This window comes from Aeromonas sp. R4-3, from assembly GCF_040908275.1.
In the GTDB taxonomy this organism is placed as follows: Bacteria; Pseudomonadota; Gammaproteobacteria; order Enterobacterales; family Aeromonadaceae; genus Aeromonas; species Aeromonas rivipollensis.
In genome coordinates this window covers 1-56,223 of sequence record NZ_JBFODK010000011.1, presented here as the reverse complement: position 1 = coordinate 56,223, position 56,223 = coordinate 1, and the positions used below count along the sequence as shown (strand labels likewise).

General features: G+C 61.9%; 50 protein-coding genes, 4 tRNA genes and 1 riboswitch (1 of these 55 only partly in view). Of the genes, 18 read left to right on the top strand and 36 right to left on the bottom strand.

Annotation, left to right across the window (positions count from 1 at the left end):
* A protein-coding gene (locus tag AB5Y91_RS02590; RefSeq protein ID WP_368169000.1) for an SURF1 family protein crosses the window boundary here: on the bottom strand, positions 1 to 234 show its beginning. It extends 429 nt beyond the left edge of the window; the window shows 234 of its 663 coding nt (coding positions 1-234); the start codon lies at positions 232 to 234; its stop codon lies beyond the left edge, outside the window.
* A gap of 81 nt (positions 235 to 315) precedes the next feature.
* Here AB5Y91_RS02590 and AB5Y91_RS02585 point away from each other — a divergent pair, with 81 nt between their 5' ends.
* The gene (locus AB5Y91_RS02585) at positions 316 to 522 is read left to right on the top strand and encodes a DUF2909 family protein (RefSeq protein WP_005330432.1); all 207 of its coding nucleotides are present in this window, start codon (positions 316 to 318) and stop codon (positions 520 to 522) included.
* A gap of 8 nt (positions 523 to 530) precedes the next feature.
* Here the strand turns inward: AB5Y91_RS02585 and AB5Y91_RS02580 are convergent, their stop codons facing one another.
* The 6 genes from AB5Y91_RS02580 to AB5Y91_RS02555 form a co-directional block, all read right to left on the bottom strand.
* Positions 531 to 1,412, bottom strand: coding sequence for a cytochrome c oxidase subunit 3 (locus tag AB5Y91_RS02580; RefSeq protein WP_368168999.1), 882 nt, complete (start codon positions 1,410 to 1,412; stop codon positions 531 to 533).
* A 2-nt stretch (positions 1,413 to 1,414) separates the two neighbouring features.
* Positions 1,415 to 1,969 (bottom strand): cytochrome c oxidase assembly protein, encoded by a 555-nt coding sequence (locus AB5Y91_RS02575; protein WP_025328389.1) that lies wholly within the window; start codon positions 1,967 to 1,969, stop codon positions 1,415 to 1,417.
* Between the two features lie 9 nt (positions 1,970 to 1,978).
* On the bottom strand, positions 1,979 to 3,565 hold the full coding sequence (ctaD, locus tag AB5Y91_RS02570; protein WP_163137577.1) for a cytochrome c oxidase subunit I: 1,587 nt from the start codon (positions 3,563 to 3,565) through the stop codon (positions 1,979 to 1,981).
* 9 nt (positions 3,566 to 3,574) lie between these two features.
* A complete protein-coding gene (coxB, locus tag AB5Y91_RS02565; RefSeq protein WP_368169012.1) occupies positions 3,575 to 4,702 on the bottom strand; it encodes a cytochrome c oxidase subunit II in 1,128 nt (375 codons plus the stop codon).
* 400 nt (positions 4,703 to 5,102) lie between these two features.
* Positions 5,103 to 7,175 (bottom strand): tRNA(Met) cytidine acetyltransferase TmcA, encoded by a 2,073-nt coding sequence (locus AB5Y91_RS02560; RefSeq protein ID WP_368168998.1) that lies wholly within the window; start codon positions 7,173 to 7,175, stop codon positions 5,103 to 5,105.
* The gene (locus AB5Y91_RS02555; RefSeq protein WP_338890240.1) at positions 7,172 to 7,486 is read right to left on the bottom strand and encodes an HlyU family transcriptional regulator; all 315 of its coding nucleotides are present in this window, start codon (positions 7,484 to 7,486) and stop codon (positions 7,172 to 7,174) included. The genes AB5Y91_RS02560 and AB5Y91_RS02555 overlap by 4 nt, the downstream gene beginning before the upstream one ends.
* 139 nt (positions 7,487 to 7,625) lie before the next feature.
* Between AB5Y91_RS02555 and AB5Y91_RS02550 the strand changes: the two genes are divergently transcribed.
* The 3 genes from AB5Y91_RS02550 to AB5Y91_RS02540 all read left to right on the top strand — a co-directional run bounded on the left by AB5Y91_RS02550 (position 7,626) and on the right by AB5Y91_RS02540 (position 9,222).
* Positions 7,626 to 7,832, top strand: coding sequence for a bacterioferritin-associated ferredoxin (locus AB5Y91_RS02550; RefSeq protein ID WP_010675777.1), 207 nt, complete (start codon positions 7,626 to 7,628; stop codon positions 7,830 to 7,832).
* A gap of 140 nt (positions 7,833 to 7,972) precedes the next feature.
* A complete protein-coding gene (gene bfr / locus AB5Y91_RS02545) occupies positions 7,973 to 8,452 on the top strand; it encodes a bacterioferritin (protein WP_025328394.1) in 480 nt (159 codons plus the stop codon).
* A gap of 311 nt (positions 8,453 to 8,763) precedes the next feature.
* Complete coding sequence (locus AB5Y91_RS02540) at positions 8,764 to 9,222, top strand: methylglyoxal synthase (protein ID WP_162520173.1); 459 nt, start codon at positions 8,764 to 8,766, stop codon at positions 9,220 to 9,222.
* A gap of 63 nt (positions 9,223 to 9,285) precedes the next feature.
* Here AB5Y91_RS02540 and AB5Y91_RS02535 read toward each other — a convergent pair whose 3' ends face one another.
* Positions 9,286 to 9,873 (bottom strand): superinfection exclusion B family protein, encoded by a 588-nt coding sequence (locus AB5Y91_RS02535; protein ID WP_025328396.1) that lies wholly within the window; start codon positions 9,871 to 9,873, stop codon positions 9,286 to 9,288.
* Between the two features lie 204 nt (positions 9,874 to 10,077).
* Positions 10,078 to 10,269: riboswitch (yybP-ykoY riboswitch) on the top strand.
* A 4-nt stretch (positions 10,270 to 10,273) separates the two neighbouring features.
* Between AB5Y91_RS02535 and AB5Y91_RS02530 the strand changes: the two genes are divergently transcribed.
* Positions 10,274 to 11,260, top strand: a complete 987-nt coding sequence (locus AB5Y91_RS02530) for a sodium:calcium antiporter (protein ID WP_368168997.1) — start codon at positions 10,274 to 10,276, stop codon at positions 11,258 to 11,260.
* A 95-nt stretch (positions 11,261 to 11,355) separates the two neighbouring features.
* On the opposite strand, the gene ansB is transcribed toward AB5Y91_RS02530, so the two are convergent.
* The 9 genes from ansB to AB5Y91_RS02485 form a co-directional block, all read right to left on the bottom strand.
* Positions 11,356 to 12,414, bottom strand: coding sequence for an L-asparaginase 2 (gene ansB / locus AB5Y91_RS02525; RefSeq protein ID WP_106885697.1), 1,059 nt, complete (start codon positions 12,412 to 12,414; stop codon positions 11,356 to 11,358).
* Positions 12,415 to 12,543: 129 nt separating this feature from the next.
* A complete protein-coding gene (locus AB5Y91_RS02520; RefSeq protein ID WP_368168996.1) occupies positions 12,544 to 12,738 on the bottom strand; it encodes a heavy-metal-associated domain-containing protein in 195 nt (64 codons plus the stop codon).
* Between the two features lie 62 nt (positions 12,739 to 12,800).
* On the bottom strand, positions 12,801 to 13,763 hold the full coding sequence (locus tag AB5Y91_RS02515) for a LacI family DNA-binding transcriptional regulator (protein ID WP_106885695.1): 963 nt from the start codon (positions 13,761 to 13,763) through the stop codon (positions 12,801 to 12,803).
* A gap of 127 nt (positions 13,764 to 13,890) precedes the next feature.
* On the bottom strand, positions 13,891 to 15,030 hold the full coding sequence (locus AB5Y91_RS02510; RefSeq protein WP_163154574.1) for a carbohydrate porin: 1,140 nt from the start codon (positions 15,028 to 15,030) through the stop codon (positions 13,891 to 13,893).
* Positions 15,031 to 15,255: 225 nt separating this feature from the next.
* The gene (locus AB5Y91_RS02505) at positions 15,256 to 16,185 is read right to left on the bottom strand and encodes an ROK family protein (RefSeq protein ID WP_368168995.1); all 930 of its coding nucleotides are present in this window, start codon (positions 16,183 to 16,185) and stop codon (positions 15,256 to 15,258) included.
* A gap of 11 nt (positions 16,186 to 16,196) precedes the next feature.
* Positions 16,197 to 16,508, bottom strand: coding sequence for a PTS N,N'-diacetylchitobiose transporter subunit IIA (gene chbA, locus AB5Y91_RS02500; protein ID WP_106885692.1), 312 nt, complete (start codon positions 16,506 to 16,508; stop codon positions 16,197 to 16,199).
* A 69-nt stretch (positions 16,509 to 16,577) separates the two neighbouring features.
* The gene (locus AB5Y91_RS02495) at positions 16,578 to 17,963 is read right to left on the bottom strand and encodes a glycoside hydrolase family 1 protein (RefSeq protein WP_368168994.1); all 1,386 of its coding nucleotides are present in this window, start codon (positions 17,961 to 17,963) and stop codon (positions 16,578 to 16,580) included.
* Between the two features lie 54 nt (positions 17,964 to 18,017).
* Positions 18,018 to 19,343 carry a PTS sugar transporter subunit IIC gene (locus tag AB5Y91_RS02490; RefSeq protein ID WP_163137568.1) on the bottom strand — a complete coding sequence of 442 codons (1,326 nt, stop codon included), beginning with the start codon at positions 19,341 to 19,343 and terminating at the stop codon, positions 18,018 to 18,020.
* A gap of 40 nt (positions 19,344 to 19,383) precedes the next feature.
* A complete protein-coding gene (locus tag AB5Y91_RS02485; RefSeq protein WP_041204936.1) occupies positions 19,384 to 19,689 on the bottom strand; it encodes a PTS sugar transporter subunit IIB in 306 nt (101 codons plus the stop codon).
* Positions 19,690 to 19,892: 203 nt separating this feature from the next.
* On the opposite strand from AB5Y91_RS02485, the gene AB5Y91_RS02480 reads away from it, so the two are divergent.
* Positions 19,893 to 21,245 (top strand): PTS sugar transporter subunit IIC, encoded by a 1,353-nt coding sequence (locus AB5Y91_RS02480; protein WP_234691082.1) that lies wholly within the window; start codon positions 19,893 to 19,895, stop codon positions 21,243 to 21,245.
* Between the two features lie 132 nt (positions 21,246 to 21,377).
* Here the strand turns inward: AB5Y91_RS02480 and AB5Y91_RS02475 are convergent, their stop codons facing one another.
* Entirely contained in the window at positions 21,378 to 22,328 is a 951-nt protein-coding gene (locus AB5Y91_RS02475; RefSeq protein ID WP_106885688.1) for an AEC family transporter, read from the bottom strand.
* Positions 22,329 to 22,463: 135 nt separating this feature from the next.
* Here AB5Y91_RS02475 and treR point away from each other — a divergent pair, with 135 nt between their 5' ends.
* The 4 genes from treR (at position 22,464) to AB5Y91_RS02455 (ending at position 27,387) form a co-directional block, all read left to right on the top strand.
* Complete coding sequence (treR, locus tag AB5Y91_RS02470) at positions 22,464 to 23,411, top strand: trehalose operon repressor TreR (RefSeq protein ID WP_368168993.1); 948 nt, start codon at positions 22,464 to 22,466, stop codon at positions 23,409 to 23,411.
* Positions 23,412 to 23,598: 187 nt separating this feature from the next.
* Complete coding sequence (treB, locus tag AB5Y91_RS02465; RefSeq protein WP_005323487.1) at positions 23,599 to 25,029, top strand: PTS trehalose transporter subunit IIBC; 1,431 nt, start codon at positions 23,599 to 23,601, stop codon at positions 25,027 to 25,029.
* Positions 25,030 to 25,111: 82 nt separating this feature from the next.
* Positions 25,112 to 26,776, top strand: a complete 1,665-nt coding sequence (treC, locus tag AB5Y91_RS02460) for an alpha,alpha-phosphotrehalase (protein WP_368168992.1) — start codon at positions 25,112 to 25,114, stop codon at positions 26,774 to 26,776.
* Positions 26,776 to 27,387 carry a sugar O-acetyltransferase gene (locus AB5Y91_RS02455; RefSeq protein ID WP_368168991.1) on the top strand — a complete coding sequence of 204 codons (612 nt, stop codon included), beginning with the start codon at positions 26,776 to 26,778 and terminating at the stop codon, positions 27,385 to 27,387. Before treC ends, AB5Y91_RS02455 begins: the two co-directional genes overlap by 1 nt.
* Before the next feature lie 126 nt (positions 27,388 to 27,513).
* Here the strand turns inward: AB5Y91_RS02455 and AB5Y91_RS02450 are convergent, their stop codons facing one another.
* Positions 27,514 to 27,972 (bottom strand): Lrp/AsnC family transcriptional regulator, encoded by a 459-nt coding sequence (locus AB5Y91_RS02450; protein ID WP_106885684.1) that lies wholly within the window; start codon positions 27,970 to 27,972, stop codon positions 27,514 to 27,516.
* 106 nt (positions 27,973 to 28,078) lie between these two features.
* On the opposite strand from AB5Y91_RS02450, the gene AB5Y91_RS02445 reads away from it, so the two are divergent.
* Entirely contained in the window at positions 28,079 to 28,945 is an 867-nt protein-coding gene (locus AB5Y91_RS02445) for a DMT family transporter (RefSeq protein ID WP_163137561.1), read from the top strand.
* A 285-nt stretch (positions 28,946 to 29,230) separates the two neighbouring features.
* On the top strand, positions 29,231 to 29,563 hold the full coding sequence (locus AB5Y91_RS02440) for a hypothetical protein (RefSeq protein WP_106885682.1): 333 nt from the start codon (positions 29,231 to 29,233) through the stop codon (positions 29,561 to 29,563).
* A 125-nt stretch (positions 29,564 to 29,688) separates the two neighbouring features.
* Here AB5Y91_RS02440 and AB5Y91_RS02435 read toward each other — a convergent pair whose 3' ends face one another.
* The 8 genes from AB5Y91_RS02435 to plsY form a co-directional block, all read right to left on the bottom strand.
* The gene (locus AB5Y91_RS02435) at positions 29,689 to 30,288 is read right to left on the bottom strand and encodes a Yip1 family protein (RefSeq protein WP_106885681.1); all 600 of its coding nucleotides are present in this window, start codon (positions 30,286 to 30,288) and stop codon (positions 29,689 to 29,691) included.
* A gap of 238 nt (positions 30,289 to 30,526) precedes the next feature.
* Positions 30,527 to 31,870, bottom strand: a complete 1,344-nt coding sequence (locus tag AB5Y91_RS02430; RefSeq protein ID WP_106885680.1) for a potassium channel family protein — start codon at positions 31,868 to 31,870, stop codon at positions 30,527 to 30,529.
* Between the two features lie 327 nt (positions 31,871 to 32,197).
* The gene (locus tag AB5Y91_RS02425; protein WP_368168990.1) at positions 32,198 to 33,217 is read right to left on the bottom strand and encodes an OmpA family protein; all 1,020 of its coding nucleotides are present in this window, start codon (positions 33,215 to 33,217) and stop codon (positions 32,198 to 32,200) included.
* Between the two features lie 272 nt (positions 33,218 to 33,489).
* Positions 33,490 to 33,565, bottom strand: a tRNA-Asn gene (locus tag AB5Y91_RS02420).
* An 8-nt stretch (positions 33,566 to 33,573) separates the two neighbouring features.
* Positions 33,574 to 33,649, bottom strand: a tRNA-Phe gene (locus tag AB5Y91_RS02415).
* A 3-nt stretch (positions 33,650 to 33,652) separates the two neighbouring features.
* Positions 33,653 to 33,728, bottom strand: a tRNA-Thr gene (locus tag AB5Y91_RS02410).
* A 50-nt stretch (positions 33,729 to 33,778) separates the two neighbouring features.
* Positions 33,779 to 33,854 (bottom strand) — tRNA-Phe (locus AB5Y91_RS02405).
* A gap of 47 nt (positions 33,855 to 33,901) precedes the next feature.
* Positions 33,902 to 34,564, bottom strand: a complete 663-nt coding sequence (gene plsY, locus AB5Y91_RS02400) for a glycerol-3-phosphate 1-O-acyltransferase PlsY (RefSeq protein WP_159392282.1) — start codon at positions 34,562 to 34,564, stop codon at positions 33,902 to 33,904.
* Between the two features lie 171 nt (positions 34,565 to 34,735).
* Here plsY and folB point away from each other — a divergent pair, with 171 nt between their 5' ends.
* From folB to AB5Y91_RS02385, 3 genes are all read left to right on the top strand, one after another.
* Positions 34,736 to 35,107, top strand: a complete 372-nt coding sequence (gene folB, locus AB5Y91_RS02395; protein ID WP_106885677.1) for a dihydroneopterin aldolase — start codon at positions 34,736 to 34,738, stop codon at positions 35,105 to 35,107.
* A 52-nt stretch (positions 35,108 to 35,159) separates the two neighbouring features.
* A complete protein-coding gene (gene folK, locus AB5Y91_RS02390) occupies positions 35,160 to 35,678 on the top strand; it encodes a 2-amino-4-hydroxy-6-hydroxymethyldihydropteridine diphosphokinase (RefSeq protein WP_368168989.1) in 519 nt (172 codons plus the stop codon).
* Positions 35,679 to 35,912: 234 nt separating this feature from the next.
* Positions 35,913 to 37,748 (top strand): methyl-accepting chemotaxis protein, encoded by a 1,836-nt coding sequence (locus AB5Y91_RS02385; RefSeq protein ID WP_368168988.1) that lies wholly within the window; start codon positions 35,913 to 35,915, stop codon positions 37,746 to 37,748.
* Between the two features lie 72 nt (positions 37,749 to 37,820).
* Here the strand turns inward: AB5Y91_RS02385 and mdtD are convergent, their stop codons facing one another.
* The 4 genes from mdtD to AB5Y91_RS02365 form a co-directional block, all read right to left on the bottom strand.
* A complete protein-coding gene (gene mdtD, locus AB5Y91_RS02380; RefSeq protein WP_025328423.1) occupies positions 37,821 to 39,239 on the bottom strand; it encodes a multidrug transporter subunit MdtD in 1,419 nt (472 codons plus the stop codon).
* Positions 39,240 to 39,300: 61 nt separating this feature from the next.
* Positions 39,301 to 40,428: a GTP-binding protein gene (locus AB5Y91_RS02375; protein ID WP_368168987.1), complete on the bottom strand. Its 1,128-nt coding sequence runs from the start codon at positions 40,426 to 40,428 to the stop codon at positions 39,301 to 39,303.
* A gap of 123 nt (positions 40,429 to 40,551) precedes the next feature.
* Entirely contained in the window at positions 40,552 to 41,958 is a 1,407-nt protein-coding gene (locus AB5Y91_RS02370) for a D-arabinono-1,4-lactone oxidase (RefSeq protein WP_368168986.1), read from the bottom strand.
* A gap of 116 nt (positions 41,959 to 42,074) precedes the next feature.
* Positions 42,075 to 42,692, bottom strand: a complete 618-nt coding sequence (locus AB5Y91_RS02365) for a LysE family transporter (protein WP_368168985.1) — start codon at positions 42,690 to 42,692, stop codon at positions 42,075 to 42,077.
* Positions 42,693 to 42,768: 76 nt separating this feature from the next.
* Between AB5Y91_RS02365 and AB5Y91_RS02360 the strand changes: the two genes are divergently transcribed.
* The gene (locus AB5Y91_RS02360; protein WP_368168984.1) at positions 42,769 to 43,677 is read left to right on the top strand and encodes a LysR family transcriptional regulator; all 909 of its coding nucleotides are present in this window, start codon (positions 42,769 to 42,771) and stop codon (positions 43,675 to 43,677) included.
* Between the two features lie 69 nt (positions 43,678 to 43,746).
* Here the strand turns inward: AB5Y91_RS02360 and AB5Y91_RS02355 are convergent, their stop codons facing one another.
* A complete protein-coding gene (locus tag AB5Y91_RS02355; RefSeq protein ID WP_368168983.1) occupies positions 43,747 to 44,670 on the bottom strand; it encodes a LysR family transcriptional regulator in 924 nt (307 codons plus the stop codon).
* A gap of 176 nt (positions 44,671 to 44,846) precedes the next feature.
* Between AB5Y91_RS02355 and AB5Y91_RS02350 the strand changes: the two genes are divergently transcribed.
* The gene (locus tag AB5Y91_RS02350) at positions 44,847 to 45,596 is read left to right on the top strand and encodes a 3-oxoacyl-ACP reductase family protein (protein ID WP_168235899.1); all 750 of its coding nucleotides are present in this window, start codon (positions 44,847 to 44,849) and stop codon (positions 45,594 to 45,596) included.
* A 107-nt stretch (positions 45,597 to 45,703) separates the two neighbouring features.
* On the opposite strand, the gene AB5Y91_RS02345 is transcribed toward AB5Y91_RS02350, so the two are convergent.
* The 4 genes from AB5Y91_RS02345 to AB5Y91_RS02330 all read right to left on the bottom strand — a co-directional run bounded on the left by AB5Y91_RS02345 (position 45,704) and on the right by AB5Y91_RS02330 (position 54,329).
* Positions 45,704 to 47,287, bottom strand: a complete 1,584-nt coding sequence (locus tag AB5Y91_RS02345) for an EAL domain-containing protein (protein ID WP_368168982.1) — start codon at positions 47,285 to 47,287, stop codon at positions 45,704 to 45,706.
* A gap of 92 nt (positions 47,288 to 47,379) precedes the next feature.
* Positions 47,380 to 48,957: an EAL domain-containing protein gene (locus AB5Y91_RS02340; RefSeq protein WP_368169011.1), complete on the bottom strand. Its 1,578-nt coding sequence runs from the start codon at positions 48,955 to 48,957 to the stop codon at positions 47,380 to 47,382.
* A gap of 238 nt (positions 48,958 to 49,195) precedes the next feature.
* Positions 49,196 to 51,793 (bottom strand): bifunctional aconitate hydratase 2/2-methylisocitrate dehydratase, encoded by a 2,598-nt coding sequence (acnB, locus tag AB5Y91_RS02335; protein ID WP_368168981.1) that lies wholly within the window; start codon positions 51,791 to 51,793, stop codon positions 49,196 to 49,198.
* A gap of 229 nt (positions 51,794 to 52,022) precedes the next feature.
* Positions 52,023 to 54,329, bottom strand: a complete 2,307-nt coding sequence (locus tag AB5Y91_RS02330; RefSeq protein WP_171276934.1) for a patatin-like phospholipase family protein — start codon at positions 54,327 to 54,329, stop codon at positions 52,023 to 52,025.
* 275 nt (positions 54,330 to 54,604) lie between these two features.
* Here AB5Y91_RS02330 and AB5Y91_RS02325 point away from each other — a divergent pair.
* A partial coding sequence (locus AB5Y91_RS02325; protein ID WP_368168980.1) for a methyl-accepting chemotaxis protein occupies positions 54,605 to 56,223 on the top strand: 1,619 nt, incomplete at its 3' end.

Sequence of the window (56,223 nt, the reverse complement as noted above, 5' to 3'; positions counted from 1 at the left end):
CGCCACCGCCTGGTTGTCCAGCAGCCAGACATGAGGGGACACCCATTCGACCTCCCCTCCCAGTGACATGCCGTCCAGTGACTCAAGATTGTGCCAGTCGATCCGGGAAAGCGTCATTGGTGCCACCTGCTGTGCCACCGCCATCCGCCCCAGCCAGGCCTCTTTCTCCATCCCGCGCTGCCACTGCCAGAGCGACAGCTTGCACAAACCGGCCGTCACAACCAGAGTGAACATCAGTACGATCCAGCGCCTGTGATGCCATGGTCGCTGCTTATCCCATGTTGCCATGTCACGCATATAACGGAGGGCTCCAACATGTTGATCAAGATAGTGCTGGTACTGATGCTGCTGCTCATCATAGGACAACTCTTTCATGCCCTCTGGTTGATGATGACCACGGGTCACCCCCAGAAGATGTCGGCCCCGCTGGGGCGCCGGGTGTTCTTTTCCCTGCTGGTGGTCGTCATCCTGCTGCTCTCCCTGATGATGGGCTGGCTGGAGCCCAACCCGCGCCCTTACTGATCCCGACCTCAGAGGAGGTAGACGAACACGAAGAGGCAGAGCCAGACCACGTCGACGAAGTGCCAGTACCAGGCCGCGGCCTGGAAGGCGAAGTGGCGCTCGGCGGTGAAGTGATCCTTCAGCACGATGCGCAGCCAGATGATCAGCAGGAATACAGTCCCCAGGGTGACATGCAAGCCATGGAATCCGGTCAGGATGAAGAAGGTATTGCCGTAGATGCCGGAGTCCAGTCGCAGCCCCAGATCCCGGTACGCATGCAGGTATTCATAGCCTTGCAGCCAGAGGAATGCCAACCCGAGCAGTACTGTCACAAGCAGCATTCCCTTGAGACGACTGCGTTTGCCATTTTCCAGGCCGGTATGTGCAAACAGCAAGGTGACGGAGGATGCGAGCAGGATCAGGGTATTGATGAGGGGTATGCCGTGCCAGGGCATGGCCTGGGTCGTGGTCCCTCCCGGAGTCTTGACCATGGGCCAGTGCGCGGAGAAATCCGGCCACAGCAACTGGGCCGTCATCGCCTTGTTGCCCGCGCCATCCAGCCAGGGCATGGCAAGCTGGCGGGCATAGAACAGCACCCCGAAGAAGGCCAGGAAGAACATCACTTCGGAGAAGATGAACCAGACCATACCTTGCCGGAAGGAGCGATCCATCTGGGCGCTGTAGAGCCCGGTCATGGACTCCTGGATGATGTGGCGAAACCAGCCAAACAGCATGAAGACCAGCAAGGCAACGCCAGCCATCATCAAATACCGGCCGACCCCGTCCTGCTTGCTCGCCACTTCATTGACCAGATGCCCCGCTCCGAAAGCCAGGAAAAACAAGGCCACCGCCCCTATGATGGGCCAGCGGCTCTGGTCCGGGACATAATACGTCTGGTTCACTTTGGCCATGATTATTTCCTCTGCGCCAGCGTCGGGGCTGGGGTGGACTGAGTGATGTCATAGAGTGAATAGGAGAGCGTGATGGTGTTTATGTTGTCGGGCAAATCGGGGTCGACATAAAACTTGAGCGGCATCAGCTTGCTCTCCCCCGCCTGCAACTCCTGACGGTTGAAGCAAAAGCACTCCACTTTCTTCAAATAGGCGGCGGCGGGACCGGGCGAGACTGACGGCACCGCCTGACCAATCATGGTGCGATCGGTGGGATTGAACACCCGATAATTGACCAGCTTCATTTCACCCGGCCGCACCGACAACCGCGCCGTTTCGCCGCTGAACTGCCACGGCATCTGGGTGTCCGCATGGGCAAGAAACTCGATCTGGATGGTCCGTTTGCTGTCGATCACCGCCCGCTCAGCCGTGGCCGGCTGCACTGCAGTCTTGCCGTTGAGGCCGGTGATCCTGCAGAAGACGTCATACAGCGGCACCAGTGCAAAGGCGAACCCGAACATGACAAGCACCACCAGGGCCAGCTTTCTGAGCAGGGGACCGTGATTGACCTGAGCCATATGATCTCCTTACCGCACATCTGGCGGGGTCTTGAAGCTGTGGTAGGGAGGGGGGGATGAAAGCGTCCACTCCAGCCCCTCCGCCCCTTCCCACACCTGATTGCTCGCCTGCCTGCCTCCTCTGATGCACTTGATCACCCCCCAGACGAACAGCAACTGCGACAGCCCGAAGGCGAAACCGCCGAGACTGATCAGCATGTTGAAGTCGGCAAACTGCAGCGCGTAATCCGGAATGCGGCGGGGCATGCCCGCCAGACCGACGAAATGCATGGGAAAGAAGAGCACATTGACCGAAATGAGCGAGCACCAGAAATGCCACTGCCCGAGTCGCTCGTCATACATGTGCCCCGTCCATTTGGGCAGCCAGTAATAAGCGGCGGCCAGGATAGAGAAGACGGCGCCGGTGACCAGCACATAATGGAAATGGGCCACGACAAAATAGGTATCGTGATATTGGAAATCGGCCGGGATCATGGCCAGCATCAACCCCGAGAAGCCACCTATGGTGAACAGGGTAATGAAGGCGATGGCAAACAGCATGGGGGTCTCGAACGTCAATGATCCCCGCCACATGGTGGCAACCCAGTTGAATACCTTCACCCCGGTCGGCACCGCTATCAGCATGGTGGCGTACATGAAGAACAGCTCGGCGACCACGGGCAGCCCAGTCGTAAACATGTGGTGAGCCCAGACCATGAATGACAGCAAGGCGATGCTGCTGGTGGCATAAACCATGGAGCGATAGCCAAACAGCTGCTTGCGAGAGAAGGTGGGAATGATGCTGGAGACGATGCCAAAGGCCGGCAGTATCATGATGTACACCTCCGGATGGCCAAAGAACCAGAAGATGTGCTGGAACAGCACAGGATCCCCGCCCCCGGCCGCATCGAAGAAGCTGGTCCCGAAATACTTGTCCGTCAGTACCATGGTCACCGCCGCCGCCAGGACCGGCATGACAGCGATGAGCAGGAAGGCAGTGATAAGCCAGGTCCAGACAAACAACGGCATCTTCATCCAGCCCATGCCCGGCGCCCGCAGGTTGAAGATGGTGACTATGACGTTGATGGCCCCCATGATGGAGGAGATACCCATGATGTGGATGGCAAAGACGAACAGCGCCGTGCTGTTGCCGCTGTATTTGGTGGACAGGGGGGCATAGAAGGTCCAGCCCGAGCTGGGGCCACCGCCTTCCATGAACAGGCTCGACAGCAGGATCAGAAACGCAAACGGCAGGATCCAGAAGCTCCAGTTGTTCATCCGGGGCAGCGCCATGTCCGGGGCCCCGATCATGATGGGGATCAGCCAGTTGGCGAGGCCGGTGAAGGCGGGCATCACGGCGCCAAAGACCATGATGAGACCATGCACTGTGGTCATCTGGTTGAAGAACAGGGGCTCGACCAGTTGCAGCCCGGGTTGGAACAGTTCGGCCCGAATGACCATAGCCATGGCGCCACCGGTGAAGAACATGGTCAGGGCGAACAGCAGATAGAGGGTGCCGATATCTTTGTGATTCGTGGTGTATAGCCAGCGCCTCAGGCCCGATGCAGGTTGGTGGGCGTGCTCGCTGTGCAGGGTATCCGTGATTCCATCACTCATGCTGGCGCCTCACTTGTCCTTGTTTGGATCGACTGGGTTCAGAAGGGACTGCACCTCTGCAGCCTGAATGACATCACCGGTCTTGTTGTCCCAGGCATTGCGCTCGTATGTTACGACGGCGGCGAGTTCCTGCGCCGTCAGCTGCTTGCCGAAGGGCTGCATCGCAGTCCCGCTCTTGCCATGCAGGACTATGTCCAGGTGCTGGGCCCTATGTTCTGGCAGCGTCGCCACCTTGCTGCCCTTGAGGGCCGGGAAGATGCCGGGCAACCCCGTACCCGCGGGTTGATGGCAGGCGGCGCAATGACCCAGGAACACCTTCTCTCCCAGCTCCATGGCCTGTGGCAGCGTCATGGTCTGGCTGGCCAGGTCCTGCTGCTGGGCCTTGGCTGCCGCCTGATCTGCCGCTGTCTTGGCGATCCAGCCATCGAACTCCCCGGCCGGTTTGGCCACCACCACTATGGGCATAAAGCCGTGGTCTTTACCGCACAGCTCGGCACACTGCCCTCGGTAGGTGCCAGCCTTGTCGATCCGGGTCCAGGATTCGTTGATGTAACCGGGATTGGCATCTTTCTTCACGGCAAAGGCCGGAACCCACCAGGAGTGAATGACGTCATCCGAGGTCATCAGAAATCGGATCTTCTTGCCAACGGGCAACACCAGAGGCTGATCCACTTCCAGCAGATAGGTGCCGCTCTTGGGCTCGTCGCCCGAGACCTGCTTCTTGCTGGTCGCCAGCAAGGAGTAAAACTCCACCGGATGCTCGAGATATTTGTAATGCCATTTCCATTGCGAGCCCGTGATGAGCACGGTCAGCTCGGCTTTGGAGGTATCCTCCATCTTCAGCAATGTCGAGGTCGCCGGGGCCGCCATGGCGACCAGGATCAGCACCGGGATGGCCGTCCACAACAGCTCGATGCGGGTACTCTCGTGGAATTGGGCGGCCTTGGCGCCGCGAGACTTTCTGTGGTGGACTATGGACCAGAGCATGGCCCCGAAGACGATAAGGCCAATGGCGCAGCAAATATAGAAAATCGTCATATGCAGGTCATAGACCTGCTGGCTGATCGCGGTCGCCCCGCGTGTCATGTTGAATGTGATGTCGTTGGCGGAAACACTGCTGCTGGCGAGCCACACCATCCATGCGCCATGGTTGATTGCATTTTTTCCCACATTGCACTCCCTGTGCACGTTAGAAAAGATGGCAAGCATTGACAGATTAAACGCTAACCATCTGAAAATAATGCATTTATTAAACGTTCAGTCACACTCAAGTATTAGTCCATATTCTGAAAAAACCAAACTGATGCCGGATGACGGGGGCTCGTCAGAGCAGTTGGCATCCTATCCGGGCTAAACGAGAGGTGTGCTGGCGGTGGCCATTGCCCCATAGCATAGCCCTGAACCGCTCAATAGCGGGATCCATCCGGTAGCGAGCGGCCATGGCCGCTCGACAAAAGAGAAGGGGCCACACAGGCCCCTTGTTCATCTGTGGTAACCAGCGGCATCTTCTCGTACCGCCGTGGCCATCTCTTCGCTGTCAGGCCATGGGCACAGGTTTGTCCAACAACCGAGCCAGCAGGCTTCGCAGCTGCTTGATCAGCGCAGGCTTGCCCGCAACACCCAACGTCTTTGCCAACTCGGCCCAGGGCACATACTGCCAGATGGGGGCGATCAGCAGCCGACGCTCGTCGGGGAGCAGTTCATCCAGCGCAGTCAACCGACTGGCCAGCCAGCGTTGCAGGCTGGCTTGGCACAGCTCGAACGGCTTGTGATGATGGGCAAAGCAGTCGATCTCCTGATACTCGAACTCATCCAGATCGGGCGCCTCTGCGGCCGCGTTTCCTCTCAGGCATAACCAGACCAGTTCGGGATCCAGCCCCTTGAGTTCTCCCGCCAGCAGGGTGGGCAACTGGCTGACGAAGCGCCGTCGCCATTGAGTCAGCTCCGAATCGAACTCCGCTTTCAGTGGTTTGAGCAACAAGGCCGCATGGCTGCCGCTGGCTGCATCCCGCTGCAGGCCGATGCGCAATACCGTCAAGCCGCCCTTGAGCCAGAATGGCAGCACATCGGGACTCGCAGAAAAAGCTGACCCCAGATAGTCGTATCCCTGGGTGCGGTAGTGCATTTCCAGCTGCGCCAGCAACAAAGAACCCAGTCCCAGGCGATGCAAAGCGGGATGAATGGCGATGCGCATCACCCTGGCATAGCTGCGCTCCCCTGCCGTAATGAGCCCGGCGTGTGCCAGCAGCGACTGGGGCAGCAGATGACCACGGGGGCGTCTTCGCCCGGCCCAGATGTCATGAGCCAGCGCTGGCGCTATGTTTCCTTCCCGGGCCACCAGGGCAACACCGAGCAGCTCCCTCTCCTGCTCCAGCAGGTGGATGTCGAGATCGGGGCTCTCCAGCAAATACCGCAGATCGCTGGGGCTTGTCTGATAATGGGCCAGGACGAGCAGGCCGAATACCCGATTGAGCAGAGCCTCATCCCCGGCCAGCACTTCCTGCTCCAGTCGTCGCCAACTCGGTCTCTTCGGGGGTTGAGGTGCCACTATATCGGCATTGAGGCCGAGCAATCGGAAGATCAGCGGTTCCAGCGGATCATGCCGGCTCCAGCGGATGGGTTCCGCCAGATGCAGCTCCTGCCAATCCGGGGTCTGCCTATCGAGCACCCGCTTGAAACGCAGATGAAAGCCACGTCCCGTCCCCTCATAGCCGTGCTCGGTGGTGGCAAATACGATGCGGCTGTGACGGGCCAGGATGGCCTCCAGCAGCGGGGTCGGAATGGCGGCTGCCTCATCCACCAGCAGCAGATCCGCTTGCACATCCCCTTGAACCACTCGGTCTGGCGACACATAGGTCAGGCCCACCAGTCGCTCTGGCGTGTCTGCCAGCGCGGACGAGGCATGGGCAAAGAGTGTGGCGACGGTCGCCTGGGAAGGCGCCGTCACCACTATCTGCAGGCCGGGATCCTGGCGCAGCAGATCGGCACTGGCCAGACCCAGCAGCGCACTCTTGCCGCGGCCACGATCCGCGCTCAGCACCAGCGGACGGCGGCGATGACCATGCAACACCTTGTGAATGGCGGGTAGCGCACGGACTTGATCGGTACTGAATGGCCGGCTTGCGCCAAGAGGACACCAGGGCTCGCCGCCGACGGGAGGGATCAAGGAGAGGGCAGGATCCTCTGTCAGCAGCCGCACCAAGCGGGCGATAAAACCATGACCCGCCAGCTTGGCATCCTCAGGTTGGGCGACCAGCCGCAACCTGTCCGGATCCGGGTAGGCTGGCCACGTCTCTCTGGGGGGAGTCAGCAGCAGCAGCAGGCCACCGGCGCGCAACGTGCCCGCCAAAGCGCCGAAGGCATCGGGATGAAAGCCGCTGAAGGCGTTGAACACCAGGGTATCGCACTCCTGACCCAGCCGTTGTAGTGCCTTGGCAGCAGGCAGTGGCTTATGGCATGCAGGGCCGTCCCCCAGCCAGAAGACAGCCTCCCCCAGCAAGGGTTCGGCACAGGTGATGCAATCGGCTTCGAGCCCTTCCAGCCAGATCAGGCGACGCTCACCGGTGCGAGCGAGAGCCTGGCGCAAGAGATCCACCTCGGCTGGGCTCATGAGGCTGAACTGTCGTCCGGCTTCACCCGCGGCTCAAACATGCGCTCCCCCATCTGATCGATGAAGGTATGGGCTTTTTGCACCATGAAGCGCTCGGCGTCGGCTGGGTTGGCGAACAGATCGGAGCGGATGAAGCGGTGAGTCTGCAGCACACCATCCACATCCTTGGTGATGCGCCCTGCAAGCCGGAACTGTCCCCCTTCCGCCATGGGTTCGGGATAAATGAGATAGCCGGCGTATTCGGTGGGCGTGACATCGGTTATCTGGGCAGCTTGCCCCTTGAACAGGGCACTGAATAGTTTCTTGAGCATGTTCGTCTCCTCTCTGATGGTTGCATTCTCCTCAAGGGGGGAATCACTGGCAAGCAGGGGATCTTATTACCATTCGTTCTTTGCATTACGAACTATTCTCATTTAGATTTCATCTCATTCCAGCATGAGGTCCACTATTATGTACGTGTGTTTGTGCCGCGGCATCACAGATAACCAGATCCGCAAGGCGGTACAGGCAGGCAAGACCGAGTTCAGGCAGCTGAAACAGTCGCTGGAAGTCGGTGCCCAATGTGGCAAGTGCGTGCGCATGGCGATGGAAATCATCGCCACCGAGATCGACAAGATGGAGTCGGAGCAGGCGCCCCTTTATTACGAGGTAGCATGAGATACCTCTTCCCGATCCTCGCCTCAGCGAGCGGATGCTCCCCCTACCAGGGGAGCCGATTCGTCTTCTTCTTATGGTCATTTTTCTCGACTACGCTCTAGTGATCGGTGCCCTAGGCTCGAACACGAGGAGTAATGTCGATGAAAGGAGATCCCAAAATCATTGCCCACCTCAACAAGGTGCTGGCCAATGAGCTGGTTGCCATCAACCAATATTTCCTGCATGCCCGCATCTACGATGACTGGGGCCTCAAGGGGCTCGGGCACAAGGAATATCATGAGTCCATCGATGAGATGAAACATGCCGACGAGCTGGTCAAGCGTGTGCTGTTTCTGGAAGGACTGCCCAACTTGCAGGATCTGGGCAAGCTGCGTATCGGTGAGACAGTCGAAGAGATGCTGCGCTGCGATCTGTCACTGGAAATGGATGCCATTCCCGACCTGAAAACGGCCATCACCTATGCCGAGTCCGTCCATGATTACGTCAGCCGTGACCTGTTCCAGGATATCCTGGAAGACGAGGAGGAACACGTCGACTGGCTGGAAACCCAGCTCGATCTCATCGCTCGCATCGGCCTGGAAAACTATCAGCAATCCCAGCTTCATAGCGAATCATCCTGAGTGCGGATGTCATTAAGACCTGTCCCCAACCCGCCAAGGCGGGTTTTTTCTGGGCCACCACCTTGAAGCCCGGGCATGAATTTGAAATATATGGACGTTAGTGTCTGCCGGGCAGTTGGCCAACCGGGGGGTTTCCGTCAGCCACCCCCCTTCACGGCACAGGGCGCACCGCCGGATCCGGTGAACGAGGCACAGCCCAAGCCGGATTGAACCATTGCAGTGATCACAGTTACGATGCAGGGCAAAGCAGCGCACGCCGCTTTCGATTAGGATACGGCCCTATTCCCATCACTTTGCTACGGATGATTTCCATGGAACTGATTGCACGTGAGATGGCCCCCCACAAGCGGGTGGCCCTGGTGGCTCACGACAACATGAAGACCCCACTGCTGAACTGGGTGCTGCGCCGCAAGGAGGAGCTCAAGCTCCACCACCTCTATGCGACCGGCACCACGGGCACCCTGCTCGGCAAGAAGGCGCAGCTGCCCATCACCTGCCTCTTCTCCGGCCCCATGGGCGGCGATCAGCAGCTCGGCGCCCTGATTGCCGAGGGCAGGATCGACGTGATGATCTTCTTCTGGGATCCCCTCAATGCCGCGGCGCACGATCCGGACGTAAAGGCGCTGCTGCGCCTCGCGGCGGTCTGGAACATCCCGGTCGCCACCAACGAAGCGACGGCGGACTTCATCATGGACAGCCCGCACATGCAGCAGGCATTCAGCGTACAGGTGCCCGACTACGCCGGTTATCTCAAGGCAAGAACCGAGTAACCCCAACCAGATAGCAAAGAGCCGGACAGTGTCCGGCTCTTTTGTCTGAAGGATGGTGGCGGCTCAGCGCTGGAAACTCTTCTGGGCGAACTTGGGTCTGGCGTTCATGATCTGCTCCACCTGCTCGTCGCTCATCTTGCCGCGCGACAGCCCCAGCACCTTGTAGGTCAGCAGCGGCCGTGCCGGCAGCGCAATCATCAGGGCGCGGATCTGGTTTTCGTCCTCTTTCTCTCGTACCGGCTTGCCATAGGCATAGGTCAGCACCCCGGCATCCATCAGGTTTTTGACGGCAGGCTCGGTGATCGGCAGGTTTATGACGCTTTTCCGTTGCAGCACGAACTCGCGCAGCACCGCCTTCTCGTTGAAGTCGAGGAAGCCTATCATCTGGGCCAGCTGATCCTGTTGACGGCGAGATTGCCACTCGTCACAGGCCCATTCCCAGGCGATCAGGAAACCCTGGCTGCAGAAGTAGGAGATGGCAATCAGCATGCCGACCCCCAGCCAGGCGGCGTGAGCCGTGGCCCACTGACTGACGGCGCCTTTCATCAGCCCGGCCGGGAACAGCAATATGATGCTGCAGCAGAGCAGCAGCCAGACCATCAGCCAGTTGAGGCGATTCAGCTGGTAAAAATGTTGGATCCACCGTTTCATCGTTCACCCTTCCCAAGTCAATGTGGACAGTAGTCAACTCATAGCAATCCCTGTGCCAAGGCGAGGATCCTGTGGGCGGGATCTGGATCCAGGAGTGCAGAACTGATGGGGTTGGTCGGTGCCCAGGTTACATCCCCTTACAAGTTGCCGGGGGGACGAGCCGCCATTTTCCTTGTGGGGCAACCCATCTCTTGGTAAAAATCCCGCACTGTCATTGGGGAGTAGCAACCCGCCCGTGATCCGGGCAGGGCTCATGTCAACATTCTTGGATCATCAGATCCATGGCATGGGCGGCGATAGCATCTATCGCCCTGCAAGACCTTTGGCCTCGATACGCAAGCCAGCCGGGCGAGCCGTATCGGGTCCATCGGTTGTTCTGCTCGCCTGGCGGTTGCCTATTATGCTGATCACCCTGCTGTTATTTCTGCTCTCTGCCGTCACCATCTACCTGGCCTGCGAATATTTCGTCAACGGCATCGAATGGACCGGCCATCACCTCAAGTTCTCCCAGAGTGCCACCGGCTCCCTGTTGGCGGCCCTAGGCACTGCCTTGCCCGAATGCATAGTTACCCTGACCGCGCTGCTGATGGGGGATGCCCCCGCCCAGCAACAGATTGGGATAGGCGCCGCCCTCGGTGGCCCCCTGGTGCTCTCCACCATAGGCTATTCCGCCGTCGGCCTGACCCTGCTGCTGTGCATGAGCCCTGAACACAGGGCCATCGATGGCGAGGTGCAGCGAGAGACTGGTCGGGATCAGGCCTGGTTTGTCGGTATCTTCCTGGTGGCGGTGGCCCTCGGCATGGTGGCCTTCACCGGCAAAACCTGGCTGGCCCCGCTGTTCGTGCTGGTGTATCTGGTCTATGTGCGGCGCGAGCTGAAACAGACCGACAGCCACGAGACCCCGTTGCCAGAGCCACTCAAGCTGGATCCCAAAGCCGGGATCCCGGCCCTTCGCAAGGTGCTGCTGCAGACCCTGGGGGCCCTGGTGGTGGTGGCGCTGGCGGCCCAGCTGTTCGTCCATCAGCTGGAGAGCATGGGCGAGCTGTTTGGCCTCTCCCCCGTGCTGGCGGCCCTGTTACTGAGCCCGGTGGCGACCGAGATGCCGGGGCTGATGAATGTGCTGATCTGGGTGCGTCAGGGCAAATACCGGCTGGCGCTGGCCAATATCTCCGGCGCCATGATGATCCAGGGCACGATCCCCAAGGCATTCTGCCTGCTGTTCACCCCCTGGTTGCTCGACAGCACCATGATGGTCTCTTCGCTGGTGGCCCTGCTGGCGGTGGTACTGCTGTGGTGGGGCTTCAGCCGTGGACGGATGACGGCGGGCAGACTGGCCTGCATAGGTGTGGTGTACCTGGGTTTCTGCGGCTGGCTGATGGTGAGCTGAGGACACCTGGCATCTGAACATGGCGTCATAAGAAAGGGCAGGATCGGATCCTGCCCTTTGTTCATGGGGTTAGGTTCGCGGGTTGAACCCCGGGATCAGAACTGCTGGAACCAACGCTGGATCTGGGCCGGATCCTTGCTCTGGGTCAGGGAGAGCATCAAGAGGATGCGCGCCTTCTGCGGGTTCAGGGTGCCGGCGGCCACGAAGCCGTACTTGGCATCATCGATCTCGGCATCCAGGGTGGTGGCACCGGTCGGCACGCGGGCGGAGCGCACCACCCGGATGCCGTCCTCGCTCGCCTTGGCCAGGGTATCGAACAAGGTGTGGTAGAGGTTGCCGTTGCCCACCCCGGCGCTGACGATGCCATCAAACTTGGCATCCACCATGGCCTTGGCCGGCAGATCGGTGGCGTTGGCATAGTTGTAGACGATGCCCACCTGCGGCAGCTTGTCGAGCTTGCTCACGTCGAACGGAGTCTTGCTGGTGTGCAGACGGGCCGGGCTGCGCTGATAGTCGATCTTGCCGTTGTGGATGTAACCGAGCGGGCCGAAGTTGGGGGCGGCGAAGGTCTGCACCCCTGTGGTGTTGGTCTTGGTGACGTCCCGGGCGTCCAGTACTGTGTCGTTCATGGCAACCATGACGCCGCGTCCCTTGGAGCTGGGATCGGAGGCGGTGACCACGGCGTTGTAGAGGTTCAGCGGGCCGTCGGCACTCATGGCGGTGGAGGGACGCATGGCGCCAACCAGCACCACTGGCTTGTCGCTCTTGACGGTGAGGTTGAGGAAGTAGGCGGTCTCTTCCATGGTGTCGGTGCCGTGGGTAATGACGATGCCATCCACGTCATCCTTGGCCAGTAGCTCGTTGACCCGCTTGGCCAGCTTGAGCCACACCTCGTCGTTCATGTCCTGGGAGCCGATCTTGACCACCTGCTCCCCCTGCACCTCGGCCACGTTCTTCATCTCGGGCACGGCGGCGATCAGGGTCTCGATGGCCACCTTGCCTGCCTCATAGTTGGATTGGGTGGCGGACTGCCCCGCACCGGCTATGGTGCCACCGGTCGCCAGAATATGAACCTGCGGCAGGGCCATGGCCAGGGGGGATAGGGTCATGCCGAGAACGACGGCGAGCAGGGTCTTGCGGATAGGGTGAGTCATGCTGCAATCCTTTTGGGTTAGTTGACTGCAGCATTTTCATCCAATTTAGATCGTTTTTAAGTGATCACTCTCAACAATAAAAACAAGTAAACAGAATATTGGTCTGATTTTTACCCATATAGGGATAAATCACTCCGCACTAAACCCTTTGGCTTCGATCAGCGCGATCAACTCGCCCTTGCTCAGCTCGCTCTCGATAACGGCCTTGCGGCTGCCAAAATCGACCCGGGCCTGGCTGACGGTGTTCTGAGCCAGCAGCGCCTTCTGCAGGCTGGCGGCGCAGCCACCGCAGGACATGCCGGAAATGGTGAGTTCTATGGTCATGGGATATCTCCTCTGTGGATGTGTTCCCAGCCTAAAGCTGACGCCCGCGGCAAGGTCAAGCCCTAGCGGGCCACCACGGATTCACGCACCACCAGGCGCCCCTGGAATTTCTGCTGCTCATCGGCCGGTCGCAGACTCTGCGCCAGCTGTGCTTGCAACACCCGCACGCTCTCCTGGGCCAGCCGCTCACTCGGGTATTCGATGCAGGTCAACGGCGGGGTCAGCTGGCTCGCCAGGGAGGAGCCTTCCAGGCTGATGACGGAGACATCCTGAGGGATATGGAGGTTGAACTCGCGCAACAGCCTCATGGCATCGGCAGCCTGGGCATCTTGCTGCACCACCAGCGCGGTGAAGGGCAGGTAGCGATTGAGCAAGCCGAGCAGCGCCTGCTGGTTGTCGGTACCGTCGATCACCAGCTGGCTGTTATAGGGCAGGGATTGCTGCTGAAGTGCCTGCTGATAACCCTGGATGGCGCTCTTTCCAGCTGGGGACAGTTTGTCATCCAGCATCAGCACCAGCTGGCGATGACCCTTGCCGAGCAGGAAGCGACAGGCGCTCTCGGTGGCGAAGGTCAGGTCATAGCTGAGATTGAGGTTGCCGGTGTCGCTCACCCCATCGAGCTGAATGAGGCGCGGGTCCGGATTCAGAGGTTGTTTGGTACCGAGGACCAGGACCCCATCACAACGCCCGCCCAGCAGTTCATCGACCGCCAGCTGCTGTTGCTGCGCCTCGTCGGCAAAGCGCACCAGCATGCTCTTGCCCGTCTTGGCCAACGCCCCTTCCAGCAGCGGCAGCATGCTGGCCAGACGATTACCAAGCTGGGGGGAGAGGATGATGCCCACACAATCCGTCGCCTGGGTCGCCAGGGAGCGGGCCGTGGCATTGGGTCGGAAATTCAGCTGTTCGGCGGCTTGCAGCACGGCCAACCGACTCTCTTCACGCACGCCGCGCGAGCCGCTCAGGACGCGGGAAACGGTGGCTTTAGACACATTCGCGAGGCGCGACACATCGGTAATATTGGCCATGGCTTCATCAACGGTAACCGGTTAACAGGCCTCCATCCTAGCACAGGCCGGCGACCTCCGGTAAGGGCCGGCAGCCTGACCAATGGAAAAGGGGGGCCCTTGCCCCCCTCTGCCAATATGGCTTCCATCAGAAGAAATATTTGAAACGCACCCGGCCACCGTAGCGATCCATGTTGTCCACCTCGCCGCTGTCGACATTCAGCTGGGACCAGTAGGCTCCCAGATAGATATCGAAGTTGCTCAGATCCAGCACGCTCGGGATCTTGTAGGAGGCGTAGACGGTGTTGATAGTGTGCTTGCCGATCATCTTGCTGAAGTCGGCGCTGGTGTTGTTCAGATTGGCGCTGCTGATGTCGTTGATGGCGTAGACATACCCTAAACCGGCATTGTGCCAGAGCAGGTTGGCGCCCAGGGTGGTATCGGTTTCAGCCTCAGCATCCATGCGGGCCAGGTTGGCATTGATGACCAGGGCATCCTGGGTCCAGCTGGTGGTGAGGCCATAACCCATGCGATCGGACACCGAGACGTCGTCGCTGGTGACGATGGCGTCGCTGATCACGTTGCCCTCGGCCCCCAGGGCGACCTTGAGGTTCTCCCCCTTCCAGGCGATGACGGGACGAACAATGATGGAGTCTTTGGCCTTGGTCAGCGCATAGCCATGGTATTGCTGGCCTGCAAACAGATTGGTGCGATCTCCGATCAGGGTGGAGAGCTCCAGATACCAGTTGCCCGCCTCCTTGTTGAGCAGCAGCTGACCCCCCTTGCCTGCCCGGCCACGACCCTCCTTGAGCATGTAAACATAGCCATTGCCATCGGAGTAGAGGTCGTTGGCGCTGTCCCCGGAATGCTCGACAAAGATGTCCTGACCCAGCGGGAACATGTCGTAGGCCTCGAAACGACCGACCTTCATCCCCCAGTTGCTGCGCTGGCCGAACCCAAGATACGCATCGTCGGCACCGGCACCACCATTGGTGCCTATGGTGGGCTGGATCTGGATCTGGCCATAGCGACCATCTTCCAGCTCCCGTACCCCGAGGAAGTTCAGCAGCAGGCGACCATCCTCGTCCCAGCGATCGGTGCGGGTCTCGCTGGTTTGACCCAGCACGTTGCCACGGGTGGTATTGGACGCGTTCAGGTTGATCTCCGCATCCCCCCCCAGGCTCAGGCGCCCGAAGTCAGTGTTGGTCTCCACCACGGCGCTGGCCATGAAAGGGGTGCTCAGGGCCAGGATGGCAAGGAGCTGGGCGGACAGGTTTGTCAGTTTCATTATTATCATTCCTTGAGTTTTATGTTTTTGATATAAAAGCACTTATTTATCTGCCTCCCCGAAGGGAGGACAAATTCGGGCATGCCTTTCCCCCATCGCGACGCAATGTGGGGCAAAGGGCATGGATCAAATCGGGTGGGGACTAGGGCCCGAGGCCGTGTCTCAGCCCCCGGCAGGCATAGCCCGCCGGGGTAGGCGAGTCGGCGCTCTCTCCTCGGCCACGGCTCAGATGGCCCATGTGGTGGCTCCTTCGACGCAGCTCGGCAGCCAGGCGGCGCCGCGTACCCCGCTGCTGTCCCCGTAGCGGGCAGGCACTATGGGGGTGAGGCACTGCGCCGAGAACAGGTAAGGAATCACTGCCGTGGGCAGATCACGATAGAGGGAGGCGATGTTGGAGAGGCCACCCCCCAGTACGATGACATCCGGGTCCAGCACATTGATCAGGCTGGCGACGCTGCGGGCCAGGGCCTGGATGAAGTGGTCATAGTGGACCTCGGCCTCCACATCTCCCTCGGCGGCGGCCGTGATGATCCCAAGCGGCGACAACCCGCGGCCATGGCGCTCCACGAAACGACCGGCAAACCCAGTCCCGGAGACGAACCGTTCGATGCAGTTGCTGCGCCCGCAGTAACAGGGCTGGGTTGGACCATCAAGCGCCGGATCATAGCCGGGCAAGGGGTTGTGTCCCCACTCCCCGGTGATGGCGTTGGGACCGACGATGAGCTGGCGATTGACCACCAAGCCGCCACCACAGCCAGTGCCGAGGATGATGCCAAACACCACCCTGCCCGTCTCTCCCGCCCCGTCGACGGCCTCCGAGAGGGCGAAACAGTCGGCGTCATTGGCGAGCCAGACCGGTTGGCCCAGGGCCTGGGTCAGGTCTTGCTTGAGGTCTTGTCCGTTGAGAAACAGACAGTTGGCATTCTTGATGCGACCCGTCTGCGGGTCGATTGCCCCGGGCAGCCCGACGCCGATGGTGAAGGCGCTGTCCATCGCCTGCCGTATCTCCCTCACCAGATCTGTGATGGCCGCCAGGAAATCGCCGTACCCCGTGGTCGGGGTCGCGATCCGTCTGCGCAGCAGGCTGACGCCCTGGCCATCGAGCAGTTGAGCCTCGATCTTGGTTCCCCCGATGTCGAGTCCGAGTCGCAACATGATCGTCTTCCTCAGGCAGCCAGCTTGCGATGCAGCTCGATGAGCTCGGTGACCAGCTCCCGGGCCAACATGGCGGTCATCAGGTGATCCTGCGCGTGGACCAGGATCAACGTGACCGGGATCTTGCCCTCCCCTTCATCCGCCTCGATCAGCCTGGTCTGCACCCCGTGGGCCGCATTGGCTGCCTCGGCAGCCTGGCGCAGCAGGTCATCGGCCTCCGCAAACTGGCCGGCCCTGGCCTGGCGCAGCGCCTCGAAACAGAGGCTGCGGCTCATGCCGGCATTGATGATAAGACCCATGACGGTCTCTTCCAGATCGAACATACACACTCCTTGGTGATAGGCGCCGGCCCTGGGGCTGGCGCTCTTTATAGGGGTCAAGTGACGGAATAATCAGTCGAAGCCATTCTCACGGGCGGTGGTGGCAAACCACTGGCCGCTCTTCTTGATGCGCCGGGTCTGGCTCTCCAGCTCCAGCTCGATGAAGCCGTAACGGTTCTTGTAGGCATTGCTCCACGACCAGTTGTCGATGAAGGTCCAGAGGTGATAGCCCCGGCATTGACAGCCCTCCGACAGCCCCTTGTGCAGCCAGATGAGGTGATCCCGGATGAAGCCGATGCGGTAGTCATCCTGGATCTGGCCGTCCTCTCCCTTGAACCTGGCCTCCCCCTCAACCCCCATGCCGTTCTCGGAGATATAGCTCGGGATGTTGCTGTAGTGGTCGCGCAGGTTGACCAGGATGTCGTAGATCCCCTGCTCGTAGATCTCCCAGCCCCGGTGCGGGTTCATCTTGCGCCCCGGCATCTCGTAGTAGTCGAAGAACCACTCCGGCATGAAGGGGCTGGCAGGATTGACCGCGTGACTGCGCGCCTTGACCCGGCGCGGCTGGTAGTAGTTGACCCCCAGCAGGTCGATCTTGCCGGCCGCCAGCAGGGCGGCATCGCCCGGCTCGCAGGCCGGCAGCTGATCGTATTCCCGCAGCAGCTCGACCAGTTCGGCGGGGTATTCCCCCTTGACCGCCGGATCCAGGAAGCTGCGGTTGAACATCAGATCCGCAATCTTGGCCGCCTTCAGATCCGCCGGGTGTTGCGAGCGCGGATAGGAAGGGGTCAGATTCAGGATGATGCCGATCTGACCATCCTGACCGAGCTCCCGGTAGCGCTGCACCGCCATGGCGTGGGCCAGCATGGTGTGATAGGCCACGGTGGCGGCGCGGCGAAAGTCCACCACGTTCGGATAGTGGAAGTCGTAGAGGTAACCCCCCTCCACCGGCACGATCGGCTCGTTGAAGGTGAACCAGTGTCTGACCTTGTGGCCGAACAACCTGAAACAGGTCTCGGCAAACTCGGCGTAAGCCTCAATCACTTCCCGGCTTTCCCAGCCCCCCAGCGCCTGCATGCTCATGGGCATGTCGAAGTGGAACAGGCAGATGAAGGGCTCTATCCCCTCGGCCTTGAGCTCGTCGAGCATGGCGTCGTAGAAGGCGACGGCCTGTGGGTTGGGCTCTCCCCGGCCAGCCGGGATCAGCCTGGACCAGGCGATGGAGGTGCGGAAGCTGTTGTGACCAAGCTGCTTCAGCAGACGGATGTCATCGCGAAAATGCTCATAAAAACCGGAGGTCTGCGCCGGCCCTATCTGCTGATGGAAACGGTTGGGGGACTGCTCGAACCAGTGATCCCAGATGGTTGGTGCCTTGCCGCCCTGGAGGCTGGCGCCTTCGGCCTGGGCGGCGGAGGAAGCGCTGCCCCACCAGAACTGTTCAGGAAAACGGTATTGCATCTCGTGTTACTCCAAGCTTGAAAAAAGAGGCCGCCAGGCGGCCCCGGCAGGCAATCAACGGGTGGCGGCGGCCAGCTCCGGCGTTTTCGGACTCTCTTCCTGCTCTTCCTGTTTGAGCAGGGTGCGCTCATAGGCTTTCAGGAAGGGGTAATACATGGCAGCGGCGGAGCACATGCAGAGCAGGCTCAGCACCATGGGGCTGATGGCCCAGTTGGCAGCCCAGGAGGCGCCGATGGGGCCAGGGGTGGTCCAGGGAGTGAGAGAGACAACCCGCTCCACCAGACCTATATCCAGGGCAAACCAGGCCAGAGTGGCGTTGATCATGGGCACCAGGATGAAAGGCAGGAAGAACACCGGGTTCATCACTATGGGCGCACCGAACAGGATGGGTTCGTTGATGTTGAACAGGCCAGGCACCACGCCCATCTTGCCGATGGATCTCAGGTGGGCGGCCTTGCTGCGCAGCAGCAAGAAGGCCAGCGGCAGGGTGGAGCCGACGCCACCGATCAACAGGTAGTGATCCCAGAAGCCCTGCAGGAAGATGTGGGGCAGCGCCTCACCGGCCGCCATGGCGGCCTGGTTGTTGGCCAGATTGGCCATCCAGAACGGGTTCATGATGCCGGTGACAATCAGGGCACCGTGGATCCCCGCGAACCAGAGCACCTGGCACACCAGCACCGCCAGCAGCATGGCAGGCAGGGAATCGGAGGCCGCCACCAGCGGCTTGACCAGAGACATGATGGCCTCCGGCAAAATCATGCCGGTGGTGCTCTCCAGGATCAGGTTGAGCGGGTGCAGGGTCAGGATGATCACCAGCACCGGGACCAGCACCTCGAAGGAGCGGGCGACCCCCGTCGGGACCTGGGGCGGCAACTTGATGGTGATGTTGTTGCGCTTGAGGAAGGCATAGACCTCGGCCGCATAGATGGCGGTGATCAGGGCCGTGAAGATCCCCTGACCGGAGAAATACTGCATGGAGATGGCACCATCCTTGACGGGGGCGGCCACCAGCATGAAGGACATCAGGCAGAGCAGGCCTGTGGTGACGGGGTCAAGACCGTTCTGCCGCGCCAGGCTGGCGCCTATTCCCACCGAGATGAACAGGGTCATCAGCCCCATGCTCAACTGGAACGGGAGCAGCAACTGGGACTGATAGGTCGACGAGAAGTCGAGCCAGGCACGGGCAAATCCCCATTGGGTCTGGGGTGAGAAGGGGGGAAAGATGAACACCAGCATGAAGCTGCCGACGATCATGAAGGGCAAGGCGGCGATGAAGCCGTCACGGATCGCCTGCACGTATTTCTGCTGGCCGATCCGGCCGGCCAGCGGGCTGACCCGGTTCTCTATGGTACTGACAAAGCGCTCGTAAAGGGTGTTCATGAAGGTTTCCTTGTGACATTCACTGGTTGGGGTCTGCGCATCAGCCGATCAGGGTGAGGGCGTGGTCGAGGACCTTGTCACCCCGTTGCATGCCGTAATCCATCATGTTGATGGTGTCGACAGGCACGCCATGAGCCGCCGCTCGCTGCTGCAGTTCGGCCTGCATGTATTTGACCTGGGGCCCCAGCAGCACCACCTGGTAGTGGGGCATCTGCAGATCGAACTCTGCCGCACCGAAGGCCTGTATCTCGGCGTCCAGTCCCCGCTTGTCCGCCTCCTCTTTCATCTTCTTGACCAGCAGGCTGGTGGACATGCCGGAAGAGCAGCACAACATGATTTTTTTCATTTCCCGATTCTCCAGACGTTCATAACGGATGGCGCATTCTGGATCGAATGGATTTACTTTGGAAACCGGTTTCCAAAGTAAATCCATTGATGTGTGAGAAGGATCGGCTTTTTCCGGTTCAAGGGGTCGGGAAGTGTGAGCGAGGTAATGAAATGGCAAAATGGTCGCGGATATTACGGAAACAAAACCACAAAGCCGTCAAAATGGCGTCCAAGCCCCGTGATGACAAGGGGTATCAGGATGACAAGGAACCGAATAACGTGATGAATCTGCAATGGATGGCAATGCTGGTCGGCATGATAGAGCAGCGCATGGTACCGTTTGCCAACTGGCTGACCCGCAGTCGCCATGTGCTCTCGTTGCGCGATGGTTTTCAGCTGGCCATGCCCTTCGTCATCGTCGGCAGCCTGCTGGTCCCCATCCTCTATCCTCCCATAGCCCCCGACACGCCGCACGCCTTCGGACAGTGGCTGCACTGGCTGGCGCGGGCGCTGCATCCTTTCCTGTTTCCCGTCTACTCCCACACCCTAGGGTTGGTGGCGCTGATCATCGCCTTCGGTGCGGCGTCCAGCCTCGCCAAGGCATACGAAATGCCGGAGCGCCTGTGCGGCCTGGGGGGCTGCATGGCCTTCCTGATGCTGATCGACTTTCGCTCGCTGCAACCCGGGGTGTTTGGCTATCTGGGGGGAGCCGGGATCTTCACGGCCCTGCTGATGGCGTTCTATTCGGTGGAGGTGACCCGGCTCTTCTATCGTCGGGGCTGGTACATCCAGATGCCGGACGAGGTGCCGGTGATGACGAGGCGGGGCTTTCAGCTGATAGTGCCGCTGCTGTTCATCATGCTGTCGCTGAGCCTGTTGCGGCTCTGGTTGAAGCAGCAGTTCGGGATCAGTCTGCCGGACTTCATGGCCGCCCTGTTCCGGCCTCTGATTGTGGGGGCCGACACCCTGCCCGCCCTGCTGATCACCCTGCTGATCGCCCATCTGCTCTGGTTCATGGGGATCCACGGCGCCCTGATAGTGACCGGATTGCTGTCACCCTTCTGGATGGCCGGGGTGAGCGCCAACCAGGCCGCGCTGATGGCGGGAGAGCCCCTGCCCCATATTTTCCTGCAAGGGTTCTGGGACTACTACCTGCTGATCGGGGGGATTGGGACTACCTTGCCACTGGTGTTTATGGCCATGCGCAGTCGCTCTCACTCGATTCAGTCGGTGGGCAAGCTGGGTTTCATACCCTCGATGTTCAACATCAATGAGCCGCTGCTGTTCGGTTTCCCCATCATCATGAATCCGCTGTTCTTCCTGCCCTTCATCGGCGTCCCCCTGATCAACGCCGTGCTCGCCTGGCAGCTGACCCAGTGGGGGTTTCTCGACAAGTTCATCGCCCTGCTGCCCTGGTCCATGCCCTCTCCTCTCGGTGCCGCCTGGGCGGCCAACGGCAGTTGGAGCAATGGCCTGATGAGCCTGGTCTGCATCCTCAACAGCTATGTGCTCTACCGCCCCTTCTTCCTGGCCCATGAAAAAATGGTGCTGGAGCAGGAGCGTGAACGCAGCTGAGAGCCTGGGCTCGAACGATATGCTGTCCAACCCCCAGGTCAGTGGTGACGAGCGAACCCAGGGGGATAGCGGCCATGATGTTCGCCGCCAGGGAGCGCCCCATGGCCGGGGCCGTCACATGGCGACAGTGCCTTACCCCATCAACCCCAGATAGTTCATCAGGGCCGCCCCCAGGCTGGTGGTCACCAGCGAACCCAGCGTGGTGGTAGCTATGATGTTCGCCGCCAGGGCGCTGTCGCCCCCCATGGCGCGGGTCATCACATAGCTGGCGGCCGCGGTGGGGGTGGAGCTGATGAGGAAGAGGATGCCGAGGGCCTGGGGACTGAAACCGAGCGCCCAGGCCCCCAGCACCAGCAGCACGGGAATACAGAACAGGCGGTTGGCGGTGGCCCAGCCGGTCAGCATGGCGCCGCCGCGCAGGGCCTTGAGGTTGAGGCTGGCACCGGTACAGAGCAGCGCCAGCGGCAGCGTCATGCTGGCAAAGTAGTTGCCCGTGGTAATGACCAGCTGGGGCAGCTCTATGCCGAGCAGGCCGAACGGCAGGGCCGCCAGTATGGCGATGATGAGGGGGTTTCTGACGATCCCCTTGAGGATGGGCTTGATCCCTTTTCCGCCCCCCAGGCTGCGGGTCAGGGTGATCACCGCGAGGATGTTGTAGAGCACTGTGATGGAGCCCACCAGCAGGGCGGCGGCGCCTATGCCCTCGGGGCCGTAGGCGTTCTGCACATAGGCCAGCCCCATGATCCCCATGTTGCCGCGAAAGCTGCCCTGCACGAAGATGCCGCGCAGACGCCGCTCGGGGATGAAGCGGGCAGCCAGCAGCTCGAGCACCAGGAAACCGGCCAAAGTGCCTAACAGGCCATAGAGGATGAGCCAGGGGCTCGGCATGGTGGAAAAGTCGGTGCGCACCATGCTGAGGAACAGCAAGGCCGGCAAGGTGACCTGAAACACCAGCCGGGAGGCGGACTCGACGAAACTGTCGGGCAAGAGACCGAGCCGCTTGAGCCAGATCCCGAGCACCAGTACCAGGCAGATGGGGCCAGTGATGGAGAGGGAGAAGTGCAGACTTGCCAACAGATCCATGATGCGCGTCCTGTGCAATGGCGGGGGAGTCGCCTGGGCAAATTGGCATTCTAACGCCATGGGCTTGTATTCACAGGACTTAATCACAACAATGTCTGCATCCCGGTTGTCGCCCTCCCCTGTCACGGATCCCCCATGGAAAAGAAACTGACCATCCTCGATATCGCCCGCCTCAGCGGGGTCGGCAAGTCGACCGTCTCCCGGGTGCTCAATCAGGATCCCAAGGTCAACGCCCAGACCAGAGCCAGGGTCGAGGCGGTGATCGCCCAGCACGACTTCGTGCCAAGCAAGTCGGCCCGGGCCATGCGCAGCCAGAGCCAGCAGGTGATCGGCATAGTGGTGTCACGCCTCGACTCCAGCTCGGAGAACCAGGCGGTGCGCGGCATGCTGGAGACCCTCTATGCCCGCGGCTACGACGCCGTGCTGATGGAGAGCAAGTTCTCCCCCGCCAAGGTGAGCGAGCACCTGGCCGTGCTGGAGCGGCGCGGGGTGGACGGCATCATTCTGTTTGCCTTCAACGATCTGGACTACGCCGCCATGGCGCCACTCAAGGAGAAGCTGGTGCTGATGGTGCGCGAGCACCCCGGGTTCTCCTCCGTTTGTTACGATGACGAGGGGGCGGTGCGAGCCGTGCTCGAGCACCTCAGGGGGCGGGGCATAGACCAGGTGGCCTATCTGGGGGTCGAGCGCAGCGATCTCACCACTGGGCTGCGCCGTCACCAGGCTTATCTCGACTACTGCGAGGCGCTGGGTCGCACGCCCCGCAGCGCCCTTGGGGATCTCAGCCTGCACAGCGGCTACCGGCTGGCGGCCGAGCTGGTCACCCCCAGCACCCAGGCGCTGGTCTGTGCCAGCGACACCCTGGCCATAGGCGCCGCCAAATACCTGCAGGAGCAGGGGCGCACCGACATCCTGGTGAGTGGCCTCGGCAGCAACCCCATGCTCACCTTCCTGTTTGCCAACGCCCTCAACCTGGATTTCGGCTACAAGGATGCCGGCATTCTGGCCGCCAGACAGCTGCTCGACCAGATTGAAGAGGGCCAGGCCCCCAGAGCTACCATAGCCCCCTGTCAGCCCCTGTAGTCTATCTTTTCCTCTCATTATCGGCGTTTTGCACTTTTTGTGACCATCGCCACGAATTGGGAACGTTCCCATTGCTGATGTCGGGCACTGGCTTCATGCTGATTGGGAACGATACCAATAAGCGGACGGTCATTGGCCAGCCGGCAAAGAAACGACCATTATTCATCGAGTCACAGAGGGAAGGCTCATGTCAAAAGTCAACACACAGCATCTGGCACAGCTGATCGAACGGATCGGCGGCAAGGACAACATCACCACAGTCAGCCACTGCCTGACCCGGCTCAGGTTCGTGCTGGCCGATCCGGCCAAGGCCGATCCCAAGGCCATCGAGACCATACCGGCGGTGAAGGGCAGCTTCACCCAGGGCGGTCAGTTCCAGGTGGTGATCGGCAACGAGGTGGATCAGTGGTACAAGGCGCTCACCGAGGAGATCGGGGTGAGCGGCGCCAGCAAGGATGCCGCCAAGCAGGCGGCCCGCCACAACATGAATCCGCTGGAGCGCGGCATCTCCCACCTGGCGGAGATCTTCGTACCCCTGCTGCCCGCCATCATCACCGGCGGCCTGATCCTGGGCTTTCGCAACGTCATCGGCGACATCAAGATGTTCGACGACGGGACCCATACCCTGGTGGAGATCAGCCAGTTCTGGGCCCAGGTGCACGCCTTCCTCTGGTTGCTGGGTGAGGCCATCTTCCACTTCCTGCCGGTGGGCGTCTGCTGGTCTGCGGTGAAGAAGATGGGGGGATCCGAGATCCTCGGCATAGTGCTGGGTATCACGCTCGTTTCGCCGCAACTGATGAACGCCTACGGCATAGGGCAGCAAACCCCGGAAGTGTGGGACTTCGGCCTCTTCGTCATCCAGAAGGTCGGCTATCAGGCCCAGGTCATTCCGGCCCTGCTGGCGGGTGTCTTCCTCGCCTGGGTGGAAACCAGTCTCAAGCGCATCATTCCGGCCTACCTCTATCTGGTGATAGTGCCCTTCATCTCCCTGCTGCTGGCGGTGATAGTGGCCCACGCCTTCATCGGCCCCTTCGGTCGCTGGATTGGTGAGGGGGTCGGCTTTGCCGCCAAGGCCGCCATGACGGGGTCCTTTGCCCCCATAGGCGCCGCCCTGTTCGGCTTCCTCTATGCGCCCCTGGTCATCACCGGCATCCACCACACCACCAACGCGGTAGATCTGCAGCTGATGCAGAGCATGGGAGGCACCCCCATCTGGCCGCTGATCGCGCTCTCCAATATCGCCCAGGCCTCGGCGGTCGTCGGTATCATCCTTATCAGCCGCAAGGAGAACGAACGGGAGATCTCGGTCCCGGCCGCCATCTCCGCCTACCTGGGGGTGACCGAGCCGGCCATGTACGGCATCAACCTCAAGTACAAGTTCCCCATGCTGTGCGCCATGGTGGGCTCCAGTCTCGCGGCCCTCATCTGCGGCTTCAGCGGCGTGATGGCCAACGGCATCGGGGTGGGCGGCCTGCCGGGCATCCTCTCCATCCAGCCCCAGTACTGGGCCATCTACGCCGTCGCCATGCTGGTGGCCATAGTGGTGCCCGTGGTGCTGACCCTGCTGGTCTACAAACGCCAGCAGGCGGCCGGCAAGCTGGATCTGGCCACCGCCTGATCCCCAAGACATCGGCGGAGCCCAGGCTCCGCCCTTTTTATTGGCCTGTTCAACCCAGTTTCAACCAATGAGCGATCCAACCATGACACAGACACCCTGGTGGCAAAGCGCCGTGATTTACCAGATCTACCCCAAGAGCTTTCAGGATTCCGGCGCCCGCGGCACCGGCGATCTCAAGGGGATCATGGCCCGCCTCGACTACCTCAAGACCCTAGGCGTCGATGCCCTCTGGCTGACCCCGGTCTACGTCTCCCCCCAGGTGGACAACGGCTACGACATCGCCGACTACCTGGCCATAGACCCGGCCTACGGCACCATGGCCGACTTCGAGGCCCTGCTGGCGGCCGCCCACGGGCGCGACATCCGCATAGTGATGGACATAGTGGTCAACCACACCTCCACCGAGCACGCCTGGTTCAAGTCGGCGCTGGGGGACAAGAACAGCCCCTACCGTGACTACTACATCTGGAAAGATCCGGTGGAAGGCGGCGTGCCCAACAACTGGCAGTCCAAATTTGGCGGCAGCGCCTGGGAGCTGGACCCGGCCACCGGCCAGTACTATCTGCACCTGTTCGCCCGCGAGCAGGCGGATCTCAACTGGGAAAACCCGGCGGTTCGCGCCGAGGTGAAAAAGATCATCCACTTCTGGGCGAAGAAGGGGGTCGACGGTTTCCGCCTCGACGTCATCAACCTTATCTCCAAGGATCAAGCGTTCCCGAACGACGAGGTGGGGGATGGCCGCCGCTTCTACACAGACGGGCCGCGCATCCATGAATTCCTGCAGGACATCAGCCGCGACGTCTTCGCTCCCGTGGGGGCCATGACGGTGGGGGAGATGTCCTCCACCAGCCTGGAACATTGCCAGCGCTATGGCGCACTGGACGGGTCGGAACTCTCCATGGTGTTCAACTTCCACCACCTCAAGGTGGATTACCCCAATGGCGACAAGTGGACCAAGGCGCCGTTCGATTTCCTCGAACTCAAACGCATCTTCAACCACTGGCAGAGCGGCATGCACGGCAAGGGGTGGTCGGCGCTGTTCTGGTGCAACCACGATCAGCCGCGCATCGTCTCCCGCTTCGGCGACGAGGGCGAACAGCGGGTGGTGGCCGCCAAGATGCTGGCCAGCACCCTGCACGGCTTGCAGGGTACCCCCTACATCTATCAGGGGGAGGAGATCGGCATGACCAACCCGGGTTATCAGCGCATCTATGACTATCAGGATGTGGAGAGCCGCAACATCTTCGCCATCAAGCAAGCCGAAGGGATGGAGGAGGCCGAGATCCTCGCCATTCTCGGCGCCAAGTCCCGGGACAACTCCCGCACCCCCATGCAGTGGAGCGCCGCCCCCAACGCCGGCTTCACGAATGGCACACCCTGGCTCAAGCCCGCCGCCAACTACCCCGAGATCAACGCCGAGGCGGCGCTGGCCGACCAGAACTCGGTGTTCTGGCACTACCGGGATTTGATCCGGCTGCGCAAGGATCATCCCATCTTCACGCAGGGGGATTATCAGGAGCTGCTGGCGGGACATGCCCGGATCTGGGCCTATGCCCGCCGCGCCAACGGCCAGACCCTGCTGGTGGTAAGCAACTTCTACGGCGAGCCGGCCACCTTTGCACTGCCGGACGAGCTTGCCAGCGGCAAGGGTCACCTGCTGCTGGGCAACTACCCCGATAGCCCGGCCCGGCCGCAATCCTGCGAGCTGCGCCCTTATGAATCCCTGATCTGGCTGATGGAACAATGATGACTGAGACAATCACAGCGCCGCAGGCAGCCAAGCGCTGCCCCGAATGGCAGAAGATGGTGGCGGGGGAGCCCTATGATGCGGGCCACCCCGAGCTGAAGGCGGCCCGCGAGCGCTGCCGCAGCCTCTATCACAGCTTCAACACCAGCTGGCAGGAGAAGCCGGAGCGGGATGCCCTGCTCCATGAACTGCTCGGCGGCCGAGGCGATCTGTGCGCCATCAACCCGCCCTTCTTCTGCGACTATGGCGCCAACATCTTCGTGGGCGAGAACTTCTACGCCAACGTCAACTGCACCATCCTCGACGTGTGCGAAGTACACATAGGTGACAACGTGCTGCTGGCACCCGGGGTGCAGATCTACACCGCCGCCCACCCGGTGGCGGTGGCGCCTCGGGTGGCGGGGGTCGAGTTCGGCAAGCCGGTGCGCATCGGCAACAACGTCTGGATAGGGGGCAGCACCGTCATCTGCCCGGGTGTCACCATAGGGGACAACAGCGTCATAGGGGCGGGATCCGTGGTCACCAGGGATATTCCGGCGGGGGTGGTCGCGGTAGGCAACCCTTGTCGGGTGTTGCGCCCCATGACGGCGCAGGAGCTGGCGGAGATCTGACACGACCGGGGCAGCTAATGCTGCCCCTGCTTGTACTCGGCCCTGTGGCCAAGACCTGCAAACCCCTCTTGTTCACGACAGCAAACCAATGGCTTGCAGGCACGACCCCGCAGCGAATTCTCCGCGTCAGGCTGGCAGCAAGGCACCGCAGCGCTTGTGCTGCCCCATGACCACCAGGGTCTTGAAGCTGCGCACCTGCTCCCTGGCATGCAGCACCCGCCGGGTGAACTGCTCGTAGCTCTGCATGTCCCGCGCGGCCACCTGCAGCACGAAGTCCTGCTCACCCGTGACATACCAGAGGTCCATGACCTCAGGCTCCCCCTTCAGGCAGGCGATCATCTCATCGACGATACGGCCATGATCCCGCTCTAGGGTGACGAGCACCAGCATGGTGATAGGCCAGCCCATGGTCGCCGGTGCCACCAGCGCCACCTCCCGCTCGACAAGTCCCGCCTCCCGCAGCGCCCGGACACGGCGATAACAGGCGGGCGCCGAGAGGCCGACCCTGTGGGCCAGCTCGGGAATGGGCAGACGGGCATCCTGCTGCAGCTCGGCGAGGATGAGCAGATCGAACTTGTCGGTCATGGGGGATAAAGAGATAAAAATTATCGAGTGGGGCCAGTTTTAGACCGAAATTACGGCTATCGCCAGATATATTTTACTTCCCCTTCCCTGCTCAGGTTTGAACAAGATGCCACCGACCACCACAGCCCTCTCCTCCCTGCTGGCGGTCATGCTCGCCATGCTGTCGATCACCCTGGGCGCCTCCCTGGCCAAGTCGCTGTTTCCCTTGATCGGGGCAGCCGGCACCACCCTGTTCCGGCTGGGGTGTGCCGCCCTCCTCCTCTCCCTGGTGTTTAGAGTCTGGAGAGCGCCACTCGACAGACGCACCCTGCTGGGGGCCATCCCTTATGGGCTCTCGCTGGGAGCCATGAACCTGCTCTTCTATCTGGCCATAGAGCGCATCCCCCTCGGCGTGGCGCTGGCCATCGAGTTCATAGGCCCCCTGACGGTGGCGCTGCTCAGCTCCCGCCACCGGGAAGACTTCATCTGGCTGGCGCTGGCCATCGTCGGTCTGCTGTTGCTGCTGCCGCTGCGGGCCGCCGAGCAGGCCATAGATCCCCTGGGGGCCGCATTGGCCCTCGGCGCCGGCGTGTTCTGGGGGCTCTATATGCTGACCGGCAAGCGGGCCGGTGCCTTGCTGGGGGCCCAGGCCCCGGCCCTTGGCATGTGGGTGGGAACCCTGCTGGTACTGCCCTTTGGCCTCGGCGGAGCGAGCGAGGCCAGCTTCACCCTCCCCCTGGTGCTGACCATAGCGGGGGTGGGGCTGCTCTCGAGTGCCATCCCCTACTCCCTCGAGATGTTTGCCCTGCGCCGGTTGCCGCTCAAGAGCTACGGCATACTGACCAGCGGCGAACCCGCCATGGGCGCCCTGATGGGGTTGCTGTTGCTGGGAGAGCAACTGCCCCCGTCCCAGTGGCTGGGAATAGCCGCCATCATAACCGCTTCGATGGGCACCACCTGGCATGGGGGACGACGGCGCGCCGACCCGGCGTGATCCCCTCAACTGAGACGGCGGCCCCCCCATAATCTTGTTCATTTTTTTTGAACATCTAGACCAGTTTATCTCGCTAACAACCAAGCGATGACCTGTTTACCATGCATTCATCGCTTAGGCAGGATCGCCAAGCGGCCAAATAACAAGTTGTTCCAGACTGGGATACCCAAAACAGGGTGTCTGATGTCAGTAAAAGAACTACATAGTATTTGAATAACCTCTTGCAAGGATGCATTGATGCGGGCCTCTCCGGCCTTGCCAATGACATAAAAATCAAGAGAGTGAATGAACATGAAAAACCTAATCAAGATGCTGGCCGTCGCAGGCCTGATGACTGCCGGTGTTGCCCAGGCTTCGGTTCCTGCCGATTTCAATGCCACCCCTGGCGTATTGTTCGTGAACTGGCACGCCAGCGCGACCATGGCTGGCAAGGCCAACCCCATGCTGGAGGTACGCGACGAGTCTGGTGATCTGGTGGCCTCAGTCCACGCCAACCTGATGGGCACTCAGCAGGTGCAGATCCCGAGCCGCGCCCAAGGCAACCTGACAGTGAGCCTGGGGGACCAGAGCAGCGACTACCGCATCCCCTTTGGCATCGGCAGCGGCAACCCGCGCTGATCCCGGCCTCGCGATCAACGCTTTCACTCCGTCCGGTTGCCACAACCCGGCCAGAAAGCGTGAGTGAGCCCCATGACAAAGGCGCCATAGAGGCGCCCTTGTCGTTTCTGCCGGCTCGTCAGCGGCTAATGGGTAAATACGGGACCAAAGCCGGATCCCCACAGAATGGCCGTGGCTGCCAGCACGCAGACCAGCAACACCAGACCGACGGTTACCACAGAGCTGGCATAGATGAACCCCTGCTCCTTGGGGATGTGCATCAGAATAGGCACCCCGACATAGAGCAGGTACACCGAGTAGCTGAGCCCGATGAGACCGATGATCATCATGAACCAGAGGTGCGGGAAGAAGGCGGAGAAACCGACCATGAACAGCGGCGTGGAGGTGTAGGCCGCGAGCTCTAGCGACGTCGTGTAGCTGGGATCCGAACCGAAGGTATGGCCCATCCAGTGCACCAGATAGGAGAGCGCGAGGACACCGATGATGAGCGTCACGTACATGGCGATCGACAGCATGAGGGCGCTGTTCGCGGTCAGGGTGATGGGCTCACCGACGCCAATGCTCCAACCTATGTGCACGGCGGAATAATAGGCACAGATGGGCGGGATAAGGGCCACGATCAGGATATGAGTCAGACTGTTTCGGAAACTGTCATGCCTCTCGTCTATGGTATGCCATTCGGTGTGAGGATGTGCATACAATCCCCATAAGTGATTCAATATCATTGCGTTATTCCTTCTCTGCTTCGATTGTGGACTGGTCGATACCGCTCTCGCTCCCTTGTTTTTTTCTCGTGCAACATTCGGTGCGCCATCCATCGCAAGCGCGACCCATGACTCTAAATAAAGTCGCTCCACTGCCGGTGCGTCAAGGAAGAACGCCATCCCCGCCGTGCTGGCGGGTTCTGGCGGTTGGCCAGTCCCTGGCGGCGGGGCAAGTGGTGCACCGCCGCCAGCGCTATCGTCAATACTGCTTGGTCTTTGAAGCAAAGCCGGCGAGGAAGAGGCCGGTCAGAAACATGCCGCAGAACGCCTCTATGGCCGACAACAACTGGAGGGGAGAGGAGGTCTGGGAGATATCGCCGTAACCCAGGGTCACGAAGGTCACTATGCTGAAGTAGAGGGAACGCCCCAGGTGGCCATGGGTCACGGACTCCGGCGCCAGGAAGTAGGTCAGGGTCGCCAGCAATATGACCCCCATCGACATCAACAGGCTTCTTATCGGCCGCTCGCCAAATCCCCAGGTGATGAAGCTGACAAACTTGCTGGCGCACTTGAGGTAGCACAACAGGGAGAGCCACCCCTTCGTCATCAGGCCGCTGCGTAGCCAGCGCTCCCTAAACAGCTCCCTCGGGCTTGCCAGGGATTTCATCTCGTGCAGCTTCTCCTTGTAATAGCATTCACCGGCATCGACGGTGTCCCCCACGCTGGAGAAGATGCGTTTGGCATTGCGGTACAGCTTGCTGGCCTCGTTGTGATCGATCCGGCCATTCTCGTTGTAGACCACCTGCACCTTGTCCAGATTGGTGTGCTCCATGGTGGCATCGAAGTTCTTGGCACTGACGTTGAAGTTTTTCAGCACGGCCCGGGAGGAGTGAAAGCGGATCTCCTCGCACTCTATGGTGAAGTCCTGAAACACCCCGTCCTCCAGCGCCAGCTCCCGCTTCTTGGCCCAGGCTCTGTGATCCCACAGCAGGGAGTCGAACAGATCGAGGCCGATCACCCCGCCATTGACCCTCACCCCCTTGGCCGAGCAGTGCCACAGATAGACCTTGGAGTTGTTGACGGCACCATCCAGCGAGAGCTCGTCGAGGCAGGTGAAGTCCAGCAGACGGCCTGAGATGATGGGGCTCTTGAGTTCGACGCCGCCGATGTTGAGCAGGCGATGCTTGCCCAGCACCTGGGCCTCCCCCTTGTTGTTCTCGGAGACGGAGAGCAGGCTCTGCACCCGCTTCACCTCGGCTTTGCCATGCCTGGCGGCCAGCCACATGGCATAGGGCTCGAAGCGCGTCTCTGAACGGATGAGGCCGCTCTTGCGCAGGGACTCCAGCGCGCTCGAGGCGGTCTCATAGAGCCTTATCTTGTCGTCGCTCATGTAGACGCAGAGGCTGAGCACGGATCGCGAGCTGATGAAGCGGGCTATGCCGATCTGGAAGATGACGCTTTTCTCTATTTTCTGCTCTGTCATCCAGTCGTCGAAATGGGGCAGCGAGGCCACCAGCAACTCCCAGATCAATGGATAGTCATTCTCCCGTCGCCACTCGTTGAATTGTTCGGGAGAAAGCTGCCACAGCTCGGTCGCATTCATAGATTACCTCGATCATGGATTTGTCCCTCCCAGGAGTGCCGAGGGAGAGGATCAGGAGCCTGCACGCCCAAAGAGAGATACCAGTTCGTAGAAAACGGGGGATCACAGGCCGGTCACGCCATCATACTAGCCGAGAGGATGGCTGTAACTCACTGACAGGGAAGGTATAAGGGGCGGGGAGCGACAAGTTGTCGCGGGACTGAAGAGGAATCAGGCGCCAGGATCGCCGTGCCAGGCGGCCTCGCCCGTCCGGGAAGCGGGAGGCCCAGACAAGCAAAAGGGGATGCCATGGCATCCCCTCTTCACATCAGCTGAACTGACGTCAGCTTATTGCTGTACTTCCTGCACGCCGGAGACGCGGACTTCGACACGGCGATCCGGTGCCAGGCAGGAGATCAGCTCGTTCTTGCCCTTGACGCCGTCACACTGGGTGCCGGTGACAGGGTCGGCTTCACCGCGGCCCTCGATGGCGATCTTGCTGGTGGCCAGCCCCTGGCTCACCAGGAAGTCGGCCACGGTACGGGCACGGGCTTCGGAGAGCTGCTGGTTCTGGGCATCGGAGCCGATACGGTCGGTGTAACCAACGACGATGGCGCTGCCATCCTTCGGCTGGAATTCAACGATCTGCTGGTACAGACCGCTCAGGGCTTCCACACCTTCCGGCTTCAGATCTGCCTTGCCAAAGGTAAACAGCACGTCGGAGTTCAGGGAAAAGTTCTTCTCGACAACCACAGGGGCCGCTTCTGCCACTACAGGAGCAGCAACAGGCTCAACGTAGGAGGTGCGGAACGGGTGATATACTGCTTCCAGCGTCGCTACGCTCTGGTTGGACTTGTACTGCTCACCGGTGTAGGTGGTCAGATCGGCCACATCCCACATGTAGCGGTAGCGCGCCTGCAGATCCAGGGCATCGTTCAGCTTGTAGGTCAGACCGACGCCGGTCATCGGCGAAACACGGGAATCAGTCACGCCAAAGCCGTGCGTATGGGACCAATAGGCCCCCGCTTCACCGAACAGGGAGAAATCTTCGCCAAGGGGCAGGCGGGCGATACCGGACAGGGTGGCTCCCTGGTTTTCGTAGGCGTTGTTGTTGATACCGCTATTGGTATTGCCACGGCCAGCGTACTGGTAACCCAGTTCGGCACCGAAGGTCTCGTTGAAGTTGTAACCCATGAAGAGGTTACCAGTGAACGCGTCTTCGGTACCACTCTCAACACCTTCGACCTTGTTCAGGCCGTTGAAGTGAGCGGCACCGACACCGGCACCAAAGTAGATGTCGTCGGTAGCGTGAGCTGCTGTGGTTGCCAATGCCAGTGCAATCCAGACAGGGGTCAGTCTTAAGTTCATTTATAGCCTCATCAATACTAAATGGCGGGCGTTAGGCCCTTGTTATATGTGGTCTCCATTTTATAGGTGAAATCATGTACAGGACCTTAAGCGCAGGCTATTTACCGCCCATTTTACTGCCTATTTTTCATGCACTTCTCGGCTTTCAGCAGAAAAACGTTTTCACTCGATAGCGGGTTTTCCATGCCCTGAAATACGGGAGCCTGAGGAGCCATGGGATTATCGAGCACATAAAAAAAGACCCTTGTCTTGCGACAAGGGTCTTTTTGAAATGGCTCCTCCTACTGGACTTGAACCAGTGACATACGGATTAACAGTCCGCCGTTCTACCGACTGAACTAAGGAGGAATTGTAAGTGGTGCCCAGAGACGGAATCGAACCGCCGACACGGGGATTTTCAATCCCCTGCTCTACCGACTGAGCTATCTGGGCAAATGGTGCCGGCTACCGGAATCGAACTGGTGACCTACTGATTACAAGTCAGTTGCTCTACCTACTGAGCTAAGCCGGCACACTTAAACTATTGTGCATGAACAAATTTTTCTTTCATGGCACCAAAATTGGTGCCCAGAGACGGAATCGAACCGCCGACACGGGGATTTTCAATCCCCTGCTCTACCGACTGAGCTATCTGGGCGTGGGCGCTATTAAACGGATTTTAAGGCGGGTGGTCAACGGGAAATTTCACTTTTCGTCTCGTTCGTCTCTTTTTTGCGCAGCATCACTCGTTTTAATCACTTCTGTGGGAGAAGCCGCGCCTCGGCGGCCCCAGAGTCGAGATTCCTCACCCCTGAGCAGGCGGGTGATGTTCTCGTGATGGCGCACCAGGATGAGACAGGAGAGCAGGGAGACCGGCAGGGTATATTCCGGTTTGAGCAGGTAGGTAAAGAGCGGGGTCAGCAGCACTGTAATGATGGAAGCCAGCGACGAGTAGCCGCTCACCAGCAGCACCAGCAGCCAGGTGGCGATCGCCGCCCCCCCCATGGCAAAGCCGATGGGCAGCATGGTGCCGAGCGCAGTGGCGACTCCCTTGCCCCCCCGGAAGTGGAAGAAGATGGGGTACATGTGGCCCAGACAGGCAGCGACGCCGATGAACCCCAGGTAGACGGGCTTGATCTGCAGATACCAGGCGAGGTAGACGGGAGCCATGCCCTTGAGCACGTCGAGCAACAGGACGATGAGCGCCGCCATCCGGCCACCGAGGCGCAGCACATTGGTCGCCCCCGGGTTGTGGGAACCATGGTCGCGGGGATCCGGCAGACCCGTGAGGCGGGAAACCAGCACGGCGCTGGACAGCGAGCCGCCCAGATAGGCCAGAATAATCATCAAAATCGTCAGGGCCGTCATCTTGGTCGTTTTTACCACGATATGAATGGGGTATGATGCGGGCCACATTCTCTGGTCTGGGCTTGCCCGAAAGCCTGTCGCCCAAACCGGCCGCCAGCGGCAATCGGCTTGCCAGGCCTGCATCCCTGCGCTGTTTTCACAGCCCATCAAGAGTAAAGAAGAAGTACTGTCATGGACAAGGTGTTTATTCGCGGACTCGAGGTTTTGACCACCATAGGGGTATATGAGTGGGAGAAAGGCATTCGCCAGAAGCTCTGTTTCGATCTCGAGATGGGATTCGACAACCGACCCGCCGCCGCAACCGACGATATCAATCTGGCACTGGATTACGCCACCCTCTCCCGCAAGATCTGTGATCACGCCCAGAGCAAGGTCGTCGAGCTGGTCGAAACCATGGCCGAGCAGGTGGCCGCCCTGGTGCTGGCCGACGAGCGGGTGCAGTGGGTCAAGGTCACCCTGACCAAGCCGGGTGCCGTGCCCAATGCCGCCGGCGTCGGGGTCGAGATCCTGCGCCACCGGACCCCGGCCGCGAGCGCCTGCTGATGACCCGCATCTATATCAGCCTGGGATCGAACCAGATAACAGGGAGCGCTGCATGAGCCGTATCTACATCAGCCTGGGTTCCAATATCGAGCGGGAGCACCACATCCGGGCCGGCCTCGATGCCCTGCATGCCGAGTTTGGCGAGTTGCAGGTTTCCCGGGTGTTCGAGAGCGAGGCGGTAGGCTTCAACGGCCGCCCCTTCTATAACCTGGTAGTCGGCGCCGACACCGACTTGCCCCTCGCAACCCTGTGCCAGCGGCTGCGGGCCATGGAGTTCGCCCACGGCCGCGAGCCGGATGCCAAGAAGTTTGCCCCCCGCACCCTGGATCTCGATCTGCTGCTCTATGGGGATCTGGTCTGCGACGAGCCTCTGGTACTGCCCCGTGGCGAGATCCTCACCAACGCCTTCGTGCTCTGGCCGCTGGCGGAGCTGGCCCCCGGCCTGCGCCATCCCACCGATGGCCGCCCCCTGGGCGAGCTGTGGCAAGGCTATGACAAGGCCTCCCAGCGCCTCGACCCCATCCCCTTCCACTGGACGCCGAGCGGCATCCTGGCCGATATCCAGGCCTGATCCACGCCAACATGGGCGCCCGGGCGGTTTCCTCCGGCCGGGCGCCCTCGCCCTCCCTCACTAGCTCCGCCTCAGGTCAGGGGCGACGCCAGACTATTTCGCTACATGACAGTGGGATGACAGAACCCATCGAATCCCAAACGCGAAACCGGCGGAATAAAATGCTAAAGCCACCTTCAGAATATATCTTCAGCGCCGATACGCTAGCCAACTCCTTTGCCCCTTGAGGTCGTCGTGAACGTCAAACAGAAACTTGTGTTATCCGCCATCCTGGTGGCCGGGATCCAGGCCGTCGTCATGGGGGTCATGTTTTACTTCTCCGGGCAGGAGTCGCGCAGCAACGCCGAAATGCTGCAGGCCAAGCAGGTGGAGGCCGACCTCGTCGCCCTCACCCTGCAGGAGAGAGAGTTTCTGTTGAGCCGGGACCCCGCCGCCGCCACCGCCTTCACCACCCAGAGTGACCAGGCCAGCCGCCTGCTCGCCGAGATGGCAAGAGACCATGGGGGCACGCAGCAGGCCGACATTCTGGGCTTTGCCAGCCAACTCAAGGAGTACAGCCGCCAGTTCGAGACCCTGCGCGCCCAGCAGGAGAAGATAGGCCTCACCCCCACCAGCGGCCATTACGGCGCCCTGCGTCAGGCCATCCACGCACTGGAACAGGAGCTCAAGGCCCGGGGCCAGCAGCAGGAGAGCCTGCTGATGCTGCAACTGCGCCGGGATGAGAAGGACTTCATGCTGCGCCGCGACATCGGCTATCGTGCCAAGTTCGAACAGAACCTGGCTCCCCTGGCCGAGGCGCTCGCCGGTGAACCGGCCCTCGCCGCCCTGCTGGAACGCTACCGCCAGAACTTCCTCGCCCTGGTCACAGAAGAGCAACGCCTGGGTCTGAGTGCCAGCGAGGGGCTGAGGGGCGAGCTCAATCGCAGCGCCGAGCAGATGCGCCAGGCGGGCATGACCCTGACCCAGGCCCTGACCCGGGAAGCCGACGCCACCCATGAACGCACCCTCAGGGTCATGGTACTGCTCTGCCTCCTCGGCATACTGGCCGCCCTCGGCCTCAACCTGCTGATCGGCCGCGACGTCATGACCGGCCTGCAACGGCTGGCGGACACCATGCGTCGGGTCACCGCCAGCAGCGATCTGACCCTGCGCGCCCGCATCGGCTCCAGGGACGAATTTGGCGCCATGGGCCGCGACTTCGACACCATGCTGGAGCACTTCAACCAGGTCATAGGCCAGGTCGTCTCCTCGGTCACGGATCTGGAACGCCTCACAGCCCAATTGCAGCGCAACGCCAACGCCGCTCAGGAGGGTACCCAGCAGCAGTTGCAGGAGAGCGATCTGGTTGCCACCGCCGCCACAGAGATGGAGAGCACTGTGCAGGAGATTGCCAGCAACACGGAGAGCGCCGCCGAGAGCGCCCGTACCACCAACCTGAGCGCCCAGCAGGGCCGGGAGAGCGTGGAGACCACGATGGCGGTGATCCATTCCCTCTCCGCCAAGCTGGAGGCCTCGGGCAAGGAGGTGATCGCCCTGGCCGAGGAGAGCCGTCAGGTGGGCAATGTGCTGGAAGTGATCCAGGCCATCGCCGAGCAGACCAACCTGCTAGCCCTCAACGCGGCCATCGAGGCCGCCAGAGCCGGTGAGCAGGGACGAGGCTTCGCCGTGGTCGCCGACGAGGTGCGCAACCTGGCCATGCGTACCCAGCAGAGCACCAGCGAGATTGCCGCCATAGTCTCCGGCTTGCAGGCCCGTACCCAGAGCGTGGTCACCCTGATCGGCGAGTGTCGCACCCAGGGGGAACGCAGCGTCGAGGCCGCCGGAGAGGCAAGCACTCAGCTCGCCAACATCACCCGTCAGATGGACCAGATGATGGACATGAGCACCCAGATAGCCACGGCGGTCGAAGAGCAGAGCTCGGTGGCGAGCGAAATCAATCGCAATGCCGTGGTGATCCGCGACATCGCCAACGACGCCCTGACCCAGGCCGAACAGAACAGCCGCGCCAGCCAGAACGTGGCCGAGCAGGCGAGCCTGCTCCATCGGGCTGTCGATCAGTTCAGGGTCTGATCCCCCAATGAGAGAGGGCGGCCGGGGCCGCCCTCTCTTTTTGCCGCGCCGCCCGCGTGGCCCGCGTGGCCATCAGACCGGATCTTGGCGACGACCCTCCTTCACATTATCTCTGGCAAGCTGGGCGAAGATCAGCGCCGCCAGCATGGACATCAAACCTATGCATAGATAGGTGAGGTGGAAGCCACCGAGCCAGCGTTCGCTCGCCTGTGCCGGCTGGCCAGCGGAGAAGAGCCCGAGCAGGCTGGCGGCGATGGCTACCCCCAGGCTCATGGAGAGCTGCATCACCACCGACAGCAGGCCGTTACCGCTGCTGGCGTGCTCGGCACTCAGGTCTTGCAGGGTCAGCGTATTCATGGCGGAGAACTGCAGTGAGTTGATGGCACCGAAGACCGCCAGCCAGACCAGCAGTACCCAGTGCGGCACCTGGTTGTCGATGAAGTAGAAGCTGGCGATCATCACCCCCAGCGCCAGGGTATTGCCGATCAGGATGCGGCGATAGCCGATGCGCGGGATCAGCTTGTTCACCAGCGTCTTGGTCAGCATGGCGCCGATCACAGTGGGGATCATGGTCATGCCCGCCTTGCTCGGCGAGAAGCCCAGCCCCAGTTGCAGGAAGAGCGGCGTGAGGAAGGGCATGGCGCCGCTGCCGAGGCGGGCGAACAGGTTGCCCCAGATGCCGATGGCGAAAGTGGTGGTCTTGAACAGCGCCAGGCTGAAGAGCGGCTGCGCCACTGTGGCGGCATAGAGCCAGTAGCTCGCCATGGCGGCCAGACCGAACAGCAACGCAAACAGGGCCCAGCCGGTGGAGATGCTGTGCTCCCCCAGCCCCTGCAGGCCCACCGACACCAGCACCATGCCGACGCTGAACAGCACGAACCCCTGCCAGTCAAACCTGGCGGTGTGCTGACGCAGATCGGGCATGAAGTACCAGCTGGCGATGAAGCCGAGCACGCCCACCGGCAGGTTGATGAGGAAGACCCAGTGCCAGCTCGCCACCTCCACCAGCCAGCCCCCGAGCGCCGGGCCCATGAGGGGCCCCAGCAGGCCGGGGATGGTGACGAAGGACATCACCCGCAGCAGCTCATGCTTGCTGTAGACCCGCAGCACAGCGAGGCGCCCTATGGGCATCAGCAGGGCCCCGCCCACCCCTTGCAGCACCCGGGCGGCGACCAGCATGGGCAGGGTATTAGCGGCCGCACAGGCCAGGGAGCCCAGGGTAAACAGCAGTATGGCGGCCAGGTAGACGCGGCGGGTGCCGAACCTGTCCGCCAGCCAGCCGGAGGCGGGAATGAGCAGGGCCACCGTCAGCATGTAGGCGATGATCACCGACTGCATCTGCAGCGGGCTCTCCCCCAGGGCCTCTGCCATGCTGGGCAGGGCGGTGTTGAGTATGGTGCCATCCAGCGTCTGCATGAAGAAGCCGACCGCGGTCAGCCAGGGTAGCCACTTGCGTTGGGCGGGGGTCACCAGGTGAGTGCTGTCAGGCATGAGTCTTTGTCTCCTCAACAGATAAGAAAAGACCCGCACGGGCGCGGGTCATATCAGCATATCAGGCATCCGGCTGGCCGAGCATGGCTCTGAGCTGCTCTTCCAGACTGGGCTCCGGGGCCTTGAGCGTATCAAGGAACAACCGCTCTATCCCCGCCTTGTCCTGGCTCTTCACGATGAAGACCAGCCGGGACTGGGCCTTGCCCTCGGGCCACTCCCCCAGGGCCTGCAACGGGTAGAGCTGGCCGTGCACCCCGTGGATCACCACGGGCTGGCTCTCGCCCTCCAGCTGCAAGATCCCCTTGAGCCGCAGCAGGGCGTCGCCATACTGGGCCTGCACCGCATCGATGGCGGCCAGCAGGCGGGACGGCTTGAGCGGCTCGCCGATGCGCAGGGAGAAGCTCTCTATGTTGCCATGCTCGAAATGAGTCGGCGCGGCCGTGCCTACCTTGGCGGCGAACGGCTGCATCTTCGGCTGCATGGGAGATGCCAGCCCCTGTCGGGGTGACTCGGTGCGCAGCCAGGCCAGCAGTTGGCGCACATCGCGCCCCGCCGCCTCGTTGTAGGCGCCGAGCTTCTCCAGCACAACGGGTGAGAGCTCGCCGTTGCTGACCCGCTCGATGGGGGCCGCCGGGTTGAGGGTTGCCAGCTGGCTTTCGACCCGCACCAGGGTCTCTTCCTCCACCAGGTCCCCCTTGCTCACCACCAGCAGATCCGCCAGGGCCACCTGTTTCACCGCTTCATACTGAGCCGCCAGCTGCTGCTCTATATGACCGGCATCCACCACTGTCACTGTGCCATCGAAGCGGTAGCGCTGGGCGATGAAGCCCTCTTCCTTCAGGGTAAAGAGCACGGGAGCGGGATCCGCCAGGCCAGTGGTCTCGATAATCAGCCGCTTGAACGGCTTTATCTTGCGCTGAATCGCCTTCATAAAGAGTCCCTGCAACGCCTCCACCAGGGAGCCCTGCACCGAGCAGCAGATGCAGCCGGAATCGAGCAGCACCACCTGCTCGTCCACCTGCTGCACCAGATGATGATCCAGCCCCACAGAGCCGAACTCGTTGATGAGCACGGCGCACTCGCCGAGCTCCGGCTGCTTGACCCAATGGTTGAGCAAGGTGGTCTTGCCGCTGCCAAGGAAGCCGGTCAGCAGGGTCACGGGGATTCTGGTGTCTTGTGGGTCTGTCATGTCACATCCTTAGCGCCTGTCGTCATGGGGCTTGAAGAGGCTGTCTCTTCCCCTCCTCCCCAACCCTTCTCCCACCAGGGGAGAAGGGAGCAAAAAATATCGCCCCTTTCCAAGAGGCCATCCTCACCGGTTGGCGAACAGCTCGCCGAGCCAGCGGTTCTCGAAGCGGCCATGGGGATCAAGTTCGCGCTTCAAGGCCAGGAAGTCGTGCCAGCGCGGCAGCAGGGCCGGGAAGTCGTAGAGATCCATCGCCAGGTGCTTGCCAAAATGCGGCGTGCCACCGAGCGGCACCAGCAGTTGCTGCAGCTCGCGCATCTGCTCCATGGAGCCGCCCACGAAGGTGCCGTCCGCCGCCAGATAGACCAGGAACCCTATCCAGCACACCGACTTGCCATAGGCGGCGCTAAGCCAGGCCTCGGAGGGGCCGGTGCAGCGCAATATGAAGGGGTAATGCAGCGCCCCCGGGTTGCGCTCCTGCCAGTGCTGCAGAATTTCGAGCGCCTCCTGCATGCGCTCGAGGGGTACCGCCACCTCGCAGTTGATCTGGGGCGCCGGTATCCCCTTGCAGAGGATCTGGTAGACGTTGCCCACCAGGTCAGAGGCGTCCTTGAAGCGGCGCACCGTCTCGAAATGCTCCCCGGCCCGCGCCTCGTCCTTGGTGTCCCGCGCCATCTTCTGCAGGGTGGCATCTATGGTGTCATTGAGGGCGGCATTCATGGCACCGTCAACGTCCCCCTCCAGCAGCAGGGGCTCGCTGCCCCCGGCGCGGTAGCGGGCCACCTCCTCCTCGGAGGCGGGATCCACCAGCCAGATGTGGCTCTCGCCGGTCCAGGCAAACCACCAGCTCTTCACGAAGCCGTGTTCGCGGTTGAGCCGCTCGTTGTGTTCCAGCAGGAAGGGGTAGTCGGTGGTGAACTTGGTGCAGCGCATGATGCGGTTTGGCACAGTGCGAAGGCGCACGTCGAGCAGCACACCTAGCATGCCCATGCCCATCACGAAGGCGCCGAAGCGCGGATCGGCGCGATCCACCTGGATAATATCCCCATTGGCCAGCATCACCGTCAGGGCTTCCACCGCATCGCACAGGGAGGACTGGTGCAGCCCCTGGCCGTGGGTGCCTGTGCTGAGCGCGCCCCCCAGGGTCTGGATGCCGATGACGCCGGGGGACGCGGGCAGCATCCGATCCATGGCGATGAGATCCCCATAGACGGTATCGAGGGGCGTGCCCGCCTGGTAGGTGACGGTATCGGCGGTTTTCGCCAGTTGGCCACGCAGATGGTGCAAATCCACCAGCAGCGCCTGACTGCCCTCGGCATAGACGCTGTGAATGGGTTCGAAGGAGAGGCCGGAGCCGATCAGCCGCAGCTTGCGCGCCGGGTATTCACGCAGCAGCGCCTGCAGCTCGTCGCGATTCTTCGGGCGCCACACCTGATCCAGGGCGCCGAGGGGGTTGGTCCTGGACCAGTTGAACAGCACCTCCCGATTGCCAATCGCCTTGATGCTGTGAAATGCCTGGAACCTGACCGTCATACCGCGCCTCATCTGACTTCTAAATGAGCGGCAATTCTACCGAAAAGCGAGCGCCAAGGCATGAAAAACAAGCCCCTACAGTCGAGGGTAGATAAGGGGGACCAGCCCCCTTCCCCTCAGCGTGATTGCTGGGTCAGTGCCAGCAGCATGCCAAATCCCACCAGCAGACCGCCAAACACCCGGTCGATCCAGTGGCGCACCGCCAGCAGACGAGCCCGCACCGACTCGCTGGAGAAGAAGAGCGCCACCGCGCTGAACCAGAGGGCGTGGGCCAGCACTATGAAGGCGCCGTAGCCGAGCTGGACCACCAGCGGCGTCTGCGGCTGCACTACCTGCATGAAGAGGCTGACGATGAAGATGGTGGTCTTGGGGTTGAGCACATTGGTCAGAAACCCGGTGCGCAGTGCCCCCAGGCTGGAGAGGGCTGGCTGACTGGCCATCGCCTCACCGGTCGCGGGCTGGGCCCGCAGCATCTTGATGCCGAGGAAGATGAGGTAGGCAGCCCCCGCCAGCTTGATGAGGTTGAACAGCCAGAGGGACTGCTGGATAAGCAGGCCCACCCCCAGCAGGGTGTAGCTCACGTGGACGCAGACCCCGGCCGCGATGCCGATCGCCGTCAGCACGCCGGTGCGACGGGAGAGCAACAGGCTGTTGCGCGACACCATGGCAAAATCGGGGCCCGGGCTGATGACGGCAAAGAAGGTAATGGCGACTACGGCTAACAGTTCGGTCATGAAAATAGTCCTGATCACATGGGATATCGGCTATTTTATTTGGCAATAAACCCAATGACGAACGATAACTTCTGACATGAACGGTGAGAAAAATTCACAGAAAAGCCTGTCGCTGCCCTCCCTGACAGCCCTGCGCTGCTTCGAGGTGGCGGCCCGCACCGAGCACTTCGGTCGCGCCGCCGACGAGCTGCACCTCACCCATGGCGCCATCAGCCGGGCGGTGCGCCTGCTGGAGGAAGACCTGGGCGTCAGGCTGTTCGAGCGGCGCCAGCGTCGGGTCTTCCTGACCGAGGCGGGCGACCGGCTCTATCAGGCGGTCAGGGAGGGGCTGGGCCAGATCCGGGAGACGGCCCAGGCGCTGCGCCAGCAGAGCCGCCCCCAGTCGCTGGTGCTCTCCTGCGAGCCCACCCTGCTGATGCGCTGGCTGATCCCGCGCTGGCCCGCCTTCCAGGCCCTGCACCCCGAGCTGGACGTCCACCTGATGGCAGGGGGCGGCGCCCTCAGCTTTGGCAGCGGCATCGATCTCGCCATCCGGCGCAATGACTTCGACTGGCCCGAGGATCTGCACAGCCAGCTGCTGTTCGAGGAGCTGACCGGGCCTGTCTGCCAGCCGGGCAAGGTGGCGCAGTTTTTCGAGCCGCGAGGGGAAGAATCCGCCCTGCATCCCTCGGCCCCCCGCCTGCACACCAAGACGCGCCCGGATGCCTGGTCACGCTGGCAGGAGAATGCAGGCCAACCCCAGAATGACGAGGCGCCGACCCAGACCTTCGAACACTTCTACTTCAGCCTGCAGGCGGCGGTGGCGGGCCTTGGCGTCGCCATAGGCCCCTGCCGGCTGGTGTGTGACGATCTGGAGGCTGGGCTACTGGTGGCCCCGCTCGGCTTCGTCCCGGATGGCACCGGCTACCACCTGCTCGCCCCCGCCAGACCCGAGCCCGGCAGTGCCCACGAGAAACTGGCGAACTGGTTGCACAGCCTGAGCTGAGCGCTCAATGTTCCTCCCCGCACGGCGGTGTTGACCTCGGGGACTCACGGCAGGCAGCCGTGACCTGGCTCAGTTGGCCCGAAAGGCACTGTCACTCTGCTGCGCCGCCAGCAGCAAGGCATCCACCAGGACGCGCACCTTGAGCGGCATGTGCTGGCTCCGGGCCCAGAGGAGATTGATCGGCATCTCGCCGCCGGAGTGATCATCGAGCACCGAGACGAGGGCGCCCGATCCCAACTGCTCGTTTACCAGCCAGGTCGGCACCTGCACCAGCCCAAGGCCAGCCAGTGCCGCTGCCCGCACGGCTTCCCCATCCCCCATCTCGTAGCGTACCGGGATGTAATAGGCTTCCGTCTTGCCCGCCCCATTGCTGAGCAGCCAGCCATGACGATGGCCGGCTCGCCAGTCGATGATGCAGTCGTGCCGTGACAGCTCATCCGGGGTCAAGGGCACCCCGCGCCTGGCCAGATAGGAGGGCGCCCCGCAGATGACGAGCCTCTGCTCCCCCAGACGGCGCGCAACGAGATCCGCCTGGTCCTCCAGCGCCCCTATGCGTACCACCAGATCGATGTTGGCCTCGACGAGATCGACCTTGCGCTCGTTGAAGGTCACCGACAGATCCAGCTGTGGATGCTGGCCAGCCAGTTCCAGCAGGATAGGCAGCACGTGCCTGCGGCCAAACGCAGCGGGAAGATCGATGCGCACGCGACCCGACGGGCTCTGCTTTCCCGATGCAAGGCTCTGCTCCGCCTCCTCCAGCACCCGGATAGCCTGAAGACAGCTGGCCAGATACGCCTCTCCCTCCGGGGTCAGGCTCACCCGACGGGTTGTTCTGTGCAGCAGCTTGACCCCCAGTCGTGCCTCCAAGCGCACTATGCTCTTGCTCAACGCCGAGCCGGTCAGCCCCAGCCCCAGCGCCGCTGCGGTAAAACTGCCCGTCCGAGCCACGGCGACAAAGTGTCTGACGCTCAGAAAGGGGTCCTGTACTGTCATCGACTCGGTCCTTGAAGGAATTAGAGATTGGAATGATAGCTACTTAATCAACCTCAAGGAATCAATCACACTGTAAACAGGTTCATTCAACACCACTCCTCGCTTGGGGTGGCCTGGATAGCCTTGAGTTCCCAACTCGCTCAGACCTTGCTTTATCACCAGACAGGAGAGATCAGATGTTGACCGTCAAACCCCTCAGTGGACAAGTTGCCTTCGTACAAGGTGGTTCCCGCGGCATAGGTGCCGCCATTGTGAAGCGCCTCGCTCGCGACGGTGCCGCCGTGGCCTTCACCTATGTCTCTTCCGCCAGCAAGGCAGAAGAGCTTGTCGCGACCATCACGGCGGCGGGCGGCAAGGCCCTGGCCATCCGTGCCGACAGCGCGGATGCCGTGGCCGTACAGCACGCCATACGCCAGAGCGTCACCCGCTTCGGGCGGCTGGACATTCTCGTCAACAATGCCGGGGTACTGGTATGGGGCCACCTTGAGGAGCTGACCCTGGACGCTCTGGATCGCACCCTGGCGGTCAACATCCGCAGCGTCTTCGTGGCCTGTCAGGAGGCGGCTCATCACATGGGCAAGGGGGGGCGCATCATCAACATCGGCAGCACCAATGCCGATCGCATCCCCATGGCGGGCGGCTCCGTCTACGCCATGAGCAAATCGGCCCTGGTCGGCCTGACCAAAGGCATGGCACGGGATCTGGGCCCGCGGGGCATCACGGTCAACAACGTGCAGCCAGGCCCGGTCGATACCGACATGAACCCGGCTGACGGGGAATCGGCGGAGCAGCTCAAGGGGATGATGGCGCTGGCCCGCTACGGCAAGGATGACGAAATCGCCAGCTTCGTCGCCTACCTGGCGGGACCTGAAGCAGGCTATGTCACAGGCGCCAGTCTGACCATAGATGGCGGCTTCTCCGCCTGACTTTCCCTTTTACTTCAGATACAAAAGCCCCGGCACTCGCCGGGGCTTGCTCATCAGGGGGCACCACTGCCGCACACTCGTGATGCGGCTTGCGTGGCAGCTCCGGCTCAGGCTGGTTCCGGCTGTTCCTCTTTGGCCTCAATCACTGGCGAGGCCGCCTGCGCCAACTGCTCGTCGCAGAATTGCCGGACGGGTACGGGGCGGCCGAACAGGTAGCCCTGCAGATAGGTCACCTTGCCCTTGAGATACTCTGCCTGCTCGCGGGTCTCGACCCCTTCGGCCACCAGCGCCAGGCCGAGGCGGTGGCCCAGATCGATCACGTTGTCGACTATGTGCTCGGAGAGGGACTCGGTACCGATACGACGAATGAAGGACTGATCGATCTTGAGGTAGTCCACATGGAACTGCTGCAGATAGACCAGGCTGGAGTGGCCGGTGCCGAAATCATCCATGGCCAGCTTGACCCCCATCTCGTTCAACGCCTGGAACAGCGAGAGGGTATGGGGATCCGCCACCAGCAGCTCCCGCTCGGTCAACTCCAGCACCAGCGTCACCTTGCCCGGTGCGAAGCGGGCGAGGAAGCTGCGGCACTCCTCCAGCAGGCTGTCGTCTCGGCAATGGGCCGCGCTGATGTTGAAGCTGATGTGGAAGCCATCGGGCAACTGCGCCTGGCTTGCGACCAGCTGCTGCTCCACCCTCCCCATGATGAGGCTGGTCATGGGCACTATCAGGCCGCAAGCCTCCGCCTGGGGAATGAAGAGATCCGGCCGGATCAAGCCCACGTCAGGATGCTGCCAGCGCATCAGCACCTCGACCCCCATGATGCGTTCGCTGCCGCTCTCCACCAGGGGTTGCAGGTAGGGGACGAACTCTTTGGCTCGCAGGGCCCGGGCCAGCTCGCTGGTCGGGGAGCGGGGGCGCCCCAGCAGCCACCACATGAGCACGGCAACACCGGCACTGAAGGCAAACAGCAGCCAGATCCCGAAGCCATGATGCCGCCACAGCCCCATCAGGGTGGGAGCAGAGGAGTAGCCTGCATAGATAGAGAGCGGATAGCCAGCAGCCTGGAGCTCGACATGCTCCTGACTCGCCAGGGAAGGCGTGGCGGCGAAGAAGTGGCCCTCCTCGTCGAGCCAGCCATCGCCCACCCTGAGCATCAGGGGCATGGCTCCCTGGTTGAGGCTCAGCATGAAGTTGAGGTAATCCCCATCGATCAGGGTCATCACGGCCCCTTGCACAGTGCCGGTGCGCACCGAGAGGACGGGATGATGCCGCCGCACCTCGTTCCCTTCCATCAGGCGCAGCTGGCCTTGGCTGTACTGCTCAGCGGTATAGGGGATCCGGCGCCGGCCAAACTGGGAGGTGCAGTAGACGCTGTCCCCCCGGCTCAGGTTGACCGAACGCACGAAGGGCACCATGGCGACCAGGGATCTGAGGGTCGGCAGCGCAGTGGCGCAGGGCATGCCCAGAAATGGCAAGGCCTGGCGATTGGCCGCCTGGGCATGAGACAGCATGGTCTCCATCAGCGCCAGGGTATGGCTCGCCGCCTGATGGGACTCCCACTGCAGATCGACCCGATAGCGAACGAGCATGGCCCAGTTGCCGAGCAGCATGGGCAGCGCGAACATCAGCAAGGTGATCAGCAGTCTTGGCCTGGGTCTGGCCGTGTCGGCCGCGGAGCAATAACGCATGGCGGATCCCGTTCGTAAAGGGTCGCCATCTTAGCAACCCAAGCTGAACCCAGGCCTAACCGGTCAAATAACGAGCAACCACACTGCGGGACTCAAGCGGAGGCGGCGCGACCGGCAACTGGCTGGCTATCCGCCTCCCCTGCCGTCAACCCCTGGCAGAACTGACGTAGCGGCTGGGGGCGCGCGAACAGGAATCCCTGCAGATAGTGGACCCCCTTGCCCCTGAGGTAGGCGGCCTGATGCTCGGTCTCGACCCCTTCGGCGACCAGGGCCAGGCCCAGCCTGCGACCGAGATCGATCACGTTGTCGACTATGTGTTCGGAGAGGGACTCGGTGCCGATCCGCCCGATGAAGGAGCGGTCGATCTTGAGATAGTCCACATGGAACTGCTGCAGGTAGATCAGGCTGGAGTGGCCGGTGCCAAAGTCATCGATGGCGAGCTTGACCCCCATCTCGTCCAGCTGTGCGAACAGGGAGAGGGTATGGGGGTTGGCCACCAGCAGCTCCCGCTCGGTCAGCTCCAGCACCAGCGCCACCCGCCCCGGCTGGAAGTGGGCGAGGAAGGCGCGGCACTCCGCCAGCAGGGAGAGATCCCGGCAGTGGGCGGCGCTGATGTTGAAGCTGATATGAAACCCCTCGGGCAGCTGGCTCTGCACCTGCTTCAGGCGATGGGCCACCACCTTCATGAGATGGGTGGTCATGGGTACTATCAGCCCGGACTCTTCCGCCTGGGGGATGAAGAGATCCGGGCGGATCAGGCCTGAGCTCGGGTGCTGCCAGCGCATCAGTACCTCGGCCCCCACCATGCGGTCGTCCTTGCTGGCCATCAGGGGTTGCAGGTAGGGAACGAATTCCCCCGCCCGCAACCCGCGCCTCAGCTCGTCTGTCGGGGAGCCCGGGCGACCGAGCACCCACCACACCAGCAGCGCGAGCAGCACAGAGGTGCCGGCCAGCCACAACAGGGCCAGATGGCGAGCCTCCCAGAGTGAGTGCCAGTAGAGCGGCATGGCATAGCCCGCATGGATGGCGAAGGGGTAGCGGTGGGAGGAGAGTTCAAGACGAGTCTTGCTGTGCAGCCTGGGGGGCTGGCTCTGATGATGGCCGGACTCGTCGATCCAGGCCGACCCGACCTGCAGATAGAGCTCGCTGGCGTCGCTGCTCATGGCGAGCATGAAGCTGAGCTGGGTGCTGTCGATGGCGCTCAGCACCGCATCGCGCCCGCGATCATGGCGCACCACCAGCAGCGGATGATTCTGACGCACCCTGTTGCCGCGCATCAGCAGCAACTTGTCCTGCGTGTAGACAGACCTGTCATCCACCTCCTGGACAGGTCCAAACAGCGAGGTGCAGTTGATCACCCCGTCGCGCACCAGATTGACCGAGCGCAGGAAAGGCTCGAGGGCCACTCTCTTGCGCAGTTGCAGCAGATTGCCGGTACAGGGCTGGTTCACCAGCGGCAATGCCTCCAGGTTGGCCTGCTCGGCCTGATCCAGCATGCGCTCAAGCAAGGTTCTCGCCTTGTAGGCGGAGGCGCTGGCGTCGCTCTTCAACTCCTGCTCATAGCTGCGGTGCACCATCCAGCCCCCCGCCAGCAGTGGCAGGGTCAAGACCAGCAGGGCACAGCCAAGGCGCCATCTCGTACGGGCAAGATCAATCCGGAACAGGAACATAGCAACCACGCCGCAATTCGCAGGCTTGCCCTGGCAAGCACCGCAGTGAAATAACGCCCATCTCGCACAGAAGACAATGGGACCATTCAGGCCAGACAACCTAACGCAGCGCGCTGGTAAAAGAAATCGACGACGCAGTGGCGGGAGATTGGCGGCCCATTATCGCGCAACCCCCATAAATGGAAAATGCCGCGTCAGGACGCGGCATTGTTATTTCCAGTGGTCAGACCGACCAGGCTTAGACCGCCTGTTGCAAAATCACTGCATCGGCCTTCTTGGTGTAGGAGGCGATTTCGTTGAAGTTGAGGTAGCGGTAAGTGTCGGCCGCCGTGGCATCCAGGGTCTTGGCGTACTGCAGGTACTCCGCCACTGTCGGGATCTTGCCGATGATGGCGGCCACCGCAGCCAGTTCGGCAGAGGCCAGGTAGACGTTGGCCCCCTTGCCCAGACGGTTCGGGAAGTTGCGGGTGGAGGTGGAGACCACGGAGGCCCCTTCCGCCACGCGCGCCTGGTTGCCCATGCACAGGGAACAGCCCGGGATCTCGATGCGGGCACCGACGCGACCAAAGATGCCGTAGTAGCCCTCTTCGGTCAGCTGATCCTTGTCCATCTTGGTGGGCGGGGCAATCCACATGCGGGTCGGCAGCTCGCCCTGGTACTTCTCGAGCAGTTTGCCGGCGGCGCGGAAGTGGCCGATGTTGGTCATGCAGGAACCGATGAACACCTCGTCGATCTGGCTGCCGGCCACGTCGCTCAGCAGGCGGGCGTCGTCCGGATCGTTCGGCGCACAGAGGATGGGCTCCTTGATGGTGGCCAGATCGATCTCGATGATTTCGGCGTATTCGGCGTCCTTGTCCGCTTCCATCAGCACAGGGTTGGCCAGCCACTCTTCCATCCCCTTGATGCGGCGGGTGATGGTGCGCACGTCGCCGTAGCCTTCGGAGAGCATCCATTTCAGCATCACGATGTTGGACTTCAGGTACTCGATGATCGGGGCCTGATCCAGCTTGATGGTGCAACCGGCGGCGGAGCGCTCGGCGCTGGCGTCCGCCAGCTCGAAGGCTTGCTCTACTTTCAGAGTCGGCAGACCTTCGATCTCGAGGATGCGGCCGGAGAAGATGTTCTTCTTGCCCGCTTTCTCGACGGTCAGCAGCCCCTTCTGGATGGCGGCGTAGGGGATGGCATGGACCAGATCACGCAGGGTGATGCCAGGTTGCAGCTCGCCCTTGAAGCGCACCAGCACGGATTCCGGCATGTCCAGCGGCATGACGCCGGTGGCGGCGGCGAAGGCCACCAGGCCAGAGCCCGCCGGGAAGGAGATGCCGATGGGGAAACGGGTGTGGGAGTCACCGCCGGTACCCACGGTATCCGGCAGCAGCATGCGGTTCAGCCAGGAGTGGATGACGCCGTCACCGGGACGCAAGCTTACACCGCCACGGTTCATGATGAAGTCCGGCAGGGTGTGGTGGGTCTGCACGTCGATGGGCTTGGGATAGGCCGCGGTGTGGCAGAAGGACTGCATGGTCAGATCGGCGGAGAAGCCGAGGCAGGCCAGATCTTTCAGCTCGTCACGGGTCATGGGGCCAGTGGTGTCCTGGGAGCCGACCGTGGTCATGCGCGGCTCGCAGTAAGTGCCCGGGCGTATGCCCTGCACGCCGCACGCCTTGCCCACCATCTTCTGGGCCAGGGTGTAACCCTTGCCGGTGTCGGCCACAGGCTGCGGGCGACGGAACACGGTGGAGAACGGCAACCCTAAGGCCTCGCGGGCCTTGTCGGTCAGGCCGCGGCCGATGATCAGCGGAATACGGCCACCGGCGCGCACTTCGTCGATCAGCACGTCGGTTTTCAGTTCAAAGCGGGCCAGCACCTCGTCGGTGCCGTGACGGGTGATCTTGCCCTCATAGGGGAAGATGTCGATCACGTCGCCCATCTCCAGCTTGGAGACATCCACTTCGATGGGCAGGGCACCGGCATCTTCCATGGTGTTGAAGAAGATGGGGGCAATCTTGCCGCCGAGGCAGACGCCACCGGCGCGCTTGTTCGGCACGAAGGGAATGTCGTCGCCCATGAACCAGAGCACCGAGTTGGTGGCGGACTTGCGGGAGGAGCCGGTACCGACCACGTCACCGACGTAGGCCAGCGGGAAGCCGGTCTGCTTGAGCTCTTCGATGGCCTTGACCGGGCCTATGACGCCGTCCTTGTCCGGGGTGATGCCGGGGCGGGCGTTCTTCAGCATGGCCAGGGCATGGAGCGGGATGTCCGGACGGGACCAGGCATCCGGTGCCGGGGACAGGTCGTCGGTGTTGGTTTCGCCGGTCACCTTGAACACTGTGACGGTGATCTTCTCGGCCAGAGCGGGGCGGCTTTGGAACCACTCGGCATCGGCCCAGGATTGCAGCACCCGCTGGGCGTGGCCATTGCCCGCCTTCGCCTTCTCTTCCACGTCGTGGAAGGAGTCGAACATCAGCAGGGTGTGGGACAGCCCCTTGGCGGCAAGAGGGGCCAGGGAGGCGTCGTCCAGCAGATCGATCAGCGGCTGGATGTTGTAGCCACCCTGCATGGTGCCGAGCAGCTCGACCGCTTCGGCGGCGGTCAGTATGGGTGAGTGGGCCTCGCCCTTGGCGACGGCGGTGAGGAAGCCGGCTTTGACATAGGCCGCTTCATCAACACCCGGGGGAACGCGGGAGGACAACAGTTCTTTCAGAAAATCATGTTCACCGGCGGGCGGGTTCTTGAGCAGTTCAACCAGGGCGGCGACCTGCTCTGCATCCAGAGGTTTGGCAACCACGCCCTCGGCGGCACGTTCTGCGACGTGTTTACGGTATGTTTCAAGCACGACTAATTCCTCTTTGGTCTTTTTTTTGGGGTTCGCCCAAGCTCGCGGCGATCGTCCTTGCGGGACACCCGTAGGGTGCCCCCCACTATATAAGTTTTAACGAGTAATTAAAATCCAAACCCTGTGCAGTTATTCACCAAACCAGCATAACCATATAAGCCAGTTAGGTTTTTTTAAACTGACAAGAGACACAGCACAAACAAGTTAACAAAAAGTCAGCATTTCACCCTTATTGGAACGTAGTGCCCAATTGCAGATAGAACATGTCGTGTCCCCCCTCCGCCATGCCATAGCCGAGGAAGATGGGGCCGAGGAAGCTCTCCACCCCCACATAGACGGAGCCCGAGGTATAGGAAGATTCCAGGCTGATGTCGGCCCCCTTGTTCCAGACCCCGCCCTGCTCGAGGGAGCCCCCGAGGAACAGGGGTGCCTTGATGGCCCCGAAGTCGTTGTCCGCCACCCGATAGATGTAGCGCAGACCGCTGAACAGGCTGTAGCGGCCGCTCAGCTGGTAGTGCTGGAAGCCGGAGAGCCGGAACAGGCCGCCGAGATCCTGCACGAACAGCGGCACCTCCTCCTCCGAGGAGGAGCCGCCCCCTTCCAGCATCAGGTTGAGGCTGTGCCGTCCCCATGACCAGGGCTTGATCATCGCCAGGTGGTAGTTGAGCCCCTCGGTGTTCTCCGTCGGCTCGCCGGTCGGCTCTATCTTGATGTGGGAGTAGCCCCCCTTGATGTCCCAGTAGACCCCCGCGTAGGGGAAGTAGCGACTGTCGAGGGTGTCGTGTTCGAAGCGAATGTAGGGGCCCCAGGCGGTGGCATCTGCGTTCGCGTCGGACAGGTTCTGGACATCGACGCCGCCCACCTGGCCTTCCAGCCCCAGGGACAATCTGCTCCAGGGCTGGCGGTTCCAGCCGACGGCGAGATCCATGCTGGTGAAGCTGTACTCGGAGTCCAGATAACGGACCCCGGACGATTTGACATCCTCCTCCGGGAAGAAGACCCGACGCTGGGTCTTGTCATAGGCCAGGCTCGCCTCCCCATAGAAGGTCTGGGAAGGCTCGAGCGGCGTGTAGAAGTCGGTCTTGAGGTGCTTGGCCGTGCCGAGCGACGCCTCGGTGAGCCACTCGGCGCCCCAGTCGTTGACGTTGGTCAGGGTATAGGACATGCCGACGTTGTAGTTGGAGCTGCTCTCGAAGTCATCGGAGAAGCCGAGCTGGAAGTTGAGATAGCCCGGGCCCCAGTTCTTCTCGCTGGCATCCACCACCAGAACGTTCTCGCCGTCCCGCTCCTCCACCTCGTAGGTGATGCGGTCGAACGACTCCAGGGCGTAGAGGCGGCGGATCCCGGCCTCCAGGCTCTCATAGGTCTGCACCTTGTCCGGGCGCACCTTGAGCATGGCCCGCACCGTCTCGTCGGAGAGGCGCGACTTGTTGAGGATCTCCACCTTGTCGATGTAGTAGGCCGGCTGCCCGCTGCGCTCGGCGCGGCGGCTCAGCTTCTTGTTGCGGTAATCCGCGTAAGCGTCAGGGGAGAGCGACAGGGCATCGAGCTGGGCGGAGGCGCGGTCGGCCACCGCCTCCCCCTGCTTGATCCCCTCCGGCATGCGGGCAAAGTCGGCGATCCCCATGTCACCGAACTCAGGACTGAGCAGCACGTCCTTTGGCCCCAGCAGCGCCTTCTGCTTCTCGGTGCCGACCTGGGTCATGTAGGTGGTGAGCTGGTCTATCATGGCCAACCCGGATTTGAGCGACTCCCTGGTGCGCAGCTTGGCGCCTATGTCCACCGCTATCACCACGTCGGCCCCCATGGCCTTGGCCACATCCACCGGCATGTTGTTGACTGTGCCACCGTCGGCCAGGATGTGCCCTTCCCACTCCACCGGCTTGAGGGCACCGGGGATGGACATTGAGGCCTGCATCGCCTTGGCCAGGCTGCCACTGTCCAGCACGAAGGGGGTCACCGTCTCCATGTCGGTGGCCACGGCGCGGTAGGGAATGGGCAGATCGTCGAAGCTCTTCTGCGCCGGCAGGTTGGAGGTAGCATGGCGCAGCAGGCTGGCCATGGATTGGCCCTGGAAGAAGCCGTCAGGCAACTGGGTGGAGTCCCCGTTGACCCCGATGTCGGTGCGCAGCTGGTACTTCTCGCTCTGCTGCTTCTTGCGCAGGGAGAGCTCGTCACGACCGACCTTGTCCTGATAACCCTTGTTCCAGTCGATGGCGAGGGTCATGCGCTCCACCTCCTCGGCACTGAGCCCCATGGCGTACATGCCCGCCACATAGGAGCCCATGCTGGTGCCGACGACGATGTCGACCGGGATCCGCTTCTCTTCCAGCACCTTGAGCACCCCTATGTGGGCCGCCCCCTTGGCGCCGCCGCCGCTCAGCACCAAGGCTATCCTGGGTCTCTCCGCCTTGCCTTCGCCGCCGTGCACCCTGGCCTTGGGCCCGGTGTCACTGGCCTGGGCTATCCCCGCCAATGGCAGGGTTGCCAGCAGAAGCATTAGCAGATGGGTCCATCCCCGATGAAAGATGCGCATATGAGTGTCCATTGATCCGTGCGAGTCGAGCGAGCAGTCCGCCGACATGAGTGCTGCCAACTATAAGTTCCAGAACTTTAACTGCAAGCGCCCCTGCTGGCGAGATGTCATCACCCCCAGGGGCCCCAGAGCCAGGGATAACTGGCGCCAATCCAGTCCCAGCCTGATGTGAGCGCAAACGTTAATCGGCAATAATCGCCGCCGCCACCTCAAGAGCGCGCCAGATCAGCCGTTAATATGTACTCAACCTTAGGCCCACACCCCGAGTCACCCTTATGTTCGCAAGCCTGACACTCAAACAGAAAATTCTGGCCACCGTCATCCTCGCCGTGGCTCTCTCCTGCCTGCTGGTGGGCTACTTCAGCCAGCGCTCGGCCCAGCAGTTGATCGAGACCCGCATGTTCGAGCAGGAGCTGCCCAACCTGACCCAGCGCATCGGCAAGGAGATCGAGAAGGATCTCACCTCGGTCGCGAGCGCCGCCAGACAGCTGGCCAATGACCGCTTCGTGCTGGACTGGGTGGCCCGCGGCATGCCCAAGGAGCAGGAGTCCATCCTCATCGACCAGCTCAAGGACATGACGAGCCAGTATGGCCTGGTCACCGCCTCCTTCGCCGATCGCCAGAGCGCCGCCTACTACAACCAGGACGGCTTCCTGCGCATCCTGAACCATGAGCAGGACAACTGGTTCTACGACTACACCAAGAGCGGCCAGGACCTGATGCTCAGCATCTTTCGCGAGAGCAATGGCGAGGTGAAGCTGTTCGTCAACTTCCAGCAGCTCGACGGGCGCGGCCTGGCCGGGCTTGCCAAGTCTCTCGACAGCATGGTCAGCATGCTCGCCAACTTCCGCATCGGCGACAGCGGCTTCGTCTTCATGACAGATGGCAGCGGCAAGGTGAAGCTGCACCCGGACGCCGCCCGCATCGACAGAGACAGCCTGAGTCAGCTGGCAGGCCCGGGCGCCGGCGCGCTGATGACCAGGCAGCCCTTTGCCGCCACCCACGCCGAAATAGATGGCCAGCCCGTGGTGCTCGCCACCAGCTATATCCCCCTGCTCGACTGGTATCTGGTGGCCCAGGTGCCGGAAGCCGAGATCTATGCCGAGCTGGACAAGGCGCGGCTGCACATAGTGCTGGTGAGCCTGCTCATCGCCGTCGGCATGGGGCTGCTTGGCGTCCTGCTGGCTGGCTCCGTCAGTCGCCCCCTCAACGAACTGGCTCGCCTGTTCCGGGAACTGGGCAGTGGTGACGGGGATCTGACCCAGCGCCTCAAGGTGGAAGGACGGGACGAACTGAGCCAGGTCGCCACCGGCTTCAACAACTTCGTCGCCAAGATCCACGGCTCCATCGAGCAGGTGGCGAGCAACTCCCGCCAGCTCGCCGCCACCGCCAACGAGGTGGCCGCCAAGGCCCAGCTGACCCAGCACAACTGTACCGCCCAGCGGGATCGCACCGTCCAGGTCGCCACGGCCATCCACGAGATGGGCGCCACAGTGAGCGAGATCGCCGGCAATGCGTCCCTCGCCGCCGACGTGGCCAAGCAGGCCAACGATCAGGCTGACGCGGGTGCGGTCGTGGTGGCGCAGGCCCGCCACGGCATCGTCGGTCTCTCCGGTGAGATCGAGCAGGTGGCCGGAGTCATCGAGTCACTGGCGAGCCAGACCGACTCCATCGGCAGCATACTCGACACCATCCGCAGCATCTCGGAGCAGACCAACCTGCTGGCGCTGAACGCCGCCATCGAGGCCGCCCGCGCCGGTGAACAGGGCCGCGGCTTCGCCGTGGTGGCCGACGAGGTCCGCAACCTCGCCAGCCGCTCCGCCGCCTCCACCGCCGAGATCCAGGGCATGATCAACCGCCTCCAGGAGCAGAGCGCCCGCGCCGTCAGCGCCAT

Excerpts from the sequence above, each read along its gene's own strand:
- AB5Y91_RS02585 (WP_005330432.1), top strand. The coding sequence starts at position 316 with ATGTTGATCAAGATAGTGCTGGTACTGATGCTGCTGCTCATCATAGGA.
- AB5Y91_RS02580 (WP_368168999.1), bottom strand. The coding sequence starts at position 1,412 with ATGGCCAAAGTGAACCAGACGTATTATGTCCCGGACCAGAGCCGCTGG.
- AB5Y91_RS02575 (WP_025328389.1), bottom strand. The coding sequence starts at position 1,969 with ATGGCTCAGGTCAATCACGGTCCCCTGCTCAGAAAGCTGGCCCTGGTG.
- ctaD (WP_163137577.1), bottom strand. The coding sequence starts at position 3,565 with ATGAGTGATGGAATCACGGATACCCTGCACAGCGAGCACGCCCACCAA.
- coxB (WP_368169012.1), bottom strand. The coding sequence starts at position 4,702 with ATGGTGTGGCTCGCCAGCAGCAGTGTTTCCGCCAACGACATCACATTC.
- AB5Y91_RS02560 (WP_368168998.1), bottom strand. The coding sequence starts at position 7,175 with ATGAGCCCAGCCGAGGTGGATCTCTTGCGCCAGGCTCTCGCTCGCACC.
- AB5Y91_RS02555 (WP_338890240.1), bottom strand. The coding sequence starts at position 7,486 with ATGCTCAAGAAACTATTCAGTGCCCTGTTCAAGGGGCAAGCTGCCCAG.
- AB5Y91_RS02550 (WP_010675777.1), top strand. The coding sequence starts at position 7,626 with ATGTACGTGTGTTTGTGCCGCGGCATCACAGATAACCAGATCCGCAAG.
- bfr (WP_025328394.1), top strand. The coding sequence starts at position 7,973 with ATGAAAGGAGATCCCAAAATCATTGCCCACCTCAACAAGGTGCTGGCC.
- AB5Y91_RS02540 (WP_162520173.1), top strand. The coding sequence starts at position 8,764 with ATGGAACTGATTGCACGTGAGATGGCCCCCCACAAGCGGGTGGCCCTG.
- AB5Y91_RS02535 (WP_025328396.1), bottom strand. The coding sequence starts at position 9,873 with ATGAAACGGTGGATCCAACATTTTTACCAGCTGAATCGCCTCAACTGG.
- AB5Y91_RS02530 (WP_368168997.1), top strand. The coding sequence starts at position 10,274 with ATGCTGATCACCCTGCTGTTATTTCTGCTCTCTGCCGTCACCATCTAC.
- ansB (WP_106885697.1), bottom strand. The coding sequence starts at position 12,414 with ATGACTCACCCTATCCGCAAGACCCTGCTCGCCGTCGTTCTCGGCATG.
- AB5Y91_RS02520 (WP_368168996.1), bottom strand. The coding sequence starts at position 12,738 with ATGACCATAGAACTCACCATTTCCGGCATGTCCTGCGGTGGCTGCGCC.
- AB5Y91_RS02515 (WP_106885695.1), bottom strand. The coding sequence starts at position 13,763 with ATGGCCAATATTACCGATGTGTCGCGCCTCGCGAATGTGTCTAAAGCC.
- AB5Y91_RS02510 (WP_163154574.1), bottom strand. The coding sequence starts at position 15,030 with ATGAAACTGACAAACCTGTCCGCCCAGCTCCTTGCCATCCTGGCCCTG.
- AB5Y91_RS02505 (WP_368168995.1), bottom strand. The coding sequence starts at position 16,185 with ATGTTGCGACTCGGACTCGACATCGGGGGAACCAAGATCGAGGCTCAA.
- chbA (WP_106885692.1), bottom strand. The coding sequence starts at position 16,508 with ATGTTCGATCTGGAAGAGACCGTCATGGGTCTTATCATCAATGCCGGC.
- AB5Y91_RS02495 (WP_368168994.1), bottom strand. The coding sequence starts at position 17,963 with ATGCAATACCGTTTTCCTGAACAGTTCTGGTGGGGCAGCGCTTCCTCC.
- AB5Y91_RS02490 (WP_163137568.1), bottom strand. The coding sequence starts at position 19,343 with ATGAACACCCTTTACGAGCGCTTTGTCAGTACCATAGAGAACCGGGTC.
- AB5Y91_RS02485 (WP_041204936.1), bottom strand. The coding sequence starts at position 19,689 with ATGAAAAAAATCATGTTGTGCTGCTCTTCCGGCATGTCCACCAGCCTG.
- AB5Y91_RS02480 (WP_234691082.1), top strand. The coding sequence starts at position 19,893 with ATGGCGTCCAAGCCCCGTGATGACAAGGGGTATCAGGATGACAAGGAA.
- AB5Y91_RS02475 (WP_106885688.1), bottom strand. The coding sequence starts at position 22,328 with ATGGATCTGTTGGCAAGTCTGCACTTCTCCCTCTCCATCACTGGCCCC.
- treR (WP_368168993.1), top strand. The coding sequence starts at position 22,464 with ATGGAAAAGAAACTGACCATCCTCGATATCGCCCGCCTCAGCGGGGTC.
- treB (WP_005323487.1), top strand. The coding sequence starts at position 23,599 with ATGTCAAAAGTCAACACACAGCATCTGGCACAGCTGATCGAACGGATC.
- treC (WP_368168992.1), top strand. The coding sequence starts at position 25,112 with ATGACACAGACACCCTGGTGGCAAAGCGCCGTGATTTACCAGATCTAC.
- AB5Y91_RS02455 (WP_368168991.1), top strand. The coding sequence starts at position 26,776 with ATGACTGAGACAATCACAGCGCCGCAGGCAGCCAAGCGCTGCCCCGAA.
- AB5Y91_RS02450 (WP_106885684.1), bottom strand. The coding sequence starts at position 27,972 with ATGACCGACAAGTTCGATCTGCTCATCCTCGCCGAGCTGCAGCAGGAT.
- AB5Y91_RS02445 (WP_163137561.1), top strand. The coding sequence starts at position 28,079 with ATGCCACCGACCACCACAGCCCTCTCCTCCCTGCTGGCGGTCATGCTC.
- AB5Y91_RS02440 (WP_106885682.1), top strand. The coding sequence starts at position 29,231 with ATGAACATGAAAAACCTAATCAAGATGCTGGCCGTCGCAGGCCTGATG.
- AB5Y91_RS02435 (WP_106885681.1), bottom strand. The coding sequence starts at position 30,288 with ATGATATTGAATCACTTATGGGGATTGTATGCACATCCTCACACCGAA.
- AB5Y91_RS02430 (WP_106885680.1), bottom strand. The coding sequence starts at position 31,870 with ATGAATGCGACCGAGCTGTGGCAGCTTTCTCCCGAACAATTCAACGAG.
- AB5Y91_RS02425 (WP_368168990.1), bottom strand. The coding sequence starts at position 33,217 with ATGAACTTAAGACTGACCCCTGTCTGGATTGCACTGGCATTGGCAACC.
- plsY (WP_159392282.1), bottom strand. The coding sequence starts at position 34,564 with ATGACGGCCCTGACGATTTTGATGATTATTCTGGCCTATCTGGGCGGC.
- folB (WP_106885677.1), top strand. The coding sequence starts at position 34,736 with ATGGACAAGGTGTTTATTCGCGGACTCGAGGTTTTGACCACCATAGGG.
- folK (WP_368168989.1), top strand. The coding sequence starts at position 35,160 with ATGAGCCGTATCTACATCAGCCTGGGTTCCAATATCGAGCGGGAGCAC.
- mdtD (WP_025328423.1), bottom strand. The coding sequence starts at position 39,239 with ATGCCTGACAGCACTCACCTGGTGACCCCCGCCCAACGCAAGTGGCTA.
- AB5Y91_RS02375 (WP_368168987.1), bottom strand. The coding sequence starts at position 40,428 with ATGACAGACCCACAAGACACCAGAATCCCCGTGACCCTGCTGACCGGC.
- AB5Y91_RS02370 (WP_368168986.1), bottom strand. The coding sequence starts at position 41,958 with ATGACGGTCAGGTTCCAGGCATTTCACAGCATCAAGGCGATTGGCAAT.
- AB5Y91_RS02365 (WP_368168985.1), bottom strand. The coding sequence starts at position 42,692 with ATGACCGAACTGTTAGCCGTAGTCGCCATTACCTTCTTTGCCGTCATC.
- AB5Y91_RS02360 (WP_368168984.1), top strand. The coding sequence starts at position 42,769 with ATGAACGGTGAGAAAAATTCACAGAAAAGCCTGTCGCTGCCCTCCCTG.
- AB5Y91_RS02355 (WP_368168983.1), bottom strand. The coding sequence starts at position 44,670 with ATGACAGTACAGGACCCCTTTCTGAGCGTCAGACACTTTGTCGCCGTG.
- AB5Y91_RS02350 (WP_168235899.1), top strand. The coding sequence starts at position 44,847 with ATGTTGACCGTCAAACCCCTCAGTGGACAAGTTGCCTTCGTACAAGGT.
- AB5Y91_RS02345 (WP_368168982.1), bottom strand. The coding sequence starts at position 47,287 with ATGCGTTATTGCTCCGCGGCCGACACGGCCAGACCCAGGCCAAGACTG.
- AB5Y91_RS02340 (WP_368169011.1), bottom strand. The coding sequence starts at position 48,957 with ATGTTCCTGTTCCGGATTGATCTTGCCCGTACGAGATGGCGCCTTGGC.
- AB5Y91_RS02330 (WP_171276934.1), bottom strand. The coding sequence starts at position 54,329 with ATGCGCATCTTTCATCGGGGATGGACCCATCTGCTAATGCTTCTGCTG.